Source organism: Acinetobacter sp. AOR12_HL, assembly GCF_027855275.1.
Taxonomy (GTDB): Bacteria; Pseudomonadota; Gammaproteobacteria; order Pseudomonadales; family Moraxellaceae; genus Acinetobacter; species Acinetobacter baumannii.
Window position 1 is genome coordinate 1 of the sequence record NZ_JAKTIJ010000005.1, and the last position, 57671, is coordinate 57671.

Annotated in this window: 52 protein-coding genes and 4 tRNA genes; 40 read left to right on the forward strand and 16 right to left on the reverse strand. The window is 39.8% G+C overall.

Annotation, left to right across the window (positions count from 1 at the left end; genetic code table 11):
* Positions 1-12 precede the first annotated feature (12 nt).
* The 12 genes from tuf to MKL36_RS01155 all read left to right on the forward strand — a co-directional run bounded on the left by tuf (position 13) and on the right by MKL36_RS01155 (position 14648).
* Positions 13-1203: an elongation factor Tu gene (gene tuf / locus MKL36_RS01100; RefSeq protein WP_001029610.1), complete on the forward strand. Its 1191-nt coding sequence runs from the start codon at positions 13-15 to the stop codon at positions 1201-1203.
* Between the two features lie 60 nt (positions 1204-1263).
* Positions 1264-1339: transfer RNA gene (locus MKL36_RS01105), tRNA-Trp, on the forward strand.
* Between the two features lie 75 nt (positions 1340-1414).
* A complete protein-coding gene (gene secE, locus MKL36_RS01110) occupies positions 1415-1855 on the forward strand; it encodes a preprotein translocase subunit SecE (RefSeq protein ID WP_000063880.1) in 441 nt (146 codons plus the stop codon).
* A gap of 7 nt (positions 1856-1862) precedes the next feature.
* Positions 1863-2396 (forward strand): transcription termination/antitermination protein NusG, encoded by a 534-nt coding sequence (gene nusG, locus MKL36_RS01115; protein ID WP_000832994.1) that lies wholly within the window; start codon positions 1863-1865, stop codon positions 2394-2396.
* A gap of 108 nt (positions 2397-2504) precedes the next feature.
* Complete coding sequence (gene rplK / locus MKL36_RS01120; protein ID WP_001074682.1) at positions 2505-2933, forward strand: 50S ribosomal protein L11; 429 nt, start codon at positions 2505-2507, stop codon at positions 2931-2933.
* 3 nt (positions 2934-2936) lie between these two features.
* Entirely contained in the window at positions 2937-3632 is a 696-nt protein-coding gene (rplA, locus tag MKL36_RS01125; protein WP_001096694.1) for a 50S ribosomal protein L1, read from the forward strand.
* A 319-nt stretch (positions 3633-3951) separates the two neighbouring features.
* A complete protein-coding gene (rplJ, locus tag MKL36_RS01130; protein WP_001196213.1) occupies positions 3952-4458 on the forward strand; it encodes a 50S ribosomal protein L10 in 507 nt (168 codons plus the stop codon).
* A gap of 42 nt (positions 4459-4500) precedes the next feature.
* Complete coding sequence (rplL, locus tag MKL36_RS01135; protein WP_001229360.1) at positions 4501-4872, forward strand: 50S ribosomal protein L7/L12; 372 nt, start codon at positions 4501-4503, stop codon at positions 4870-4872.
* Positions 4873-5177: 305 nt separating this feature from the next.
* Positions 5178-9266 (forward strand): DNA-directed RNA polymerase subunit beta, encoded by a 4089-nt coding sequence (gene rpoB, locus MKL36_RS01140; RefSeq protein ID WP_021511390.1) that lies wholly within the window; start codon positions 5178-5180, stop codon positions 9264-9266.
* An 86-nt stretch (positions 9267-9352) separates the two neighbouring features.
* Entirely contained in the window at positions 9353-13546 is a 4194-nt protein-coding gene (gene rpoC / locus MKL36_RS01145; RefSeq protein ID WP_000653927.1) for a DNA-directed RNA polymerase subunit beta', read from the forward strand.
* A gap of 166 nt (positions 13547-13712) precedes the next feature.
* Positions 13713-14078 carry a hypothetical protein gene (locus MKL36_RS01150; protein WP_000738603.1) on the forward strand — a complete coding sequence of 122 codons (366 nt, stop codon included), beginning with the start codon at positions 13713-13715 and terminating at the stop codon, positions 14076-14078.
* Between the two features lie 213 nt (positions 14079-14291).
* A complete protein-coding gene (locus MKL36_RS01155; protein ID WP_021511389.1) occupies positions 14292-14648 on the forward strand; it encodes a YMGG-like glycine zipper-containing protein in 357 nt (118 codons plus the stop codon).
* Between the two features lie 28 nt (positions 14649-14676).
* Here the strand turns inward: MKL36_RS01155 and MKL36_RS01160 are convergent, their stop codons facing one another.
* Positions 14677-15174 carry a DUF4442 domain-containing protein gene (locus MKL36_RS01160; protein ID WP_000996189.1) on the reverse strand — a complete coding sequence of 166 codons (498 nt, stop codon included), beginning with the start codon at positions 15172-15174 and terminating at the stop codon, positions 14677-14679.
* Between the two features lie 117 nt (positions 15175-15291).
* Between MKL36_RS01160 and MKL36_RS01165 the strand changes: the two genes are divergently transcribed.
* The 5 genes from MKL36_RS01165 to htpG all read left to right on the forward strand — a co-directional run bounded on the left by MKL36_RS01165 (position 15292) and on the right by htpG (position 21176).
* Positions 15292-16170 (forward strand): alpha/beta fold hydrolase, encoded by an 879-nt coding sequence (locus MKL36_RS01165; RefSeq protein ID WP_171251861.1) that lies wholly within the window; start codon positions 15292-15294, stop codon positions 16168-16170.
* Between the two features lie 104 nt (positions 16171-16274).
* Entirely contained in the window at positions 16275-17699 is a 1425-nt protein-coding gene (locus MKL36_RS01170) for a Na+/H+ antiporter family protein (RefSeq protein ID WP_000994938.1), read from the forward strand.
* 327 nt (positions 17700-18026) lie between these two features.
* Positions 18027-18617: an OmpW/AlkL family protein gene (locus MKL36_RS01175; protein WP_000472952.1), complete on the forward strand. Its 591-nt coding sequence runs from the start codon at positions 18027-18029 to the stop codon at positions 18615-18617.
* A 183-nt stretch (positions 18618-18800) separates the two neighbouring features.
* On the forward strand, positions 18801-19154 hold the full coding sequence (locus MKL36_RS01180; protein ID WP_031945670.1) for a lysozyme inhibitor LprI family protein: 354 nt from the start codon (positions 18801-18803) through the stop codon (positions 19152-19154).
* Between the two features lie 102 nt (positions 19155-19256).
* Entirely contained in the window at positions 19257-21176 is a 1920-nt protein-coding gene (gene htpG / locus MKL36_RS01185; protein WP_001294937.1) for a molecular chaperone HtpG, read from the forward strand.
* 83 nt (positions 21177-21259) lie between these two features.
* On the opposite strand, the gene MKL36_RS01190 is transcribed toward htpG, so the two are convergent.
* The 3 genes from MKL36_RS01190 to MKL36_RS01200 all read right to left on the reverse strand — a co-directional run bounded on the left by MKL36_RS01190 (position 21260) and on the right by MKL36_RS01200 (position 24486).
* Positions 21260-22162, reverse strand: coding sequence for a hypothetical protein (locus MKL36_RS01190; protein WP_021511386.1), 903 nt, complete (start codon positions 22160-22162; stop codon positions 21260-21262).
* 121 nt (positions 22163-22283) lie between these two features.
* Positions 22284-23423: a hypothetical protein gene (locus MKL36_RS01195; RefSeq protein ID WP_000846683.1), complete on the reverse strand. Its 1140-nt coding sequence runs from the start codon at positions 23421-23423 to the stop codon at positions 22284-22286.
* 358 nt (positions 23424-23781) lie between these two features.
* Complete coding sequence (locus MKL36_RS01200) at positions 23782-24486, reverse strand: DsbA family oxidoreductase (protein ID WP_001261850.1); 705 nt, start codon at positions 24484-24486, stop codon at positions 23782-23784.
* A 177-nt stretch (positions 24487-24663) separates the two neighbouring features.
* Between MKL36_RS01200 and MKL36_RS01205 the strand changes: the two genes are divergently transcribed.
* Positions 24664-25422: a hypothetical protein gene (locus MKL36_RS01205; protein ID WP_001255246.1), complete on the forward strand. Its 759-nt coding sequence runs from the start codon at positions 24664-24666 to the stop codon at positions 25420-25422.
* A 21-nt stretch (positions 25423-25443) separates the two neighbouring features.
* On the opposite strand, the gene MKL36_RS01210 is transcribed toward MKL36_RS01205, so the two are convergent.
* Positions 25444-25809, reverse strand: coding sequence for a MerR family transcriptional regulator (locus tag MKL36_RS01210; protein ID WP_001046657.1), 366 nt, complete (start codon positions 25807-25809; stop codon positions 25444-25446).
* Between the two features lie 72 nt (positions 25810-25881).
* On the opposite strand from MKL36_RS01210, the gene MKL36_RS01215 reads away from it, so the two are divergent.
* Positions 25882-26526, forward strand: a complete 645-nt coding sequence (locus MKL36_RS01215) for an RBBP9/YdeN family alpha/beta hydrolase (protein ID WP_001986386.1) — start codon at positions 25882-25884, stop codon at positions 26524-26526.
* A gap of 68 nt (positions 26527-26594) precedes the next feature.
* Here the strand turns inward: MKL36_RS01215 and MKL36_RS01220 are convergent, their stop codons facing one another.
* Positions 26595-27311: a hypothetical protein gene (locus MKL36_RS01220; RefSeq protein ID WP_001009587.1), complete on the reverse strand. Its 717-nt coding sequence runs from the start codon at positions 27309-27311 to the stop codon at positions 26595-26597.
* 275 nt (positions 27312-27586) lie between these two features.
* Between MKL36_RS01220 and MKL36_RS01225 the strand changes: the two genes are divergently transcribed.
* Complete coding sequence (locus tag MKL36_RS01225; protein ID WP_021511385.1) at positions 27587-28078, forward strand: hypothetical protein; 492 nt, start codon at positions 27587-27589, stop codon at positions 28076-28078.
* Between the two features lie 45 nt (positions 28079-28123).
* Here MKL36_RS01225 and fadA read toward each other — a convergent pair whose 3' ends face one another.
* Positions 28124-29296: an acetyl-CoA C-acyltransferase FadA gene (gene fadA / locus MKL36_RS01230; RefSeq protein ID WP_000212712.1), complete on the reverse strand. Its 1173-nt coding sequence runs from the start codon at positions 29294-29296 to the stop codon at positions 28124-28126.
* Between the two features lie 12 nt (positions 29297-29308).
* Positions 29309-31462 carry a fatty acid oxidation complex subunit alpha FadB gene (gene fadB / locus MKL36_RS01235; RefSeq protein WP_000580938.1) on the reverse strand — a complete coding sequence of 718 codons (2154 nt, stop codon included), beginning with the start codon at positions 31460-31462 and terminating at the stop codon, positions 29309-29311.
* A gap of 572 nt (positions 31463-32034) precedes the next feature.
* Between fadB and lpxO the strand changes: the two genes are divergently transcribed.
* The 8 genes from lpxO to MKL36_RS01280 all read left to right on the forward strand — a co-directional run bounded on the left by lpxO (position 32035) and on the right by MKL36_RS01280 (position 40103).
* Positions 32035-32949, forward strand: coding sequence for a lipid A hydroxylase LpxO (gene lpxO, locus MKL36_RS01240; RefSeq protein ID WP_000598896.1), 915 nt, complete (start codon positions 32035-32037; stop codon positions 32947-32949).
* A 210-nt stretch (positions 32950-33159) separates the two neighbouring features.
* Complete coding sequence (locus tag MKL36_RS01250; protein ID WP_031222981.1) at positions 33160-34203, forward strand: lysozyme inhibitor LprI family protein; 1044 nt, start codon at positions 33160-33162, stop codon at positions 34201-34203.
* A gap of 230 nt (positions 34204-34433) precedes the next feature.
* A complete protein-coding gene (locus MKL36_RS01255; RefSeq protein WP_000929594.1) occupies positions 34434-34964 on the forward strand; it encodes a CHAP domain-containing protein in 531 nt (176 codons plus the stop codon).
* Between the two features lie 133 nt (positions 34965-35097).
* Positions 35098-36897 (forward strand): excinuclease ABC subunit UvrC, encoded by a 1800-nt coding sequence (gene uvrC / locus MKL36_RS01260; protein WP_012300759.1) that lies wholly within the window; start codon positions 35098-35100, stop codon positions 36895-36897.
* A 120-nt stretch (positions 36898-37017) separates the two neighbouring features.
* The gene (locus tag MKL36_RS01265; RefSeq protein WP_000054633.1) at positions 37018-37812 is read left to right on the forward strand and encodes a thioesterase family protein; all 795 of its coding nucleotides are present in this window, start codon (positions 37018-37020) and stop codon (positions 37810-37812) included.
* Between the two features lie 118 nt (positions 37813-37930).
* On the forward strand, positions 37931-38518 hold the full coding sequence (gene pgsA, locus MKL36_RS01270; protein WP_000206941.1) for a CDP-diacylglycerol--glycerol-3-phosphate 3-phosphatidyltransferase: 588 nt from the start codon (positions 37931-37933) through the stop codon (positions 38516-38518).
* Positions 38519-38640: 122 nt separating this feature from the next.
* The gene (locus MKL36_RS01275) at positions 38641-39495 is read left to right on the forward strand and encodes a methylated-DNA--[protein]-cysteine S-methyltransferase (protein WP_001178152.1); all 855 of its coding nucleotides are present in this window, start codon (positions 38641-38643) and stop codon (positions 39493-39495) included.
* A complete protein-coding gene (locus tag MKL36_RS01280; RefSeq protein ID WP_000171257.1) occupies positions 39492-40103 on the forward strand; it encodes an alpha-ketoglutarate-dependent dioxygenase AlkB family protein in 612 nt (203 codons plus the stop codon). Before MKL36_RS01275 ends, MKL36_RS01280 begins: the two co-directional genes overlap by 4 nt.
* A 194-nt stretch (positions 40104-40297) precedes the next feature.
* Here MKL36_RS01280 and MKL36_RS01285 read toward each other — a convergent pair whose 3' ends face one another.
* The gene (locus MKL36_RS01285) at positions 40298-41071 is read right to left on the reverse strand and encodes an IclR family transcriptional regulator (RefSeq protein ID WP_001018361.1); all 774 of its coding nucleotides are present in this window, start codon (positions 41069-41071) and stop codon (positions 40298-40300) included.
* 495 nt (positions 41072-41566) lie between these two features.
* Here MKL36_RS01285 and MKL36_RS01290 point away from each other — a divergent pair, with 495 nt between their 5' ends.
* Genes MKL36_RS01290 through MKL36_RS01300 form a run of 3 tightly spaced genes read left to right on the forward strand, consistent with a single transcriptional unit; the run spans position 41567 to position 44906 of the window.
* Positions 41567-43666 (forward strand): FUSC family protein, encoded by a 2100-nt coding sequence (locus MKL36_RS01290; RefSeq protein ID WP_000925017.1) that lies wholly within the window; start codon positions 41567-41569, stop codon positions 43664-43666.
* Positions 43659-43865, forward strand: coding sequence for a DUF1656 domain-containing protein (locus MKL36_RS01295; protein WP_000503613.1), 207 nt, complete (start codon positions 43659-43661; stop codon positions 43863-43865). The genes MKL36_RS01290 and MKL36_RS01295 overlap by 8 nt, the downstream gene beginning before the upstream one ends.
* A 39-nt stretch (positions 43866-43904) precedes the next feature.
* Positions 43905-44906, forward strand: coding sequence for an HlyD family secretion protein (locus MKL36_RS01300; protein ID WP_001072475.1), 1002 nt, complete (start codon positions 43905-43907; stop codon positions 44904-44906).
* 56 nt (positions 44907-44962) lie between these two features.
* Here MKL36_RS01300 and ruvX read toward each other — a convergent pair whose 3' ends face one another.
* From ruvX to recN, 3 genes are all read right to left on the reverse strand, one after another.
* The gene (gene ruvX, locus MKL36_RS01305; protein ID WP_000127528.1) at positions 44963-45403 is read right to left on the reverse strand and encodes a Holliday junction resolvase RuvX; all 441 of its coding nucleotides are present in this window, start codon (positions 45401-45403) and stop codon (positions 44963-44965) included.
* Positions 45403-45957 carry a YqgE/AlgH family protein gene (locus MKL36_RS01310; protein WP_001979301.1) on the reverse strand — a complete coding sequence of 185 codons (555 nt, stop codon included), beginning with the start codon at positions 45955-45957 and terminating at the stop codon, positions 45403-45405. Before MKL36_RS01310 ends, ruvX begins: the two co-directional genes overlap by 1 nt.
* A 126-nt stretch (positions 45958-46083) precedes the next feature.
* Positions 46084-47751: a DNA repair protein RecN gene (gene recN, locus MKL36_RS01315; protein WP_000955427.1), complete on the reverse strand. Its 1668-nt coding sequence runs from the start codon at positions 47749-47751 to the stop codon at positions 46084-46086.
* Between the two features lie 114 nt (positions 47752-47865).
* On the opposite strand from recN, the gene MKL36_RS01320 reads away from it, so the two are divergent.
* The 4 genes from MKL36_RS01320 to MKL36_RS01335 all read left to right on the forward strand — a co-directional run bounded on the left by MKL36_RS01320 (position 47866) and on the right by MKL36_RS01335 (position 51380).
* The gene (locus MKL36_RS01320; protein WP_000753285.1) at positions 47866-49176 is read left to right on the forward strand and encodes a tetratricopeptide repeat protein; all 1311 of its coding nucleotides are present in this window, start codon (positions 47866-47868) and stop codon (positions 49174-49176) included.
* 76 nt (positions 49177-49252) lie between these two features.
* Positions 49253-49579 carry a pyrimidine/purine nucleoside phosphorylase gene (ppnP, locus tag MKL36_RS01325; RefSeq protein ID WP_000099685.1) on the forward strand — a complete coding sequence of 109 codons (327 nt, stop codon included), beginning with the start codon at positions 49253-49255 and terminating at the stop codon, positions 49577-49579.
* 101 nt (positions 49580-49680) lie between these two features.
* The gene (rlmB, locus tag MKL36_RS01330; RefSeq protein WP_001118149.1) at positions 49681-50430 is read left to right on the forward strand and encodes a 23S rRNA (guanosine(2251)-2'-O)-methyltransferase RlmB; all 750 of its coding nucleotides are present in this window, start codon (positions 49681-49683) and stop codon (positions 50428-50430) included.
* A gap of 35 nt (positions 50431-50465) precedes the next feature.
* Positions 50466-51380: a DMT family transporter gene (locus MKL36_RS01335; RefSeq protein ID WP_000075011.1), complete on the forward strand. Its 915-nt coding sequence runs from the start codon at positions 50466-50468 to the stop codon at positions 51378-51380.
* On the opposite strand, the gene coaE is transcribed toward MKL36_RS01335, so the two are convergent.
* Genes coaE through pilB form a run of 4 tightly spaced genes read right to left on the reverse strand, consistent with a single transcriptional unit; the run spans position 51377 to position 55803 of the window.
* A complete protein-coding gene (gene coaE, locus MKL36_RS01340; RefSeq protein ID WP_021511383.1) occupies positions 51377-51973 on the reverse strand; it encodes a dephospho-CoA kinase in 597 nt (198 codons plus the stop codon). The genes MKL36_RS01335 and coaE overlap by 4 nt on opposite strands.
* Before the next feature lies 1 nt (position 51974).
* Positions 51975-52835, reverse strand: a complete 861-nt coding sequence (locus tag MKL36_RS01345) for a prepilin peptidase (RefSeq protein WP_001152278.1) — start codon at positions 52833-52835, stop codon at positions 51975-51977.
* Positions 52835-54061: a type II secretion system F family protein gene (locus MKL36_RS01350; protein ID WP_000279218.1), complete on the reverse strand. Its 1227-nt coding sequence runs from the start codon at positions 54059-54061 to the stop codon at positions 52835-52837. Before MKL36_RS01350 ends, MKL36_RS01345 begins: the two co-directional genes overlap by 1 nt.
* 29 nt (positions 54062-54090) lie before the next feature.
* On the reverse strand, positions 54091-55803 hold the full coding sequence (gene pilB, locus MKL36_RS01355; RefSeq protein ID WP_001274987.1) for a type IV-A pilus assembly ATPase PilB: 1713 nt from the start codon (positions 55801-55803) through the stop codon (positions 54091-54093).
* 290 nt (positions 55804-56093) lie between these two features.
* Between pilB and tpiA the strand changes: the two genes are divergently transcribed.
* The 5 genes from tpiA to MKL36_RS01380 all read left to right on the forward strand — a co-directional run bounded on the left by tpiA (position 56094) and on the right by MKL36_RS01380 (position 57656).
* The gene (tpiA, locus tag MKL36_RS01360) at positions 56094-56888 is read left to right on the forward strand and encodes a triose-phosphate isomerase (protein ID WP_000016932.1); all 795 of its coding nucleotides are present in this window, start codon (positions 56094-56096) and stop codon (positions 56886-56888) included.
* Between the two features lie 12 nt (positions 56889-56900).
* Positions 56901-57230, forward strand: coding sequence for a preprotein translocase subunit SecG (gene secG / locus MKL36_RS01365; RefSeq protein WP_000555570.1), 330 nt, complete (start codon positions 56901-56903; stop codon positions 57228-57230).
* Between the two features lie 56 nt (positions 57231-57286).
* A tRNA-Leu gene (locus MKL36_RS01370) sits at positions 57287-57371 on the forward strand.
* 42 nt (positions 57372-57413) lie between these two features.
* A tRNA-Met gene (locus tag MKL36_RS01375) sits at positions 57414-57490 on the forward strand.
* A gap of 89 nt (positions 57491-57579) precedes the next feature.
* Positions 57580-57656 (forward strand) — tRNA-Met (locus MKL36_RS01380).
* Positions 57657-57671: the final 15 nt, after the last annotated feature.

Below are 57671 nucleotides of genomic sequence, written 5' to 3' on the forward strand. Positions count from 1 at the left end.
AGGAAGATCATCATGGCTAAAGCCAAGTTTGAACGTAATAAACCACACGTAAACGTGGGTACAATCGGTCACGTTGACCATGGTAAAACAACTTTAACTGCTGCGATTGCAACAATTTGTGCAAAAACTTACGGCGGTGAAGCGAAAGATTACTCACAAATCGACTCAGCACCTGAAGAAAAAGCACGTGGTATTACAATTAATACATCACACGTAGAATACGATTCTCCAACTCGTCACTACGCACACGTTGACTGCCCAGGCCACGCCGACTACGTTAAAAACATGATCACTGGTGCTGCTCAGATGGACGGCGCGATCCTTGTATGTGCTGCAACTGACGGTCCAATGCCACAAACTCGTGAGCACATCCTTCTTTCTCGTCAGGTAGGTGTACCTTACATCATCGTATTCTTAAACAAATGCGACCTTGTTGATGACGAAGAATTACTTGAATTAGTAGAAATGGAAGTACGTGAACTTCTTTCTACTTATGACTTCCCAGGTGATGATACTCCAGTAATCCGTGGTTCAGCTCTTGCAGCGCTTAACGGTGAAGCTGGTCCTTACGGTGAAGAATCAGTTCTTGCTCTTGTAGCAGCACTTGACTCTTACATCCCAGAGCCAGAGCGTGCAATCGACAAAGCATTCTTGATGCCAATCGAAGACGTATTCTCAATTTCTGGTCGTGGTACAGTAGTAACAGGCCGTGTTGAAGCTGGTATCATCAAAGTTGGTGAAGAAGTAGAGATCGTTGGTATTAAAGATACGGTTAAAACAACTGTAACTGGCGTAGAAATGTTCCGTAAACTTCTTGACGAAGGCCGTGCAGGTGAGAACTGTGGTATCTTACTTCGTGGTACTAAGCGTGAAGAAGTACAACGTGGTCAAGTACTTGCTAAACCAGGTACAATCAAGCCGCACACTAAATTCGACGCAGAAGTATACGTACTTTCTAAAGAAGAAGGTGGTCGTCACACTCCATTCTTAAATGGTTACCGTCCACAGTTCTACTTCCGTACAACTGACGTAACTGGTGCGATCCAGTTGAAAGAAGGCGTTGAAATGGTAATGCCAGGTGACAACGTTGAAATGTCAGTAGAATTAATCCACCCAATCGCAATGGACCCAGGTCTACGTTTTGCGATCCGTGAAGGTGGTCGTACTGTAGGTGCTGGTGTTGTTGCTAAAGTAACTGCATAAGCATAATATAGTGACGAATTATGTCTCAAGTTGAGAGCTTTGGCTCTCAACTTGCTTTATAGGTCAGTAGTTCAATTGGTAGAGCGTCGGTCTCCAAAACCGAATGTTGGGGGTTCGAGTCCCTCCTGACCTGCCATATTTTGAAATAAAAAGCTTGATGCTGGCTTAGTTGTTCATATAATAAGTCGCGAGTTCTACGACGAGTACAAAAATGTCGAATGATAAATCGCGTGACGCATTGAGCGACGCGCCAATTCCTCAAAGAAATAATTCTGCTGAAGTTGTTCGTTCTGGTTCGCCTTTAGATATCGTTCTATGGGTGATAGCAATTGCATTATTGCTCTCGGCTACCATGGTGAATCAGCATTTACCAGCGTATTGGGCCCCTGCAAATGATGTTTGGGTGCGCGTTGGGGTAATTTTTGCTTGTATCGTTGTGGCTTTAGGTTTATTATACGCCACCCATCAAGGTAAAGGCTTCGTTCGTTTGCTGAAAGATGCACGAGTCGAATTGCGTCGAGTAACTTGGCCAACAAAACAAGAAACAGTCACAACATCGTGGCAGGTTCTATTGGTTGTAGTTGTTGCATCATTAGTTTTATGGTGTTTTGACTATGGTTTGGGTTGGTTAATTAAGTTGATTATCGGGTAAAAGAGCTATGAAACGTTGGTACATTATTCATGCCTATTCTGGTTATGAAAAACAAGTGATGCGTTCACTTAAAGAACGAATCCAGCGTAGCGCTGTTGCCGATAGCTTTGGTGATGTCCTTGTTCCTACCGAAGAAGTGGTAGAAATGAAGGATGGTAAGAAGCGTAAATCTGAGCGTAAATTCTTTCCTGGCTATGTGTTAGTTGAAATGGAAATGAATGACGATACTTGGCACATTGTTAAAGAGTGTCCAAAAGTATTAGGTTTTATTGGTGGTACACCTGAAAAACCTGCGCCAATCACTCAACGTGAAGCAGATGCGATTCTTGCGCGTGTACGTAATACTGGTGAAGCCCCACGTCCTAAGACGATGTTTGAGCCAGGTGAAGAATTACTTGTTATTGACGGTCCATTCACAGACTTTAAAGGTGTGGTGGAAGAGGTTCAATACGATAAGTCACGTTTAACGTTGACGATTAACGTGTTTAATCGACCAACTCAGGTTGAACTCGAATTTCGCCAAGTCGAAAAAACGATTTAATCTTAATTGGTTGAAAAGCGCCCGATTTTATCGGGCATTGTTGTTGTAACAGTATTGTTACGTAGAAATTGGGGAGCCTAACGGCGTTTGTACCCAGAGGTATTTAAAATGGCTAAGAAGATTGACGGCTATATCAAGCTGCAAGTTCCAGCTGGTAAAGCAAATCCATCTCCACCGATTGGTCCTGCACTAGGTCAACGTGGTGTAAACATCATGGCATTCTGTAAAGAATTCAATGCTGCTACACAAAAAGTTGAACCAGGTCTTCCAATCCCTGTAGTGATTACTGTGTACAACGACAAGTCGTTCACATTCATCATGAAAACTCCTCCAGCTTCTATTCTTCTTAAGAAAGCTGCTGGTATCCAAAAGGGTTCATCTGTACCTAACAAAACTAAAGTTGGTAAGTTGACTCGTGCTCAATTAGAAGAAATCGCGACTACTAAAGAACCAGACTTAACTGGTGCTGACTTAGACGCGCGTGTTCGTACCATCGCTGGTTCTGCACGTTCTATGGGCTTGGAAGTGGAGCTATAAGACATGGCAAAGTTAACTAAACGTCAAAAAGCCATTGCTGCTGCTGTTGAAGCGAACAAAGTTTACACTTTGGAAGAAGCAGTACAGGTTCTTAACAGCTTGCCTGCTGCAAAGTTCAAAGAATCTTTAGACATCTCTGTAAACCTTGGCGTAGATCCACGTAAATCTGATCAGGTTGTTCGTGGTGCGACTACATTACCTGCAGGTACTGGTAAAACTGTACGTGTAGCTGTATTTGCTCAAGGCGCGCAAGCAGAAGCTGCGAAAGAAGCTGGTGCTGATGTTGTAGGTTTTGATGACCTTGCTGAAAGCATCCAAGGTGGAAACCTTGACTTTGATGTTGTAATCGCTGCTCCTGACGCTATGCGTGTTGTTGGTAAGCTCGGTACAATTCTTGGTCCACGTGGTTTAATGCCAAACCCTAAAGTTGGTACTGTAACTCCTGACGTTGCTGGCGCTGTTAAAAACGCTAAATCTGGTCAGGCACGTTACCGTGTAGACAAAGCGGGTATTATTCACGCTGCGATTGGTCAAGTTGGCTTTGATGCTGCTGCAATCCGTCAAAACGTTGAAACTTTAGTTGCTGACTTGAAAAAGTTAAAACCTGCAACTTCTAAAGGTGTATACATCAAGAAGATCACTTTGAGCTCAACTATGGGTCCTGGTCTTACTGTTGATGTAAACAACGTTTCTAACTAAGTTTTAACTTGGTTAAGTAAAGAATTTTAAAGTCCTGATGAGGATTAAGCATAAAACAGAAAAGTTATTTCTGCTTTTGCTTCGGTAGAGTAAAGCTTTATCTATTACTTATCAGGCGGACTTTGAATTGATAAATGAGAATTTATCAGCGTCAAAGACCTCAGGCGAAAAGACGTTATTTTCGAATAGCGATTTTCTTAATAAACCAGCCTGCGTAGACGCGGTGGTGTGATTTGTTCCTCCTCCGCGTGTAAGTCGAAAGACTTACGAACTGGGAGTGTGCCCATTGGGTACATAAATCACCTTAGGAGGTTTTACAATGGCTCTTCTTATTGAAGACAAAAAACAGATCGTTGCAGAAGTAAGTGAAGTTGCTTCTAAAGCGTTTGCAGCCGTTGTTGCTGACTATCAAGGTTTAAGCGTAGAGCAATTAACAACACTTCGTGTTGAAGCTCGTAAGTTAGGTGTAACTACACGTATTGTACGTAACACTTTGGCTAAACGCGCATTTCAAGGTACTCAGTTTGATATCTTGAACGACAACCTTGTTGGTCCAACAATTCTAGGTTTTTCAACTTCTGAAGATGACATGGGTGCAGCTGCACGCTTGTTCGAAGAATTTGCTAAAACTAACAAAGCATTTGAATTAAAAGCTGCTGCATTTGACGGCAAAGTTTATCAAGGTGCTGATGTTAGCGTTATTGCTAATCTTCCGAACCAAGAGAAAGCGCTTACTATGCTTGCCTCTGTCCTTCAAGCTCCTATTTCGAAATTGGGTCGCCTCATTACAGCACTCAAAGAGAAAAACGAGTCAGAAGCTGCTTAATCAATTTTACACACCATTCAATATCCATTTGGAGTTATTCTCATGGCTTTAACTAACGAAGAAATCTTAAATGCAGTTGCTGAAAAAACTGTTCTTGAACTTGTTGAATTAATTTCTGCTTTCGAAGAGAAATTCAACGTATCTGCAGCTGCTGTAGCTGTTGCTGCTCCAGCTGGTGGCGCTGCTGCTGCTGCTGAAGAACAATCTGAATTCAACGTTGAGTTGACTTCTTTCGGTGCTAACAAAGTAGCTGTAATTAAAGCTGTTCGTGAAGCAACTGGTCTTGGTCTTAAAGAAGCTAAAGACTTAGTTGAAGGCGCTCCTCAAGTTCTTAAAGAAGGCGTTTCTAAAGAAGAAGGCGAAGAACTTAAGAAGAAACTTGAAGAAGCTGGTGCTACAGTTACACTTAAGTAATTGTAAAAGGAGTCGGTTTTTAAATCGGCTCCATAAAATGGCTGATGGCTCTTGGGTCATCAGCCTTTTTGCGTTACAATAATCGGCTCGATTTTTGTTAGTTTTGTTTGGTTTTTAGAGAAAGCCTAAATAAAATAAATAAATTCAAATGCTTACCAATATTTTTCATTTTTAAAAATATTGTTAAGCGTTTTTATACCACTAAAAATTGCAGCATTTGTAAACAGTGGTGGCCATATCGGCCTGCGTAATTCCTTCTGAGCCCGTTCTGCAGGCGGGCTTGGTTTACTTTCCGAGGACTCCAGATGGCATACTCATATACCGAAAAGAAACGGATCCGTAAGAATTTTGGTAAATTGCCCCAAGTAATGGATGCACCGTACTTATTATCGATTCAGGTCGATTCGTACAGAACATTCTTGCAAGATGGCAAATCACCAAAAAACCGCGAAGATATCGGTCTCCAAGCCGCATTTCGTTCAGTTTTTCCTATCGAAAGTTATTCTGGCAATGCTGCTTTAGAATTTGTTGAGTATAGCCTTGGTAAACCTGAGTTCGATGTACGCGAATGTATTCTTCGTGGCTCGACTTATGCGGCACCAATGCGCGTTAAAATTCGTTTGATTATTAAAGATCGCGAAACTAAATCAATTAAAGACGTACGCGAACAAGAAGTCTATATGGGTGAAATTCCACTCATGACTGAAAATGGTACCTTTGTTATCAACGGTACTGAGCGTGTAATCGTATCTCAATTACACCGTTCGCCAGGCGTATTCTTTGACCATGATAAAGGTAAGACCCACTCAAGTGGTAAAGTGTTGTATTCAGCACGTATCATTCCTTACCGTGGTTCATGGTTAGACTTCGAATTTGATGCAAAAGACTTAGTTTACGTACGTATCGACCGTCGTCGTAAATTACTTGCTACAGTTGTGTTACGTGCACTAGGTTATAACAATGAACAGATCTTGAATTTGTTCTATGAAAAAGTACCTGTGTATCTTGACATGGGTAGCTATCAAATTGACCTTGTACCTGAGCGTTTACGTGGTGAAATGGCTCAATTTGATATTGCTGACAATGAAGGTAAAGTCATTGTTGAGCAAGGTAAACGTATTAATGCTCGTCACGTACGTCAAATGGAAGCTGCAGGTTTAACTAAGCTTTCAGTTCCTGATGAATACTTATATGAGCGTATCACTGCTGAAGATATTACTTTACGTGATGGTGAAGTAATTGCTGCAAATACTCTGTTAAGCCATGAAGTAATGGTGAAGTTGGCAGAAGGCGGTGTTAAGCAATTTAATATCTTGTTCACTAACGATATTGACCGTGGTTCATTCGTAGCTGATACATTACGTGCTGACTTGACGCGTGATCGTGAAGAAGCATTAGTAGAAATCTACAAAGTAATGCGTCCGGGCGAGCCACCAACAAAAGAAGCTGCTGAAAACTTATTCAATAACTTGTTCTTCTCTTCTGAACGCTATGACTTATCTCCAGTAGGTCGTATGAAGTTCAACCGTCGTTTAGGTCGTCCTTACGAAGTTGGTACTGATCAGAAGTCACGCGAAGTTGAAGGTATTTTATCGCACGAAGATATTATCGATGTATTACGTACATTGGTTGAAATCCGTAACGGTAAAGGTGAAGTCGACGATATCGACCACTTAGGTAACCGTCGTGTACGTTCTGTTGGTGAAATGACAGAGAACCAATTCCGTGTAGGTTTAGTTCGTGTTGAGCGTGCTGTTAAAGAGCGTTTAAGCCAAGCAGAAACAGATAACTTGTCTCCACAAGATTTGATTAATGCAAAACCAGTTGCTGCTGCAATCAAAGAATTCTTTGGTTCAAGCCAGTTATCTCAGTTTATGGACCAAAACAACCCATTATCTGAGATTACACATAAACGTCGTGTATCTGCGCTTGGTCCTGGTGGTTTAACACGTGAACGTGCAGGCTTCGAAGTACGTGACGTACACCAAACTCACTATGGTCGTGTTTGTCCAATTGAAACTCCTGAAGGTCCAAACATTGGTTTGATCAACTCGCTTTCTGTATACGCAAAAGCGAATGACTTCGGTTTCTTGGAAACACCATACCGCAAAGTTGTAGATGGTCGTGTAACTGATGATGTTGAATATTTATCTGCAATTGAAGAAGTAGGTACTGTTATTGCACAGGCCGACTCTGCAGTAGATAAAGATGGCAACTTAACAGAAGAATTCGTTTCTGTTCGTCATCAAGGTGAATTCGTACGTATGCCGCCTGAAAAAGTAACGCATATGGACGTTTCTGCACAGCAGGTAGTATCTGTTGCTGCATCACTTATTCCATTCCTTGAACACGATGACGCAAACCGTGCGCTCATGGGTTCAAACATGCAACGTCAGGCAGTTCCTACTTTACGTGCGGATAAACCGCTTGTAGGTACAGGGATGGAAGCGAACGTTGCACGTGACTCCGGTGTGTGTGTAATCGCAAACCGTGGCGGTGTAATTGAATATGTAGATGCTTCTCGTATCGTTATTCGTGTAAACGAAGATGAAATGGTTGCAGGTGAGGCAGGTGTAGATATCTATAACCTCATCAAATATACGCGTTCAAACCAAAATACTTGTATTAACCAAAATGTTATCGTGAACTTGGGCGACAAAGTTGCTCGTGGTGACATCTTGGCAGACGGTCCGTCAACAGACATGGGTGAACTTGCGCTTGGTCAAAACATGCGTGTAGCGTTCATGACATGGAATGGTTACAACTACGAAGACTCGATCTTGTTATCTGAGCGTGTACTTCAAGAAGACCGTTTAACCTCTATTCACATTCAAGAATTGTCATGTGTAGCACGTGATACTAAGTTAGGTGCAGAAGAAATTACTGCCGATATTCCTAACGTAGGTGAAGCTGCGCTTTCTAAACTTGATGAATCAGGTATCGTTTATATCGGTGCTGAAGTTACTGCTGGTGACATCTTAGTTGGTAAAGTAACGCCTAAAGGTGAAACTCAGTTAACTCCTGAAGAAAAACTGCTTCGTGCAATTTTTGGTGAGAAAGCAGCTGACGTTAAAGACTCATCTTTACGTGTTCCATCTGGTACTAAAGGTACAGTTATTGACGTTCAAGTCTTCACTCGTGATGGCTTAGAGAAAGATGACCGTGCTTTAGCAATTGAAAAAGCACAGCTTGATTCTTATCGTAAAGACTTGAAAGAAGAATACAAGATCTTCGAAGAAGCGGCTCGTGAGCGTGTAATTCGTTTGCTTAAAGGCCAAGAGTCTAATGGCGGTGGTTCAACTAAACGTGGTGATAAACTTTCTGAAGATTTATTATCTGGTTTAGAGCTTGTTGACTTACTTGAAATTCAACCAGCAGATGAAGCAATCGCTGAGCGTTTAACTCAAATTCAAGTGTTCTTGAAAGAGAAGAGCGCAGAAATCGATGAGAAATTCGCTGAGAAGAAACGTAAGCTTGCAACAGGTGATGAATTAACAACTGGTGTATTGAAAGTTGTTAAAGTTTACTTAGCTGTTAAACGTCGTATTCAGCCTGGTGATAAGATGGCTGGTCGTCACGGTAACAAAGGTGTTGTATCTAACATCTTACCTGTTGAAGACATGCCACATGATGCTAACGGTGTGCCGGTAGATATCGTATTGAACCCGCTGGGTGTACCATCTCGTATGAACGTGGGTCAGATTCTAGAGACTCACTTGGGTATGGCGGCTAAAGGGCTTGGTGACAAAATCGAAAAAATGTTGAAAGAACAACGTACAGTTTTAGAACTGCGCGAATTCTTAGACAAGATTTATAACAAAGTCGGCGGTGAGCAAGAAGATCTTGATAGCTTGACTGATGAAGAAATTCTAGCGCTTGCAGGTAACTTGCGTGCGGGTGTGCCTTTAGCTACTCCTGTATTTGATGGTGCTGAAGAAAGTCAAATTAAAGACTTACTTGAATTGGCTGACATTTCACGTACGGGTCAAACAGTATTGTTTGACGGACGTACAGGTGAACAGTTTGACCGTCCAGTAACTGTTGGTTACATGTACATGCTTAAATTGAACCACTTGGTTGATGACAAGATGCATGCGCGTTCAACTGGTTCTTACTCACTTGTTACACAACAACCGCTTGGTGGTAAAGCACAATTCGGTGGTCAGCGTTTCGGTGAGATGGAAGTATGGGCACTTGAAGCATACGGTGCAGCATATACACTCCAAGAAATGCTTACAGTGAAGTCGGATGACGTTGAAGGCCGTACTCGCATCTATAAGAATATTGTAGATGGTAACCATTATATGGATCCGGGTATGCCTGAATCGTTCAACGTATTGACCAAAGAGATCCGTTCTTTAGGTATCAACATTGAACTAAAAAATGGTGACTAAGTCGTAAGACTCACGATTTTTTAGGTAAAAACAATATTTGTGACCCAGTCGGGTAAGCGAGGCTTCCCGACACACGGAGAAAAAAATTGAAAGACTTGCTCGATATCATGCGTAAGAAAACGGACTCAGATGGTCATGCACCAGTTGAGTTCGACCGTATCCGTATTGGTCTTGCGTCACCAGAAATGATTAAGTCATGGTCTCATGGTGAAGTTAAAAAACCTGAGACAATCAACTATCGTACGTTCAAACCAGAACGTGATGGTTTGTTCTGTGCCAAAATCTTTGGTCCAGTAAAAGATTACGAATGCTTGTGTGGTAAATACAAGCGTATGAAATACAAAGGCGTCATTTGTGAAAAATGTGGCGTTGAAGTAACTACAGCAAAAGTTCGTCGTGAACGTATGGGTCACATTGAGCTTGCTTCTCCAGTTGCACATATCTGGTTCTTAAAATCGTTACCATCCCGTATCGGTTTATTACTTGATATGACACTTCGTGATATCGAACGTGTATTGTATTTCGAATCATACGTTGTTACTGATCCTGGTATGACACCATTTGAAAAGTATCAACTTCTTAATGATGAAGAATACTTTACTGCTCTAGAAGAGCACGGCGACGAATTTGTTGCAAAAATGGGTGCAGAAGCAGTTCAAGACTTGTTGAAAGACATCGACCTTGAAGCTGAAATTTCACGTTTACGTGAAGAAATTCCTCAAACAACTTCTGAAACGAAGTTGAAAAAAGCGTCTAAGCGCTTGAAATTGATGGAAGCATTCAAAGACTCAAACAACAAGCCAGAATGGATGGTAATGAACGTACTTCCGGTACTTCCACCAGATTTACGTCCATTAGTTCCACTTGAAGGTGGTCGTTTCGCGACTTCTGATTTGAACGACTTATATCGTCGTGTAATTAACCGTAACAACCGTTTGAAGCGTCTTCTTGACCTTGCAGCGCCGGACATCATCGTACGTAACGAAAAACGTATGTTACAAGAGTCTGTAGATGCATTGCTTGATAACGGTCGTCGTGGTCGTGCAATTACTGGTTCTAACAAACGCCCATTAAAATCTTTGGCAGACATGATCAAAGGTAAACAAGGTCGTTTCCGTCAGAACTTGTTAGGTAAGCGTGTTGACTACTCTGGTCGTTCGGTAATTACTGTAGGTCCTACTTTACGTCTTCACCAATGTGGTCTTCCGAAGAAAATGGCACTTGAATTATTCAAGCCATTCATTTTCGCGAAATTACAAGCTTCAGGTCAGGCAACAACCATTAAAGCTGCAAAGAAAATGGTTGAGCGTGAGACTCCGGAAGTTTGGGACGTTCTTGCATCTGTAATTCGTCAACATCCAGTAATGTTGAACCGTGCGCCAACACTTCACCGTTTAGGTCTTCAAGCATTTGAACCTATTCTTATTGAAGGTAAGGCAATCCGTCTTCACCCGCTCGTCTGTGCTGCGTTCAACGCCGACTTCGACGGTGACCAAATGGCGGTACACGTTCCATTGACACTTGAAGCACAGTTAGAAGCTCGTGCATTGATGATGTCAACAAACAACATCTTGTCACCAGCAAACGGTGAGCCAATCATCGTTCCTTCTCAGGACGTTGTCTTGGGTCTTTACTACATCACTCGTGATGCAGTAAACGCGAAAGGTGAAGGCATGGTGTTTGCGGATACTCACGAAGTAAACCGTGCACTTGCAACTGGTCAAGTTGCGATCCATGCTCGTGTTAAAGTACGTGTGCATCAAACGGTTATCAATGAAAATGGTGAGCGTGAACAGCAAACTATTATTGTTGATACAACACCAGGTCGTTGCTTACTTTGGGAAGTTGTTCCAGAAGGTTTAAGCTTCGACATGATCAACCTTGAGATGACTAAAAAGAACATCTCTAAGTTAATCAACTCTTGCTACCGTAAACTTGGTTTGAAAGATACAGTTATCTTCGCTGACCAATTAATGTACTTGGGCTTCCGTCAAGCGACTCGTTCAGGTGTATCTGTAGGTATGGAAGACATGTTAATTCCACCTACGAAACACACAATTATTGACAAAGCGGAAACAGAAGTTCGTGAAATCGAACAACAGTTCGAACAAGGTTTCGTAACTGCTGGTGAACGTTATAACAAAGTTGTCGATATTTGGGCGCGTACAAACGACCAAGTTGCTAAAGCAATGATGGATAACTTGTCTTATACACTTGTGAAAAACAAACAAGGTGAAGACGAGAAGCAAAAATCATTCAACAGTATCTATATGATGTCTGACTCTGGTGCCCGTGGTAGTGCGGCTCAGATTCGTCAGCTTGCAGGTATGCGTGGTTTGATGGCAAAACCGGATGGCTCGATTATTGAGACTCCAATTAAAGCGAACTTCCGTGAAGGTTTGACAGTACTCCAGTACTTCATTTCAACACACGGTGCGCGTAAAGGTTTGGCCGATACTGCATTGAAAACTGCGAACTCTGGTTACTTGACTCGTCGTCTTGTAGACGTAGCACAAGACTTAGTAATTACTGAGCCAGATTGTGGTACAAGTGGTGGTCTAGTGATGACTCCATTCATTCAGGGTGGTGATGTCATCGAGCCATTACGTGACCGCGTATTAGGTCGTGTAACTGCTGAAGATGTACGTCGTGCATCTGATGATGAAGTTGTATTACCTCGTGGTACGTTAATTGACGAGAAAATCGCAGCTCAGCTTGAAGAGGCTGGTGTCGATGAAGTTAAAGTACGTTCTGTAATCGCATGTGAATCAACATTCGGTGTATGTGCGAAATGTTATGGTCGTGACCTCGCTCGTGGTCACTTGGTAAACCCAGGTGAGTCAGTAGGTGTAATGGCTGCACAATCAATCGGTGAACCAGGTACACAGTTAACAATGCGTACGTTCCACGTGGGTGGTGCTGCAAGCCGAACTTCTGCTGCAAACAGTGTTCAAGTACGTAACAAAGGTACTGTACGTTTCCATAACGTAAAAACTGTACAACATGCGAAAGGCCACTTGGTTTCAGTTTCACGTTCAGGTGAAATTGGTATTGCCGATGAGTTAGGTCGTGAGCGTGAACGCTACAAACTTCCTTACGGTGCGAGCATCTTGTTGAAAGATGGTGAGCTTGTTGAGGCTGGTGGTATCGTGGCGACATGGGATCCGCATACGCATCCATTAGTAACAGAAGTTGCTGGTAAAGCACGTTTCAGCCAAATTGCTGATGGTGTAACTGCAACATCTAAAACTGATGATGCAACTGGTATGACAACTGTTGAAATCTTGCCTGTAACAGCACGTCCTGCTTCTGGTAAAGATTTACGTCCAGCAATCGTATTAGATACAACTGATGGCGGTGAACAGTTCTACTTCTTACCACAAAATACAATTGTGACCGTTCGCGACGGCGAAACAATTGGTGTGGGTGACGTTATCGGTCGTGTACCACAAGAATCTTCACGTACTCGTGATATTACCGGTGGTCTTCCGCGTGTTGCTGACTTGTTCGAAGCACGTAAGCCGAAAGAACATGCGATCTTGGCAGAAGTGTCTGGTATCGTAAGCTTCGGTAAAGAGACCAAAGGTAAGAACCGTTTAGTGATTACTCCAGATGACGGTTCTGAAATTTACGAAGAGTTGATTCCAAAATGGCGTCAAATCAACGTGTTTGAAGGCGAACATGTGAACCGTGGTGAAACCATTTCTGATGGTCCACAAAATCCACATGACATCTTACGCTTGAAAGGTGAAGTTGCTTTAACTAACTACATCGTGAACGAAGTTCAAGACGTTTACCGTCTCCAAGGTGTAAAAATCAACGACAAGCACATTGAAGTTATCGTACGTCAAATGTTGCGTAAAGTTGATATCATCGATGGTGGTGATACAAGCTTCATCAAAGGTGAGCAAGTGGATTACATCCGTGTTGTTCAAGAGAACCAAGCTGTCTTGGCTCAGAACAAGTTCCCTGCGAAGTTTGAACGTCAATTGATGGGTATTACGAAAGCATCGCTTTCTACTGACTCATTCATCTCTGCTGCATCGTTCCAGGAAACAACTCGTGTGTTAACTGAAGCGGCTGTAACAGGTAAAGAAGATGATTTACGTGGCTTGAAAGAAAACGTTGTAGTGGGTCGCTTGATTCCAGCGGGTACTGGTCTTGCATACCACTTAGAGCGTCGTCGTCAAGAAGCGGAAGCAGCAGAACATGCTCTTCACAATGACTTCAGCGAAGTAGACCAAGCATTTAGCCAAGCTTTAAACTCAGAACAATTCTAAGCTTAAACTTGCATTAAAAAGGCGCCTTAGGGCGCCTTTTTTGTGGAAAAAATAAGCCATTTTTACAAAAAGTCTATTAAAGCACTCTTAATTTATTACTTAATGGGGGAAAACCCTCCATGAAAGCATACTATTCTAGGCGCAACTGAGTAGAGGAGTAGCTTTAATGAAAAAAATGATGATGATTGCAGGTGTTGGTTTAATGTCAACTACTCTATTTGTAGGTTGCCAAAATGCCAGCCCAGAAAGCAAACGTATTGGTTCGGCAGCTATCGGTGGTGGTGCAGGTGGTGCTGTAGGTAAACATATAGGCGGTAATATTGGTGCAGGTTTAGGAGCAGCGCTTGGTGCTGGTGTTGCCGCTAATGCTAAAGGCTCTAGCAGTAAAACAGTACGTAATAGTGCCATTGGTGCAGGTGTTGGGGCAATCTTAGGTGGTGCAGTGATTGGTGGTGACGCTGGTGCTGCTGCAGGTGGAGCCCTCGGTGGTAGTGCTGGTGCAGCCTATGAAGAGAAAAAAGGTAAGTACTAAAACTACCTCTAACTATATTAAAAAAGAAGCTCTTATTTCATTAAGAGCTTCTTTTTTATCTGCTTTTAAAAGATGAAAATTTAACTCATCACTGTGCATAAATTGGCTTTACAAAATATCTATTAATTACGACAGTGCAATAACACAAACTGATCAAATTTCCCATAAAAGAAGACTATGCTTTGATTAAAGCCCAAAGGAGTGAGTACGGTCATGAATAAAAAAATTGGTTTAATATCTACTGTCATAATATCTACAGTTATGTTCACTGGCTGTCAAAATATGAGTCCGTCTGACCAGCGTATTGGTGCAGCAGCAGCGGGTGGTGCATTGGGTGGTGGTCTTGGTAACCATGTTGGTGGTGGTATCGGTGCAGGTTTAGGTGCTGCGGTAGGTGCAGGTGTGGGTTCTAATACTCAAGGCGGCAGTAAACAAACTACAACCAAGAGTGCGATTGGTGCAGGTATTGGTTCGGTCGTTGGTAAAGCTATCATAGGTGGTGATACAGGGGCTGCAATTGGTGGCGCAATCGGCGGCGGTGCTGGTGCTGCGATTGAAGAAAAGAAATAAAAATAAGTGAAATGAAAAATAAGCGCCTTCATGCGCTTATTTTATTAGTAGAAGGCTTTGCTTTTTTACGTCGGATATAAAGTGTCTTTTGGACTTCAGCAATTCTCACACCTGATTCATCGAAAATATTTAAATGATATGTTCTAAGAACAGGAGCATAGTTTTCGGCAAGTTCACGAATTTGTTCGATTTCTGCTAAATCAACTCGAATGTCAGCATAAACGGTACTTCGGCCAGGTGATAAAAAATTAATTTCAGCTGCTTTATCCCAAACAATATATTTTGATCCGAGATGATGCATAAGAATCAACATATAAAAGGGGTCAACCATTGAATAAAGGCTTCCGCCAAAGTGAGTGCCTACCAGATTTTGATTTTTCCAAGTAAGTGGCATTTTTACTCGAACATGACAGAGCTCTAAATTCATGACTTCAATATGAATTCCAGCTCCACGGTAAGGTGGGTAATGGTTAAATAAGAATTTGGAAATTGAAGGAATGTTCTGAAGTTTTTTTAAAATAGCCATAATAGTCAATTTTTTTTATTGCAACACTGGTCATACTAGATAAGTATCATCTTTTTTATATTGATGGCAATGCTTTATCCGATTAATGACATGATCGATTGAAAAACAAAATAGGAAATGATTATGCAGCCAAAGATTTATGCCGTAACGACAAGTGATCAACAAACCTTGTGTGCCAAAGCTTGGGGTGATGAGAAAAATACTCCATTAGTGTTAGTGCATGGTTATCCAGATAATCAGGAAGTATGGGAATCGGTCATTGAGCATTTAATCAATGATTTTTATATTGTGACTTATGATGTCCGTGGAGCAGGCTTATCATCTATTCCTAAACGGATACGGGATTACCGTTTAGAACGTTTATCTTTAGATTTGCAGGAAGTCGTAGATGAGGTAATCCCAAATCGACAGTTCCATATGGCTGCGCATGATTGGGGTTCAATTCAGTCTTGGGAATCTGCAACAGAACCTAAATTTAAAGGCCGGTTACTCTCTTATACAACAATTTCCGGTCCATGTTTGGATCATGCGGCACTTTTCTTAAGAGAGAAGTTTAAAACATCACCTGCACAGATCCTAAAAATACTCACAAAATCATGGTATATCGGAGCATTCCATTTACCGCTAATTGCTCCAACTGTATGGTCGCTGTTTAGTCCAGAGAAGTGGGGTAAGATCTTAAAAGATTTAGAGCGAAAAGATAATTTGCCTTTAAATAATAATATTTCCTCAGATGGGAAATACGGTATTAACTTATATCGTGCGAATTTTATTCCACGTTTAACTAGCCCTCGTCAGCGTTATGCGCAATGTCCAGTTAAAGCAATTATTTTAAAGTATGACACTTTTGTCAGCCCAGAATATATTACAGAAGCGATGCCAAAATGGGTTGAAAACTTCGAATATGTTGAGCTTGAAGCAAATCATTGGGCGATTTTGAGTCAGGCTGAAAAAGTGGCAGCTCATATTCGCCAGTTTATTAACTCGCAGAGCTAATAAGTGACTGTTTAATATACAAAACTGGTAATTCGGCGATATTTTCGGCTTCATAGAGGTGAATCTGGTAGAATATCGCCTTTTGTTTTGCTCTGAACTTATTCATGAATGCTGTCGTTATTGCGATTGCAGTGATGTTCTTATTATCACTGGCGCGCGTTTCTGTCGTACTGACTTTAGTGGTTTCTGCCATTGTGGGCGGCCTTGTAGCGGGTTTAAGCCTTTCTCAAACTGTTGAAGCCTTTAACGCTGGTCTTGGTGATGGTGCTGAGGTTGCACTTGCCTATGCAGTGTTAGGGGCATTTGCTCTGGCACTTTCAAAATCTGGATTACCCGATTTACTTGCCCATAAACTGATTGGTTTATTGGGAATGGAAGCAGGGAAAAGCCGAGAAACTAAAGTGAAATATTTACTCTTAGGTATTTTACTGATCGCAGCTATTTTCTCTCAGAACCTTATTCCAGTTCATATTGCTTTTATTCCAGTATTGGTTCCGCCTCTATTACGGGTAATGAACCATTTAAAATTAGACCGCCGCGCCGCAGCCTGTGTACTTACGCTAGGATTAGTTGGGACATATATTTTCTTACCTGTTGGCTTTGGTGCGATTTTCCTTGAACAGATTTTGATGGGAAATATCAACAAGATTGGTGCTGCTTATGGCTTACATGTAGAACGTGGCATGATGCCTATTGGTATGGCAATTCCAGTTTTGGGAATGGTTCTAGGCACCTTGGTTGCGGTATTTATCAGTTACCGTAAGCCACGAATTTATGCTGACCGTTCGATAAGCCCTGTAACTACAATTGATTTAGATAAACCTCTTCGTGCAACTGCACAAGATGAAACAGCAGACTTAAAAGCAGACGCAGAAGAACTTAAACATGAGGCAGAGCAAGGCCCTGTTATTGCTAAAAAAACAATTTTTATGGCTTTACTGGCTATTGGACTCACCTTAGTTGCGCAGCTTTATTCCGGCTCAATGATCTTGGGTGGTTTAGTGGGCTTTGCAGTGCTTTCTACGGCAGGCATTTTTAAATGGCAAGATGCAGATGATGTCTTTGTACAAGGCATGAGAATGATGGCTCTAGTCGGCTTTATTATGATCTCTGCTGCCGGTTTTGCTTCGGTTATGACTCATACCGGAGATATTAACCAGTTGGTTAAAGGTGTGGTAGAAATCATTGGTGATAACCGTGCGCTTGCTGCATTTTTAATGCTTTGTATTGGCCTATTTGTCACGATTGGTATAGGTTCATCTTTCTCAAGTGTTCCTGTATTAGCTGTTATTTATGTCCCTTTATGTGTCCAGTTCGGTTTCTCACCGTTAGCGACAATTGCGCTTATCGGGACAGCTGCTGCTTTAGGTGATGCTGGATCTCCGGCTTCTGATTCTACCTTAGGACCAACAGCAGGTTTAGGTGTAGATGGGCAACATGACCATATTTGGGATACTGTGATACCAACATTTATTCACTTTAATATTCCGCTATTAATTTTTGGTTGGATTGCAGCCATGGTTTTATAATTTTTATAAAATATTAAATAAAGACCTCCTTAGTTTTTATCTAGAGATAATAATTAGGGAGGTTTTTTTATGGTATAAACAAAACATATATTTGGAATAAACTATATTAAAATACTCGGGATTTAAAGTTTATTAAAAAGGTTGGTTATATAAAATAATTCTGATTAATTAGGTTGGAATAAAAAACCAATTAAAATAGTCGGTTAATATATAATTTTATTTAAAACAATTATTTAAAAATAAATATAAAAATAATTTTATAATGGGTGTTGCATCAATTTAAAATAAATGTTTATTATAAATATAAATAAGGTTGGAGATATTAAAGTGTTCAAAAAAGCATTAGTTATTGCATTAATGGGGGTGTCTTCATTTACTTTTGCTGGTAATTGGCAAGTAAAATTTGGGGGTAGTGTTATTGCTCCATCGGAAGATACAACAACACCTTTAGGTGTAGTAAAGGCTGATCATGAATATGCATTTACTCCATCAGTAGAATACTTTTTTGGTCAATCTCCATTTTCGGCAGAATTATTATTAGCAACACCTATTAATCACGATGTATTGCTCAATGGCGAAAAAAAAGCGCGTATTAAACAATTACCACCAACAATTACAGCAAAATATCATTTTAAAAACTCGACTCGTTTTACACCGTATATTGGTATCGGGGCAACAGCATTTATTCCTTGGGATGAACAAGGTGTTGCTGTAAAAGTTAAAGAAGATTTTGGTGTCGCTGGCCAAGTTGGTTTTAATTTCCAACCTGCTGATGCTAAAAATTGGGGAGTATTTGTAGATGTGCGTTATGCAGATATTAGTCCAGAGGTAACAATTGATCCTTCAGTAGCTAATTATAAGTTTGATTTAGATATCAACCCGTTTGTTTACACTTTAGGTTATAGCTATAAATTCTAAGCATAATAATAAATAGAAAGAATATAATAATAAACCTAGATTCAGGCACCTCACATAGCTTTTTATGTGAGGTTTTTTATTTCATGGTTCTCACTAAAAAACGCATAAAATAGACAGTTTTATACATATTTTACCGCTCTTTATTTCTAAACTATTTTTATACATTTTTAAAGGAATAACATGATGAATAGAAAATTTGCCATGGGGCTAGCACTTTTTAGTGGTTTAGCTTTTACGCATAGTTTGCAAGCCGCTAGTTTCTCTTGCAATGCTGCAAAAACAAAGACTGAACTCAGTATTTGTAAGAACCGATCTTTAAATGATGCCGATGTCAAAATGGTAACGACATATCAAATTGTTTTACATGCACTACCAATGGGTGGACGTGATAATCAAAAAGATACACAGCAGCAATGGCTGAAAAAAAGAAATGCTTGTGCAGCTAATGTGAGTTGTATTTCTAAGGCATATCAGCAAAGACAAAAACAACTAGACACTATTTTACAAGATAGGGTCTTAAGCCATGGACCATTTTAATTAGAGTAAAATTTTTTAATATTCAGGATTGAAAAATTTTAGAAGTACTCCATTCATAAAGCATTCGAGAACAAACAGACTTCAAAATTTAAGGAGTGATTTATGAGTGAACAAGCATCACAAAATTATAGTTTCCAAGCGGAAGTAGCACAGCTTTTACATTTAGTGACGCATTCTCTCTATTCAAACCCTGAAATTTTCTTACGTGAACTTATCTCTAATGCATCAGATGCATGTGATAAATTGCGTTTCGAAGGAATTAATCATCCTGAATATTATGAAAATGACCCTAATTTACATGTACGAATCAGTTTAAATAAAGAAGATAAAACTTTAACGATTTCTGATAACGGTATTGGTTTAAGCCAACAAGAAGCCATTGATAACTTGGGTACCATTGCAAAATCAGGTACTAAAGATTTCATGTCAAAATTGACGGGTGACCAGAAAGCGGATGCTCAGTTAATTGGTCAGTTTGGTGTTGGTTTCTACTCAGGTTTTATTGTTGCCGATAAAATTACGGTTGAATCACGCCGCGCAGGTCTAGATGCTTCTGAAGGGGTGCGTTGGATTAGTGGTGGTACAGGTGAGTTTGAAGTTCAACAAATTGATAAAGCTTCACGCGGTACTGACATCATTCTTCACTTACGTGATGATGCGCTTGATTATTTAGAGTCTTATAAAGTTAAGCAAATCGTTAATAAATATTCTGACCACATTAGCTTGCCAATTGAAATGCAAAAAGAAGTTTGGCAAGAAGAGGAAGCTGCTGAAGGTGAGGAGCCTAAAGGCGGCCAAATGGTCAAAACAGATGAGTGGGAAGCAATTAACTCGGCAAGTGCCCTATGGACACGTAACAAGAGTGAAGTGACTGAAGAGCAATATGTTGAGTTCTATAAAAACTTAACTCACGATTTTGAAGCTCCGCTTGCATGGGCACATAACCGTGTAGAAGGTAGTACGGAATATACCCAGTTACTTTATATTCCAAGTAAAGCACCTCATGACATTTTTACACGTGAAGCAAAAGCAGGAATTAAGCTGTATGTAAAACGCGTATTTATTATGGATGATGCGGACAATCTAATTCCAAACTATTTACGCTTTGTACAAGGTGTTGTGGACAGCGCTGATTTACCGCTTAATGTCAGCCGTGAGTTGTTGCAAGAAAGCCGTGATGTTAAGACAATCCGTGAAGGTAACGCACGCCGTGTACTCACTTTGCTTGATGGCTTAGCTAAATCTGAAGATGAAAAAGACCAAGAAAAATTCAAAACGTTCTACACTGAGTTTGGCTCAGTTCTTAAAGAAGGTTTGGGTGAAGACTTCGGTAACCGCGAACGTATTTTAAAATTATTACGTTATGCAACTTCAACAAATGATGAAGTAACAACTTCTTTTGCGGACTATAAGGCACGCATGAAAGAAGGCCAAAAAGCTATCTATTATGTGACTGCTGAAAGTTTAGCTGCTGCTAAGAACTCTCCACAGTTGGAGTTGTTTAAGAAAAAAGGCATTGAAGTATTATTAATGGCAGAGCGTGTTGACGAGTGGGCAATGAACTTTGTTCACGAGTTTGACGGTACACCATTGAAGAATGTATCTAAAGGTGCAGTTGATTTAGGTGACTTGCAAGATGCTGAAGAGAAAAAGGCACTTGAGCAAGCGGCTGAACAGTTTAAGCCTGTTGTTGAGAAATTAAGTGATTCATTGAAGGCTAAAACCAAAGAAGTCCGTGTAACGACACGTTTGGTAGATTCTCCGGCATGTTTAGTGACTAGTGAAGGCGAGTTGTCTCCTCAACTTATTCGTATGCTCAAACAAGCAGGGCAAGCCGTACCTGAAATCAAGCCAATTTTAGAAATTAACCCTGAGCATCCTTTAGTGAAAAAACTTGAAGGTTCAGAACAATTTGATGATTTGGCGAATGTGATTTTTGATCAGGCGGTGATTGCAGAAGGTGGCTTACCGGAAGATCCGGCAGCTTATGTGAAGCGTATTAATAGCTTATTGCTAAAATAATTTTGCAATAGAAAAAGCCTCTGAATTATCAGGGGCTTTTTTGTGGATAAAGAAAGAGTTATCCACAACTTGATGGTTTTTGTCTAAAAATTAGCTTCCAGATTCATTTGGACACTGAGCTGATGCTTGGGGTCATCATCAAGATGGTTAAAGAAATTAAGATCATTTTGCATAAAAATCCAATCTCTCCATATCGGTTGACGCCATGAAATATAAGGTCCCCAACTATTTAGGCGGATATCATTATTGGCATATACACCACCGCTATAAATACCGTAAGTCAGACGATTATCTTTTACAAATTCAAATTGTTGGAAAGTCCAATTCCCCCAGTTGTAATCTTCTTTTCCACTCTTATTTACATTAAATGTATTGGAAAATAATGTGTTATCTTGCATTTTCTGCGTTAAGTTCAGCGTCGTTTCAGTGTAATTCCGGCTAGTCGAACCATATCGGAAAATTTGTTCAGTATCTAGACTAATGTTATGTCGTAAATTCCATTTTTTCTTGGCAAGAAATTGTACATAAACATCACTTTCCGAGTTTGAGCCTAGATCAAGATCATTTTCAAACGGCATCCAGGTTGAAATGGTATTCCAACTTGCTGTGAGCGGATTATTTTCTGAAACATGAAGAGTTGAAGCTTTCTTCTTGACCTTGCCAAAGGTTTTATAAGGATGTTTGCGTTGGGCTGCGCGACTCCACAACGTATCATTTCCAAATACAGCCATCAGGTCCTGAATAAGTGCGGTATCTGAACTATGATCTGTTTCTACTTCGCATGGTGAACGTAAAAAAGATACAGACTGACTTTTTGTTTTAAGTGAAACCGCAGACGAATACAGGGGTCGTCTTGTAGAACGTGAGTGTTTCAAAGAAATAGGAAAAAGCTGTATATGAGGAATTAAAACCAGCATACCTAAGCTATAAATGCAAAGTAAGGCAGTAGATCTGTATTCAAATGAAAAAGAAGAGAATTGATTCATTTTTCTGAAGATCAGGAATCAAAAATTAGCTCGTTATTGTAAGAAGAAAAACTTAAACTTTTATTTAAAAGTATTTTATTATTCATCACCTTGGATGGGGAACCCAAGGTGATCTTTAAGCTTAGAAAAGGGCTTCTAATCGTAAGAATGTGCTCACATAATGGTTGCGATCTTCACGATGGTCATTAAAGTAATTGAGGTCGCCTTGTACAAAGAACCATTCACGTAAAACAGGTTGACGCCATGATACAAATGGTCCCCAACTGTTTAAACGTAAATCGTTGTCATTGTAGTAGCCACCTGTATAAATACCATAGTTAAAACGGTTATTTGCAAAGAAGCTATGTTCTCGGAAAAGACGGTTTTCCCATGTCAAATCATCGTCTTGATCATCGGCATAAGTTAAGCTGAACTGGTTTGATAAGATCGGCTGATTTGGACGAGCATGGGTAAGTTCAAGATTAGTTCGTAAGTAGTTTTCACTATCTATGCCATAACGATAAATTTGTTCTGCATAAAATTTAAAATCATTACGGAGTTGCCAGTCTCTCGATGCTTTTAAACGGACATAAATATCATCGCCAGAACGGACACCTAAGTCAGCGTCTGTTTCAAAAGGTAGCTTTTTCGAGAAATTTGACCAACGTAATGCGATTGAGCTGTTGTCATCTCGAGTTCGTTTACCATCTAACTTTTTATTTGGATCTTGATTTGGGTTTTGATTGATATTGGCTGGGCTATTATTAAATTCGTCATCTAAAGAGTCATCACCAAATACCACACTTAAACGCTTCTCTAGAGTAGGTAATTTGATCTTACCGCGAATTCTGGGCTTGATTTCATAATTATCATATTCATTCCAATAGTTATCGATCATGACCCGAATGGTGGCTGATGCAGGTTTTTGTGGGTCAACTTCACCAAACCAATTATCAATTTTTCCAGATGTACGATCGGCCCAATTACGGATTTTCTTTTGTTTACGGTCAAACCAAGTCTGATCTTCGGTTTGCACGGTTGGTGGAACAATTGGTTCGTTGGACTGCTCCGGGAAAATCGTTGGGGTTGCATCAATCCATCTTGGAATTTGGTCTAAAAGATTTTCATCTTTATTTTCTTCAGTTTGTGCTCCAGATGACAAACCGTTTACTTGTTGGGTTGAGGAAGAATTTACTTCTGCATGAGCCATACATACTGAACCAAATCCTAAGGTCAAAAGGGCAAAAAGCTGCCGATATGTAATGATGTGAAATGTTTTCATATCTATCTTTATGTTTTGTTGTTATTGTCACTTTTGTAGATTTTTCTAATAAAATCAAGAGGACGACACAAAACTTAAGTAAATTTAACTTTTCTTACATATTTGAAATTAATTAAAAAGTTTAAGCTATTAGCGATAATTTTTAAGCAAAAAAAATCCCCCAAACTAGGGGGAGTTTTTGATCAAGGAAACTTCAAATTCCGATCATTAAACACATAAAAAACAGAACATTACAGCGCGAATATTCTAAGCCGCAATCATAAACCGATTTTAAACAATTGAATAGTTCTTTTTTTAGAACGCTCTATTGCTAAAATGGTGATAAAACATACGACTCGTTCACACTTTATCGTTAAGCCTATTTATTTTGTGGAATATCGCATGTTTCATCATTACAAACAGCTGCGTCATCTTGCTCGATATTTTCAGCATTTGCCTTGAGTTGTGCTTGTTCTAGTACTTGTAAAAACACTTCACGAGGTTGTGCTCCTGCAAGTGCGATTCTTTGGTCAAATACAAAAAAAGGTACGCCAGTTACATTGAGTTGCTCATGTGCAATTTTTTCATCATGACGAACAAAGTCAGCCAACTCATTTGTATCGAGTACATATTCAACTTCGGCATTATCAAGGCCAATACGAGAAGCAATTTCTTCTACAACTTCGCGTTCGCCAATAGCTAGACCTTCAGTCATATAAGCATGGAAAAAAGCTTCTTTTGCTTCGTTTCCTAAACCTTTACTTTGTGCAAGGTGGATAATACGGTGTGCATTAAAGCTATTGCCTGAATTGGCTTTTTGCCATTGGAAGTCAATACCTTCAGAAGCAGCCATGGCCGCAATGTTGCGTTCCATTTCTTCCATCTCTTCATAGGTACGGCCATATTTTTTAGCCAAACGCTCAGTATTTGAAGTGTCATGTTTTGCGGGAGCATCAGGATCTAGTTCGAAACTATGCCAGTGAATATCAAGCTCGATACCTGCCTCGGCAGCGACATGTTCAAGGCGTTTTTTGCCGATATAGCAGAAAGGGCATACTACATCAGACCAGACATCAACACGCATGGGAGAATCTCATAAATATAATTTACCCATCATAATAGGGATGATGTACACGGATTTAAAGCATTGAATGGAGAATAGAGTGTTGCGTATTGTGAAATAAATGGCATATAAAGAACTATAAGCTCTATTTTATAACTATAAAGAGCAAAACTATAAGAATGGAAATAGGAGGTGTTTATGCGCCGAGTTTTGATTGCAATTGCAAGTCTGGTTGTTATTACGAGTATTGTTTTTTTTACCTATCAACATATAAAACAGCAGCAAGCCAAAGATAGCAGTCAAATGTTTGATGTGGTAATGACTGAAAAAATGAATCAGCTTTATGATCAGGCCCAAGACTGGACTAAACCTGTACAACTTGATATTCACGATAAACGGCTGGCAGGACACTACAAACAAGTCTCAGAGTTTCTTTTGAGTTATTGGGTCCAAAATGTAAATGCACGTAATGAATATTTAAGAGAATTAAAAGCTGCGAAATGGGATACGTTTTTAAATGTTGACCGTTTAGATCATGATAAAAAACAAAAATATGCTGAAACCGAAAAAATGCTAGCCGATGTTCGCAGAGCTTCAGATAAGTATCAATCCGAATATGAAAAAATTCATAAAACCTTCTTGGCAAAAATTCAGGAACTGTCTGTTGATAAAGAGATGAGACAAATCCTCGAAATAAAATTAGGAGCTCAGCAAAAAGCCGATCAGGACCATGCAATTTTTATGATTGAGCTACAAATTTTAGATAAAGCAGAAGAAATGTTTAAGCTTTTAAAAACTTATCCATGGCAAAAGAAAGATCAGATGATACTTTTCCATGAAAATGCTCAGGTCAAAAAGTTTAATGCACTGTATCAAGACGTTTTAAAACTTAATGCAAAAATTGAAAAAATTAAGAAAAAGAATGTAGCTGCCTTGGAAGGGGAGTTAAAAGAATAGCGACAGGAGGAGCATCACTTTTTAAATATTGGTGCTCTCAGCTTTTCCTTTCGCCAAGAAAGATTGTAATAAACTTTGAGAAGTTTGCAGTTTGTTTAACTGATCGGACACATGCTTAAGTTCTGTTTGTAGTTTTTCTTGAACCACTGGACACAGCGTAAATACCCGTTCATCTAAATCAAAACATGGCAATAAAACATGAATGTCTTTCAGGTTCATACCTGCGTCATTTAATATTTTAATTTTCTTAATATTTTCAATATCTTTTTGCGTATAACTTCGATAATTATTACTCGCTCGATGAGGCTGTATAAGCCCTAAATTTTCATAATACCGCAGCATACGTGGGCTTACTTTTGTGAGCTCGGAAACTTTAGCTAAGTTCATAAAATATGGGTTGACCTTAACAGTGGTGTCATAGTTTAGCATGTTTTTATATTTCAAAATGGTACTTGTTCAATGATTAGAAAACTCATTTTATTGGTGATATTCGGATTAATGTCATTTGTTACAAATGCCAAAACCCTTGAATTACAGGAGAAGAACATGCGTCAAATATTTGTGCTTCACGGTTACTCAGCTTCTATTAACGATCATTGGTTTTTGGACCTAAAACACCAAATAGAAGATGAAAATACAACTGTTACTTTAATACCATTTCCAGATTCTGAGCATCCGGACGTCGATGCTTGGCAGAAAGTATTAGATGAGCAGATTCCTGCAGTTAATGAAAATACTTATTTTGTTGCCCACAGTTTAGGGGTAATTACCTTGCTACACTTTTTACAAAGACATGATTATCAAAATATTGGAGGAATGATTTTAGTATCTGGATTCTCTGGTCCAATTTCAGACTCTTCACCTCTTAGTCCTTATATAACAAAGAGTAAAGTCGACACCAACTATTTCCGTGACATAAAGAAAAAGCTGGTTTATTTGTCTGATAATGATGATTTGGTTCCACCACAACTAACGATTCAATTGGCTAAGGATATTGATGCGCCTTATATTACCGTTCCTAATGGTGGGCACTTTTTAGGTCGGGAAGGTTATACGGAATTTCCGCAATTAGTCGATTCTTTAAAAGAAATGTTAGAAAATTGATAAAAATCCCCGCATTGAGCGGGGATTTTTTATCTTTACTGAAATTTGTAATTTTTATTCCTAATCTATTAAGGCTGGTAAATGATACCCATGACTTTCGCAGGTAAAGCAATAATATCGAAAGTTAAGGTAAACGGAAGCAGTGGTAAACTTGCTAGCTTCTCCTTAGTTGATAAGGGTACTTTTCCGCTTTTATCATGAAGATATTGGATTCTAACGTGATATGGCTTGGATAAAGGGGTTATTTTTTTAAGATTGTTTACAGGAGGATAAACAGTTCCTCTAAGATTTAACTCAAATTTATGTAGTTCTAATGTCTTTTCATAGTCACATGGAATTACACCATATTGTTTGAATAAAGCTGATTCTTTCTCGTTCAATTTCCCATTAGGTGGGGTGTAAGAAAATCTAATATGTCCGTAAAAATGGTTACTATTCGAAGCTGGAGCATTAAAATCTAGCTCATTACTTATTTGAATATATTGTGGATTTAATTGACTAATTAATTGAATGAAATCGTTACCGCCTTTACTAATGACATAACTATATTTTTTCCCTGCGATAACAATACTGTCCTCTGGTTCATTTGGGAGAGATACTGATGGTTTACCGAATGCAATTACATCATCTTCTGTTAAAGTGATCCATTCATAGCCTGAGTCGTATTTTGTAAATAGCTCTCGCGTGTTTTCACCAATAATTCGATTACTCACACAACCAGTGAGAAAGAAACTGGCTAGTAAGCAGCTCATAAGAATATTCTGATTTAATATTTTAAAGTTCATTATTTCTGTCGAATTCAATAGATTTATAAAAAGCTGACTATAAACAAAAAATCGTAATATTTAAATCTGGCAATATAATATGACTTAGCCATATTCAGATTAATTTCTAAAATCTTTTATGAATTTCTTTTTAATAAGTTTAAAAATCTAACGTTATTTACCGTTTATCTGAGCATTACTGAATCAAAAATGACTTTGTTGTAGCCTATTTATAGAACATTTTATTTAGTCATCATTTTGAGTTCGCGTAGGGTGACTGATTTTGGGAGCAAGTTATGAACTTTCTAAAACAATCAGCCTTCATTGCTGTATTTGCTTTTATGGGTTTACCAACTGTTCAAGCAGAAGAAGTGGCTACTTTACCTACAATTCGCGTTATGGCCGAATCTGAGCTACGTGAAGAAGTGGGCTTTGTCCCATTTCAAGAAGATAAAAAAGTGCGTCAGGCTCTACAACATCGTGAGTATAAAACTCATAACGATATACAGAATGCTTTAGTCCCTGAAGGTATGACGACAGTAGACTATCAACCTGTCATGGCACAGCCAGACTTGTCTCAGCTTTCTCCATTTTTACGAGAATATATTCTAGCTGTAGCGGGTGGAATCCAATCTTCTGACTCAACCAATGGTCTTTTTGAAATGTTAAAGCCTCTGCAAATTAATCGAAGTAATGTCGATGCTTATCGTGAAGGTACGATGAAAGTAAATTTAGATGATATTTTGAAATTACAGCAGCAAATTCAAGATGGTTTAAAAGGTCGATAAAAAAATCCCCGCATTGAGCGGGGATTTCTTTTATCTCAGTGTTAATTAAACACGTTCGATCACTGTTGCGATACCTTGACCAAGGCCGATACACATGGTCGCAAGACCGATTTGAGTATCTTGTTGCTCCATTACGTTTAACAACGTAGTGGTGATACGAGCACCTGAACAGCCTAGTGGGTGACCTAAAGCAATCGCACCACCATTTAAGTTCACGATGTCTTGTTTGTCATACAGACCTAAGCCTTTAAGAACAGACAAGCCTTGTGCAGCAAATGCTTCATTTAACTCAACAGTCTGGATATCAGCAATTGATAAGCCAGCACGTTTAAGCGCTTTTTGAGTTGCTGGAACTGGACCATAACCCATGATTGCTGCATCACAACCAGCAACCGCCATAGAGCGGATTACGGCACGTGGTTTTAAACCTAATGCTTGTGCACGTTCAGCAGACATAAGCAACATTGCAGAAGCACCATCAGAAAGAGCAGAAGATGTTGCTGCTGTTACTGAACCACCTTTAGGGTCAAATACAGGTTTTAATGCTTTGAACGCTTCAAGATTTGCATCTGGACGAATCACTTCGTCGATGTCGCAAAGGATTTTAAAGCCATTTGCATCGTGGCCTTCAACACCAATGATTTCATTTTTGAAACGGCCTTCTTGAGTTGCAGCCCAAGCACGACGGTGAGATTCAACACCGAATGCATCTTGTTCTTCACGGGTAATGCCGTTCATGCGACCTAACATTTCAGCAGTTAAGCCCATCATGTTAGATGCTTTAGCGTAGTGTTTAGATGCTTCAGGGTTAAGGTCGATGCCGTGCATCATACCTACGTGGCCCATGTGCTCTACACCACCAATAATGAAGATATCACCTTGGTTTGTTGCAATTTGTGCAGCCGCAGTGTGGATTGCCTGCATAGAAGAACCACAAAGACGGTTCACTGTTTGACCAGCCACAGTTTTAGGCAAGCCAGCCAATAAACCGATGTTACGGCCAATGTTCATACCTTGTTCTAGGGTCTGGTTTACACAGCCCCAAATCAGGTCTTCAACTTCATTTACATCAAACTGGTTACGGGCAACGAGCGCACGTACAAGTTCAGCAGATAAACTGTCGGCACGTACATTACGGAACATACCGTTTTTAGATTTGCCCATGGCAGAACGAACGCCATCAACAATCACAACGTCACGTGGATTTAAAGTAGCCATTCACGTCGCTCCTTAACCGTAGAATTTTTTGTTGTTAGCAGCCATGTCGCGCAACATTTGTGGCGCTTCATAAGCCTTACCTAAGTGCGCATATTTGTCGCAAAGTGCAACGTATTCAGCAACACCTGTTTGGTCGATGTAACGGCATGGACCACCACGGAATGGAGGGAAACCAATACCCATAATCATTGCCATGTCTGCCTCAGACGCAGTCGCTACAATGTTGTCTTCTAAGCAACGAACAGTTTCATTGCAAAGAGCAAGCATCATACGGTCAATAATTTCTTGGTTATCAAATTCGCGTTTTTCGCCAGTTACGAATGGAGCAATTACTTCATACGCTGTTGGGTCAACAGTTTTTGCTTTCTTGCCTTTCTTGTCGAGTTCGTATTTGTAGAAACCTACATCATTCTTTTGACCAAGACGCTTCGCTTCGTACATTGCTTCGATCGCGCCTTTGTAGTCTGGCTTCATACGGTCAGGGAAACCTTCAGCCATCACTTCAGCACCATGTACACCTGTATCGATACCTACAACATCGATCAGATAAGCAGGACCCATTGGCCAACCGAACTTAGACATTACATTGTCGATTTGCTGGAAATCTGCGCCGTCTTTTACAAGAAGGTCAAATGCACCGAAGTAAGGGAACAATACACGGTTAACCAAGAATCCTGGGCAGTCATTTACAACGATTGGTGTTTTACCCATTTTTTGAGCAAGCACGACCGTAGTTGCAATTGCTTCTTCAGAAGTTTTTTCACCACGAATAACTTCAACAAGTGGCATCATGTGAACTGGGTTGAAGAAGTGCATACCAACGAAGTTTTCAGGACGTTGTAATGCTTTTGCTAAACGTGTAATTGAAATGGTAGAAGTATTAGAAGCAATGATCGTGTTTTCACGAACATTTTTCTCAGTTTCAGCAAGTACGATTTCTTTTACTTTTGGATTTTCAGTTACCGCTTCGATCACGATGTCGACTTCTTTAAACTCTTCGTAGCTTAAAGTAGGACGGATGCGAGCAAGTGTTTCACCCATTTGCGCAGGTTTCATTTTCTTGCGTTCAACTTGCTTGGTTAACAAGTTGTTTGCTTCTTTCATACCTAATGCAAGTTGTGGGTTACCAATATCTTTCATGATGATTGGAGTGCCTTTGCTTGCCGCTTGGTAAGCAATACCACCACCCATGATACCCGCGCCAAGTACAGCAGCTTGGTTTACAGGGTGAGCACCCTTTTCATGTTGCTTAGATGCTTTTTTAACAACTTGGTCATTAATGAATAAACCAATTAATGCTTCAGCTTGAGGAGTTACGGCTGCTTTGGCAAAGCCTTCAGCCTCAGCTTTTAACGCTTCATCACGTGCAAGGCTTGCACCAGCTTGTAATGAATCAAGTAATAATTTTGGAGCAGGGTATTGAGCAGGATTTGCTTTAGCAAGTACCGCACCTTTTGCTGTGTTGAACGCCATCATTTGTTCAAGTGGGTTCAATTTTACAGCTTCAAGTTTTTCTTGGCGTTTTGCTTTCCAGTTTAAACGACCAGAAATCGCTTGTTTGACCAGGTCAGTAGCAGCGTCAAGTAATTTGTCCGCAGCAACCACAGCATCTACAGCGCCATCTTTAAGTGCAGCAGCCGGTTTCTTTGGAGTAGCCATTGCCATCCATTCAACTGCATTATCAATACCAATGAGACGGCTTAAACGAACACTACCACCGAAACCAGGGTAAATACCGAGTTTGATTTCTGGTAAACCGACTTGTGCAGCTTCTGACATCACGCGATAGTCACAAACTAAACACATTTCAAAACCACCACCCAAAGCCATGCCGTTAATAGCAGCAACTTTTGGAAGGTCTAAATCTTCAAAGCTATTGAAGATTTCGTGAACAGGCATAAGCCAGTCAACAATCGCTTTTTCGCCTTGTGCAAAGTTTTGACCAAATTCGGTAATATCTGCACCAACAATGAATGTAGATTTGCCCGAGGTAACAACTAAGCCTTTAATATCGTTATTAGCTTTTACAGCCGCGATAGCAGCTTTGAAATCTTCAATTGTTGCACGGTTGAATTTATTGACCGACTCACCTTGTAAGTCAAAGCGGAATTCTGCAATTCCGTCCGCAAGCATTTGGACGGTAATGGCATTGCCAGCGTGGATCATGCCTGATCTCCTTAGTTTTGGAGGATTTCTAAGTTGATGTTATGAAGCGTGTGTACAGCTCCGGTACACATTTATGCTTCGCTAATCTTACGATAACTATATCTAAAAAGAACCCGACAAGTTGTATCAAGCCGTGACGCAAGGGTCATCTTATTTTTAATTGAATTCATACCAATTAAATGCATAAAGAAAATCATAGAGATAGCTGCTGAGCAAAGGCTTTTGTTTTAATTTAAGTTTTTATTTATAAAAAGTATAAATCTTTAATTTATTATATAAAAAATGAGAATTTTATCCTATTCACTTCTTGTCAAAAAGGTCAATTGTTCTGGTGTAATGTCTAAAAAAATCGACTACAAAGTCACAATTTTCTAATGAATGATCACCATAACAAATTAAGCGCTTTTTTTATATTAAGGCCTCTTAATTTTCCGAAATACACTGTTTAATTTTTTACATTCGCTTTTTATAAGTCAATTTTGTTAAAATTTGCGCCAATTAAATAAACTTCCGGTTGCTATTACCTTAGAAAATTAAGGTAAGGTTGCCCTAAACTTTGAAAGAGTAGCAATATGATTAAGTGGATCATATTAGCGATTTTTGTGATATCTGCATTGTATATCCAACATCGCGGCAAAGTGCGTCACTCGTTTTATCGTCAATTTTTTGACCATTCAACCTTGCTCGCACCGATTAACTTTTTAATGTACATCTTTTCAAAGGTACCGAATCAACCCTATATCGACACTCAACACTTTAAAGATTTAAAAGTGTTAGATGAAAATTGGGAAATGATTCGAGATGAAGCGAAAGCTTTATATGACCAAGGTGGGATTAAAGCATCAAGTACCTACAATGATTTAGGTTTTAACTCGTTCTTTAAAACAGGATGGAAACGTTTTTACCTCAAGTGGTATGAATCAAGCCATCCTTCAGCTGCTGAACTTTGCCCAAAAACAACGGCTTTACTCAAAACATTACCAACGATTAAAGCGGCAATGTTTACAGAGCTTGCTCCTGACAGCCGTTTGGTAAAACACCGTGATCCCTATGCAGGGTCACTCCGTTATCATTTGGGTCTGATTACTCCAAATGATGACCGTTGTTTCATTGATGTAGATGGTGAAAGATACTCTTGGCGTGACGGTCAAAGTGTCGTGTTTGACGAAACTTATATTCACTATGCTGAAAATAAGACCGATCAAAACCGTATCATCTTCTTTGCCGATGTTGAACGTCCAATGAAAGTAAAATGGATGGAACGTTTCAATCATTGGTTTGGTCGTAACGTAATGACTGCGGCAAGCTCACCGAATGAAACAGGTGACCAAACAGGGGGCTTAAATAAAGCCTTTGGTTATGTTTATCAAATTCGTATTAAAGCTAAAGCTTTAAAAGCTAGTAATCGTAAGTTGTATTACTTCTTGAAATGGTTCCTCATGCTTGGAATTTTCTTCCTGATTTTTGTTCGACCATACGTATTTTAATGAAAGCGCCCGAAAGGGCGTTTTTTTATTGTGATTATTTAAATAATTTAGATTTATTTTTATGCATTTAAAACGATGATTATTAGCGTGGGGAGTATTTTATATAAAATTTCAGGTGAATTCTATTTTAATTATTGGGATGATAAGGCGACTGGTAAATATATGCCTTTCTTGTACTTAATAAATTTTAAAAATTTGCGTGGAATATAAATGAATACGGTGATGAAACAAGCTTTAGTAATAACTACATTCACTGCAGCAGTGATATTGACTGGATGTGGTAAATCTAAGCCAGAGCCAAAATCAAAAACAGAAAAAGTCGAGGCAATTTCGGATTGGAGCTGTACATACCCTGATAATTTAAATCAGATTCAAACCTCTTTGAAAAAAGAATATTTGAAACAAATCGAACGTAGTTTAAGGCAAAGTCAATATCAGGTTGATACGGATATTCTTAATAAAATTAATCAAGGTTTGAAGTTTGAAATTAAAAATGTTCGCACTTTACCGTTAGAAGATGAAAGCCAAAAAAATACACAACTCAGCTGTGAAAGCCAATTGGTTGTTTCATTCCCTAAAGGTTTACAAAAACGTGCGGAAAAAGCATATATTGAAGAGTTGCGTCATTCTGATAAAGAATTGGATACGCTCAATGACTATTTTTCGGATAATGAATCCTCTTTGACCCTTGAAAATGATCAATTGAAAGGTGACTTTTTCTATAATATTACAAAAACAGATAAAGAAGGTTTGGTGTTTGACTTGCCAACTCAAAATAGTGTGATTGAAGGATTGGTTTTTGTTGCCACTAAAGCTGTGCAATATGCAGCTTATGTTAAAGAAAATGAGTTGATTGAAGAAAATATTGAAGAAAATCTGCAAATATCTGAGCAAAATAATGAAGAGCAGACTGCTCTGGCTCAGGAAGCCATGGATGTTCGTAAAAAAGAATTGGATGCTGACAAAGCGAAGCAAGTGGAACGCTTAAATCTGACTTGGGATAAATTGAGTGCCGATAAAAAAACTCAATTTAAACAAGATCAATCGGATTGGTTTAAAAAACGTGATGTTGAATGTAAGGTGCTGGCACAAAAGACTGTAGATGAAATTCCTGAAAAAGACTTAGAAACTTACCAAAAGCAATCCGATTATTGGACTGCTGACATGCGTAAGCAAAATCAGGAAATGCAATATACACAATGCTTTATTCAAAAAACTGCAGAGCGAACAGTTTATTTAAATAATTTAAACTAATCTGAAACTCTATAAGTGCTTGGTCAATCGTTTTGAAATAGATGGGATTGACCAATCTTTAGTAAGTCCGAAAGGGCGTTTTTTTATAGGTATTAAAAACGACAAATTAATTTTGTGACTCATTTCACAGTGCTGGCAATTTGTTACAACTATTAAAAGCCAACAGATAATTTTGATTCTACAATGGCGCGGTTTTTTCGAAGACTTGGTTAGCGGAAGTAGGTTTTACAATGGCTCATGCTCATCACGCAGCTCATGCATATGTTCACCATATCAAAGTGAGAAAAGAAGAAAGTTCTCAAGGTGACTTAAAAACGAAAGCGATGTTAAGCAAAGCTTCTTCGGGAAATAAAAAACTTCATCGACCGGTTTCTAAACGACATAAATCGGAAGATCAAAATATTGATCTACATAAGTTTTCAAGTAAGCTTGAAAGCATGTCTGCAAAGCACAGTAAAGAAAAATGTGCCAAGAATATTCGTATTGCCTTACAAGCTGCGGGTGCAGATGTATCAAAGCATCCTGTAGCTGCATCTGACTGGGGGCAAACGCTAGAAAAGAATGGTTATAAGAAAATCAAGCCGGCATTTAATCGTCCTCAAGAAGGGGATATTTATATTATCGAACGTACAAGTGGACATACTTACGGGCATATTGCGGGCTATACGGGTAATGGCTGGTTCTCTGATTTCCGTCAAAAAACCTATGCGGTCTATAAAGAAAAAGATGTGAAATATAGTTACTATCGCCTCGATTCTTAAGGGAGTACGACACACTTTGTCGGGCTAGTTTCCTATCCCTTTTCAATTTTAGGTTCTGGCACAGTAAAGCACTTGAAAAGTAAAGGTGAAAACATCACATTAGGTATTCAATATTAAGCCATGTATGCCAATAGTGAATCAAAACGCTCGTCCCCATATTGAAAAAATTTTAGCTAATCTGACCCAACTTCCAGGCGTTTATAAGATGCTAGGGAAAGAGGGGGAGTTGTTATATGTTGGCAAAGCTAAAAATCTAAAAAATCGGGTGTCGAGTTATTTTGTTAAAACCATTGAGCACCCGAAAACTCAAGCTTTAGTTGCTCGAATTTATGATATTGAAACGCTAGTTACGCGTTCAGAAACCGAAGCGCTGCTTTTAGAACAAAATCTCATTAAACAGCATCGTCCGCCTTATAACATTATGCTGCGTGACGATAAGTCATATGTCTATATCTTTGTATCGGCAGATAAACCTTATCCGCGAATTGCCAGTGGACGTGGCAAAGGTAAGCACCAAATTGGTAAATTCTTTGGGCCTTACCCAAGTGCTTATAGTGCGCGAGATACCTTACTGGTTTTACAAAAACTTTTTAATGTTCGCCAATGTGAAAATAGTTATTTCTCACAGCGTAAGCGGCCGTGTTTGCAATATCAAATCAAGCGTTGTTCGGCCCCTTGTGTAGGTTTGGTCTCGCCAGAAGATTACAAAGAAGATGTGAATAACAGTATTCGTTTCTTACAAGGTGATACCAAAGAGTTAAACCAGGAACTGATTGCGAAAATGGAGCAGGCAGCGGCAGATCTTGAATTTGAAAAAGCGGTTTTTTATCGAGATCGGTTGTCTTTACTTCGCGAAGTACAAGCACAGCAAGCTGTTTTCAAAGTGAAAGGTGAAGCTGATATTTTGGCAATTGCCTATCAGGCTGGCGTGACATGTGTGCAGATTATGCATGTACGTAACGGACGTATGTTGGGAGGTAAAAGCTATTTCCCTGATATGTTAGGCGATGACCTTGGTCAAATGCTAAGTGACTTCATGGCAAACTTTTACTTTCAGGTTGCCGATGAAGTACCAAGCGAACTGATTGTGAATACTGCCTTACCTGACCGTAAAGAGCTGGAAGAAGCCTTAGCACAGCAGTTTGGAAAGAAAGTCCAGATTAAGAGCAGTGTACGAGAAACACGTGCTGAATGGTTAGAACTTGCCGAAATGAATGTTCAACATGCAATTAAAGGGCAGTTGAGTAACCACTTAGAACTCAATGAGCGTTTCCACCAGCTTGAGCAGGTAGTTGGCCGTCCAATTGATCGGATTGAATGTTTTGATATTAGTCATACCATGGGCGAAGCACCGATCGCATCATGCGTAGTGTTTGACCAAGGTGGAGCACGTAAACGGGACTATCGCCAATTTGCCATTCAAGATATTACTGCGGGTGACGATTATGCAGCAATGCGCCAAGCTTTAACGCGTCGCTATAAAAAGGCAATGTTACCAGATCTGCTTTTAATTGATGGTGGTAAAGGCCAGCTCCATATGGCCATGGAAGTAATGCAAGAGCTTGGGTTAGAAGCTTTTATGGTAGGTGTATCGAAAGGTGAAGGCCGTAAACCGGGGCTTGAAACGCTTCATTTTACCGATGGCACAAAAATCCAGTTACCTGAAGATAGTAAGGCGCTACATTTGATTCAACAGGTGCGTGATGAAGCTCACCGTTTTGCCATTACTAAACACCGCGCTAAACGTGATAAACGCCGCAGTACTTCAGTTTTAGAAGCAATTCCGGGCTTAGGACCTAAACGCCGCCGAGATTTATTAACACATTTTGGTGGTATCCAAGGTGTGTTAAAAGCATCTGAAAAAGAACTGACAGTCGTGCCGGGCTTAGGTGAAGTGATGGCAAGAACGATTTATAAAATTTTGCATGAGTAGTCATGTCTTGAGAAGATGAGTGACAAAAGCGCTCGTAAATTAATAGCTGAATGATCATTCACATATTGGTCAAAATAATGAAAGATATTTCTTAATCATGCGCATGATTTAGGGATATAAATGTCATTATTGCACTTATGGGAAGATGTAAAACAAAATGAATGGATTGATATACCCGCAGGATGGTTACAGGGCCGTACCGTTTTTGGTGGCCTTGTTGCTGGGTTATTAATGCAAAAAGCATGCTCCTATATTCAAGATTCAAATAAAAGATTATTAACTTGTAGTGTTGCTTTTATAGGCCCTGTACAACAAGGCGCTGCCCGATTGACTATTGAAGTTTTAAGAGAAGGAAAGTCAGTCACTACGCTTGAAGCACGTTTATGGCAAGATGATGCGGTACAAACGATTTTGGTTGCAAGTTTTGGGGCTTCTCGTGCATCGAGTATTGAGGTAAAGCAAGAGCCAGTCGTCCCTGCTTATGTATCACCTGAAAATTTATCTGTCATTCCTTTTGCGAAACATATGCCTGAATGCTTTCAGCATTTTGAAGTCTGTTGGGCTGAGGGGAATTATCCGGTAACGGGAAGTAAACACCCCGACTTTGGTGGCTGGTCAAGGTTCTCACCAGAGCAGCATGCGAATCGTCAAATGACATTATCTGATTTGATTGTTCTTATGGATATTTGGCCACCGGGTGTTTTGCCTATGTTTAAGCAAGTTGCACCTGCAAGTTCTTTATCATGGCATATTACGTATGTTCATCCAGTTCGGCACCAGTTGTGTGACTGGTTTAAATATAAAGTAACTACTGAATATGCAGCTGAGGGGTACTCCACAGAATATGCATATCTTTGGGATCAAAATGATCATTTAATTGCAATCTTGCGGCAAACTGTTACGGTATTTACCTAAGTAATCTACTTTCTCGATTCACATATTTCGTATAAAGTGGCTGTTACAGATAGATACAATATTGAAGTATGTGTCTTTGTCTGTTAAAAGATGCGTGAAGACTAAATTGGCGGTGTTTATGACCACAGGGCGAATCCTGAATATCCCAAATATCCTAACTTTGGCGCGTATTGCGCTTATTCCTGTATTTTTGGTGATTGCATATTGGCCGCCTGCAATAGGTATTGGTGAGCACGTAGGAAGTATGACACGTCATATTATCTTAACGGCTATTTTCGTGCTGGCTGCCGTAACCGACTGGTTTGATGGCTATTTAGCACGAACTTTAAACCAGACTTCAGCATTTGGCCGTTTCCTAGACCCGGTTGCAGATAAACTTATGGTCGCAGCTGCACTTATTGTTTTAGTGCAGTGGAAACCGACAATTGCGATGGCTTTCGCTGCAATTGTTATTATTTCACGGGAAATTACTGTGTCTGCTTTACGTGAGTGGATGGCAGAACTTGGCGCGCGGACCAGTGTAGCCGTATCAACAGTCGGTAAATATAAAACTGCATTTCAAATGATTGCGATTAGCGTGTTCCTGTTGAATTGGCAGCCTTTAGAAGTATTGGCCTATGCTTTGTTATATACCGCCGTTATTTTGACTTTATGGTCAATGTTTATTTATTTAAAAGCTGCATGGCCATACCTAAAGCAGCCATAAAATTAAAAAGATGTTCAAAAGCCTTTCCTTGCGAAAGGCTTTTTTATTGGAAAGTGCAAGAATCGGGTCGTCATGGGGTCTTGGCTACTTTAAAGTAAGATTGAGTACTAAGGAGGTGACAGATGCAAATGCTTTCTTCTCGGCAATTTGCTGCGATTGCCACAATTATTGAATATTTATATGAACATCTAGACCAGCAACCAAGCTTAGAAGATGTCGCTACATATATGAATTTAAGCCCGAGTTATATCCAGCGGCAGTTCCAAGAATGGGTAGGCATTAGCCCTAAGAAGTTTGTGCAATATATGAGCTTGCAGCAAGCAAAATATTATTTAATGCAGCAACGTAGTTTATTAGATACGGCTTTAAATACTGGACTGTCGGGTACGGGTCGTTTACATGATTTGTTTATTCAGCTTGAAGGGATGACCCCTGGTGAATATAAGCAGCAAGGTGATGGCGTTGAATTGAATTATTCAGTTGAAACGAGTCCATTTGGTGACTTATTGGTAGTAAGTAGTGATAAAGGGATTTGTTCTGTTCGCTTTGTTGATCACAGTGATAACATACAAGAAATCGTTAAACAGTATTCTCCGAAAGCTCAGTTAAAAAATCACTCTCCGATTTGGCATCAACAGATTGCACAGTGGTTTAGACAAGACTTCTCAGAACATTTACAGCAGAAATTACCGCTTAATCTTGCAGGAACACCATTTCAGCTACAAGTATGGGAGGCACTGCTTACTATTCCCGAAGGACAGTTACGAACCTATCAAGATATTGCTGAGCAAATTGGAAAACCTAAAGCAGTCAGAGCAGTGGCTACAGCTATTGGCCAAAATCCGATTGCGTATTTAATTCCATGTCATCGGGTCATTCGCGCAACAGGAATGGTCGGTGAGTACCATTGGCAAAAAGGGCGTAAACTGGCATTGTTAGCTTGGGAGATGGCTAAGCAGCAAGGGGAGATTGCATGACGCTAGATTTATTTTCTCCAGAACCTTGTTCAAACTTATTGCCTTATGATGGTGAGGTTCAGGATTATGGATGTATTTTAACTGCCGAAGAAGCTGAACAATATTTTCATTATTTGTACCACCATTTGGCGTGGCGACATGATGAAGCGAAGCTATATGGCAAGCACTTTATAACACCTCGTAAAGTTGCTTGGTATGGAGATGAGCATTATCGATATAAATATTCTGGTGTCTTTCGTGATTCTTTACCGTGGGACAAAGCACTTGCTCAGCTAAAACAGCAAGTAGAGCAGATCCTTTCAGAAAAATTTAATTCTTGCTTGGCAAATCTTTATGAAGACGGAACTCAAGGAATGGCTTGGCATAGTGATTCGGATGTGTCTTTAGCCAGAACCACTACAATTGCCTCTTTAAGTTTTGGAGCAACGCGGAAGTTCTCTTTTAGGCATATTCAAACTAAAGAAAAAGTTGAGATGTGGTTACAACCGGGTCAACTTATTGTGATGCGTGGTGAGACTCAACAATATTGGCAACACCGTTTAAATCGTTCAACCAAGATTTTACAACCACGGATTAACCTGACTTTTCGTCAGTTCAAATTTTCATAAGTTTTTTCTAAGAATTGGGCAAGAAAAAAGCCCATGATGGCAACATGAGCTTATTCCTCTGAGGGAGAGCCTACTATTGATGAGCTGCTGATGAAAAGAATCATCAATAGGTGCTAAAATCATAATATGAGAATATTTGGATATTTTCAATGCTTCAAAGTGTAAGAAAACTTTAAATTATCAAAAATATTATTTTAGATCTCGCCCTTTTCTGAAAGTTCCATAAAGCGTTGCTCAATCAATGCCGCGTTTTCTTGCAAAATTTCAATCAACTTTTCAATATTTAAAAAATCAAAGCGGTTCTTTGATGCGACTAACGTTAAAGCCAAAGGAACTTCTTTACTTGAAAAACGAACGGGTACAGCAAGCCCGGAAACATTGGGATCAATCTCACCTTGCGAGAAATAGAAGCCTTGTTTTTTTATTTTACGCATACGTTGAATAAAGCTAGGTTCGTCTACAGCAAAACCTGATTCAGACAGCTCATGTTGAAAACGTTCATAGTAGTCATGCATGCGCTGTTTACTTAAATGTGAAACCATCGTTTTTGGTGAAGCCCCAACATAAATTGGGCGTGGGCAGCCTCGACCATATGAAAGTAATTCAGTATCTTTAAAAATCTCATGATGAATATCAATGCAGTAGTCATCATTTAAATAGGTGAGTAAACAGCAAAGTTCAGTACGCTCTACAATATTTCGCATAAATGGCGTGCTGATTTGGACCAATGGATCGGTTGTTCTAGATACATAGTCAAGAACTGCTATTTTTGAGCCTAAAGTGTAATCGCCAGAAGTACCATTAATACGTTTTAATAAGTCGGCTGATACGAGTTCTTTCAGATAACGGTAGCTGGTCGGTTTAGACAAGCCAAGTTCTTCGCAAATAATATCGACATTAATCACTGGTCGTGAAACGGAAAATAAATCCAGTACGGTTAAAATTTTGCCAAAACTTGAAATTGCCATGATGTCTTATTCGTATCCTTAATAAACGGGTCACACTTGAGTTCTTATAACAGAAAAATTGAAGCTTTGTCTCAATTCCAAGATAACTACCTGATTTAAATATTTTACGCTCAGAATCAGAAAAGTTCTCTTGATTCACACATCATATATGATTAACTAAAAACATATCAAATTATCAAATAAAGATATTTTAGTTGACTAAATCACTTTAATTTGAAAAAATTGTGCAACAAAATATCTAATCGAGAAAGTGGTTTATTCTACCAGCTTTCTCGATGTCTCTTCTTTCCTAAGCTTGGTCGTATAAATAGCGGTCAAACTGAAATCATCTCGGTACATCATGCAGAGATGTAGGAAAAATCATTGTATTGAAGGATGCTCTCATTAACTCATTTGTCTTATAGGCAAATGACAAAGTCGTATTGTCTTTTTTTAAAAGCAAATGGACACTGATGAGCATGCTCATCAGTTCAAATCTATATTTGAGATGAGTTCATGTTATTAAAGCAAATACTGGCTTTCCGCCCGAGTAAGCTTGATCTAATTTTTGCAATAAAGACATTTATTGCCGGTATGTTGGCATTATTTGTTTCGTTCGAATTAGACCTGATTAATCCAATGTGGTCGATCGGTACCGTCCTGATTATCGCCAATCCTTATTCGGGTATGGTGTCGTCTAAGTGTGTTTATCGTTTATTGGGAACGGTAGGCGGGGCTATTATTGCCTTAACCATTACTCCGCATCTGATTAATACGCCGTGGATCTTTACGGTTGTGTTATCACTATGGGTGGGCTTTGCGCTTTATGTGTCTTTATTAGACCGGACTCCCCGCAGTTATGCATTTATGTTGGCAGGTTATTCAACCGCAATGATTGTGTATAACGCGATTACTTATATTGATCAGTACAATATTTTTGATATTGCTTTGGCACGTGTACTTGAGATTTCAATTGGTGTGATTTCGAGTGCGGTTGTGTCTGCGACTATTTTGCCCATGCATATTGGTTCGGCAATCAAACAGCGCGTAACGAAAACCCTCAAAGATACAGAAAACCTGTTTGCTAATTTGTTAAATGCAGATCAACAGCAAAACAATACACAGCTTTTAGCTGCGATTACTCGTGATACGACTGATATTCATGCTCTGGCAGTTCACTTGAGCTATGAAAAAGGTGAGTTGCATGGCATGACCAAACCATTGCAAGAAATGCTCCATCAAATGTCGATGGTGGTTGCGAACTTGGTTGCTTTATCTGAACGAATTAAACAACTGCAAGAACTCAATTTTATTGAAAGTCATTCAGATAAATTAAAGCAGCTTTCAGGGCATGTGATTCATTTTCTGGAACAAAAAGATCAGATGACTGATGAAAATATTCTGCAGTTACCTGACGAGTTTGAAAATGATTTCTTGAACTTAAATGATTCGGCTTCTGAACATCAGCAAGTGTTATTGGCTGCCATGAAAATGGATGTGCGTCATTTCATTAGTAATGTTTTAGCTGTAAAAGTTTTATGGCAACGCATCAAGCAAGGTAATAAAGAGATTCCAGATAACATTACCCCAATGACGACTAAATATCCAAGTTTACACCGAGATCATGGTGTGGCAGTCAGAGGTGGTATTAGTGCAGTGCTGATTACATTTATTGTGACTGGTGTGTGGATTCTTTCTGGCTGGAAAGCTGGGTTCATGATGGCACAGATCGGTGCAGTCACTGCCTGTATCTTAACGGCCCTAGATAACCCTGTTCCTGTCTTGCGTATTTTTATATGGGGCAGTGTGGCTTCGGCGGTTTTAGTTTTTATTTACGCGTTTGGTATTTTCCCTCATGTCACAACATTTTGGGAACTTGGACTCGTTTTATTACCAATGTTCTTATTTGCGGTTTCCATGATGGCGAATCAGGCACTCATGCCGGTCGGGATGGTGCTAGGTATTAATACCATGATGGGGCTGAACTTGCACAATGCTTATAGCATGGATGCAGTGTCTTATTTGGATAGCTCATTTGGTATGGTCATGGGCGTATTGGTGTCATTAGTCGTTATTGATGTTGTGCGTGCCATGTCACCCGATACCAGTGCAAACCGTATTTTGGCTTTACATTACCGTGCGATGCGCCAAGCCATATACATTCCTTATGGTATTGAATTTAAAGTTCACTTACGGGGGATGTTAGACCGTGTTGGTGTCTTAAATACTAAAATGGTTCAGTCAGAAGAGATTAAAAAATCTATTCAACAGGCTTTGGTTGAATCAAGTGCGATCATTGACTTAAGCCGACTACAAGAGTTAGCAAATCAAGTTCCGACATCTTCAGAATTGGCCCATCACATTGGTCGTTTGCAACAAGATTTAGATGAGCTATTTAGAGCTAAAGAAAATGAAAAAGGTGAAAGTGATGTATTGGTACAGCACATTCACCAAACCTTATTTGAACTTAAACAACTTGCTTCAAATATTGAAGATATGACTCTGCGTCAAAGATTATTTATTTCACTAAATAATATTGCTTATAGCATGTGTCATGTTTCATCAAACCAAATGAATGCAGATCGTACGCTTACAGGAGCCACAGCGCATGGGTGAGTTTAATGTCTACGGTATTTACGTGCCTGCTTTGCTCGTCCAAGCCATTTTTGCATATATATGTTTTCGCTGGTTAAGTCCCTTAACCAACAAATGGATTGCACAAGGCTGGATTGCATTACCCAGTATTTTCAATTTGTGTTTTTACCTTTTACTACTTTTGGTGATACACCAAATTTTTGTTGGGTTAGGTGCTTAAAGATGATTGCCAGATTAAAGATTGAGTTAGGTGAGTAAAATGAATCAATTGGAGTTGAAAAAAGTCATCCGTCCAGTGATTTTGATTGTCGCATTAATGATTGCTGTCTATACCATTGTGCATTTATGGAACTACTATAATGCAGCACCGTGGACACGTGATGGTCGAGTTCGTGGTGACGTTATTCAGGTCTCTTCAGATGTAGCAGGCCTTGTAACGGAAGTATTGGTTCAAGATAACCAGACTGTAAAAAAAGGTCAGGTGCTTTTTAAAATTGATGTCTCTCGCCGAGCTTTAGATGTAGAACAAGCAAAATCTGATTTGGCAAAAGCAAAAGCGGCCTATGCTCAAGCACAAGCAGGTCTAGCCCAAGCCAAAGCAAACTTGATTAAGTCGAGTACTAACATTAAGTTAGCCGAGAAAAACGCAAACCGTTATTCAAACTTAATGGATGGTGCGATTTCTAAGCAAGAACAAGATCAGGTCTTTGCAACTCGCGATCAATCACACGCGGAACATGAGCAACTCCAAGCTGCTATTCAACAAGCTGAAGCCACTATTAAACAGCAACAGGCATTGGTTGAAGCAGCAACAAGTAATTTACATTTAGCAGAACTCAATATGCACCGTGCGGCTGTTGTTGCACCGGCAGATGGAACATTATCTAACTTTGATTTGCGTCCGGGTAATTATGTTCAAGTTGGACAAGCGGTTGCAGCATTGCTAGATCGTAAGCAGCTTTATGTTGTGGGATATTTTGAAGAAACAAAATTAGACCGTATTCATATTGGCGATGAAGCAACTGTGCAATTAATGGGTGATAGACAGAAAATTAAAGGCCATGTGCAGGGTATTGCATCGGGTATTGAAGACCGTGAGCGTTCAAGTAGTTCGAAACTGCTTGCAAATGTAAACCCGACATTTAGCTGGGTTCGTTTAGCGCAGCGTGTACCTGTAAAAATTGTATTAGACGAAGCACCAAAAAATGAGTTGGCTTTTGTGTCTGGCCGTACTGCTACAGTACATATTATTGAAAAATAAAAAGCTTAAGTTTTTAAACTCAATAAAAAAGCATGTTTGAAACATGCTTTTTTATTTTATGGCGTTAAACCAACAGGATTGCGATACCAGCTCTGAATTAGCAAAGCTGCGGCAAAACTATCGGCTGACAACTTCTTGGCACGACCTTGTTCTTGATAAAAACCAAGTTCTTCTCTTGCCTCACGAGTGGTGAGTCGTTCATCGACCATCCACGTTTCAATATTGGTTTGATGGCGTAGGCGACGTGCAAACTTACGTGCCCGTGTTGAAAGTTCTGACTCGCTATCATCCATATTCAATGGAAGACCAACAATAAACAAATCAGGCTGCCACTCTTTCACAATTTTTAAAAGTTGGTCCCAGTTGGGAATACCATCTTTCATCACAAAAAGTGGTAATGGGTTAGCACTTTCAATTGCAGACTGACCAATCGCCATTCCCATCTTTTGAGTGCCAAAGTCAAAAGCCATAATTGATTTTGATTGCGTTGCGGTCATTAGGCGTGCCCGATTTCAGAAGCCAGCCATGTACGATCTACACCAATTTTTTTATAGGCTGCATCCCAACGATCATCGTACGGTAAGTTAAAAATCAGATCCATATCGGCATCACAGATAAGCCAGTCACCACGAGCGATTTCATCTTCTAGCTGGTTTTTACCCCAGCTCGCATAACCAAGGGCGATTTGGTAGCGGCCAACACCTTCGTTATGCGCAATCGCATCGAGAATATCTTTACTGGTGGTGATACAGACATTCTCACCCACAGCAATAGAAGAGTGCCATGTTGGTTGGCCTGTATGAAGAACAAAGCCTGCCTCAGGGCGTAAAGGACCACCTTGTAAAACCTCATGCGGATTTACATTGTCTGCATCAATGTCTAAATCATTGAGTAGCTCTTTAATTTGGATACCAGCAGGGCGATTGATAATAATACCTTGGGCACCTTCTTCGTCATGACGGGCAAGATAAATTACTGTATTTGCAAAAAAGTCATCTGCCATTTCTGGCGGGGCAATCAGACAACGGTGAGTCATATATTGTTTGGTCACCTAAGCGGTTCTCCCTCAAAAAATGTCGCTATAGGGTCTCTCGACCCTTTTTATCTATATAGGTTCTTTTTATCAACATACAAGAGTTAATCGGATTTCGCCAATCTTTTTCTCTCATTTTCTTTATTAAGTTGAAGAAGCCTGAAATTTAAGTTGACGTAATTGTTTAGCATGCTGCAAGGTTGTTTCATTAATTTCAACACCTCCGGACATGCGCGCTAACTCGGAAATAATTTGATTTTCATCAAGTTGTACAATAGTACTACTTGCCGGATCAGTTTGTTGTTTTTTGACTAACAAATGTTGATCGGATTGTGCAGCCACCTGTGCTTGGTGGGTAATACATAAAAGTTGGACATGCTGAGCCAAGTCGGCCAATAAACGTCCAACCACTTCAGCTGTACCACCACTAATTCCGACATCAATCTCGTCAAATACCAAAACTTCTGCTTCGGTCTTTTCAGCATTCATGACTTGCATAACGAGTGCAATACGAGAAAGCTCACCACCAGATGCTACACGTGCCAATGGTTGAGGAGGTATGCCTTTATTGGCAGTAAATAAAAGTTGAATAAAACTTAAACCTTCTGCATTTGGTTGTTCTAATGGTTCAAACTTAAACTCAAAATGTGCCTCAGGCAGCGCTAAAGGTTTAACCTGTTCAGTTAATTGCTTTGCAAGTGGGGCAGCAGCTTCACGACGAATATTGTCTAAATACTGGGCTTTTTCTAAAAATTCTTGATGTGACTTTTCTACTTGTTCAGCCAGAGTTTCAGGGTCTTCTAACTGATGTAATTGCTCAAGCTCACTTTGCCAAGTTTCGTACTCTTCTTTAAGTGTTTCTGGTTGAGTACGGTATTTACGAGCAAGTCGATGGAAAATCTCTAGCTTGGAGTTCAGTTCTTCCATCCGTTCAGGATCGAAACTCTGACGGTCAATAAATTGACGTAAATTTGATGTGGCATCATCAATTTCACTTTGCGCATTTAATAACGAATTATAAATTTCGGAAAGCTGCTCACTACGCCCCGCATGAGACTCTAGGCGGCGAATGATCGACGACATTTCTTGAGTAATGTTTTGTTCAGCTTCATCAAGCGCATTTAGACTATAGCTACAGTCTTGCATGATATGTTCATGATGACTAAGGCGATCGAACTCTTGCTCGATTTCTTTGTAATCGGTTTGAATGACTTCCTCAAGCTCTTCAATTTGTAACTCTAAGGTCGCAATACGTTGTAGACGGGTCGCTTGAGCGTCGAGCGCAGCCTGATGCTGGCGGATATTACGCTGCCATGTACTATATGCTTCACGAACATCATTTGCTTCGGCGTAAAAATTACTATAACGGTCTAGCCAATGCTTTGGATAAGGCGGTTCAAGTAGTTGTTGTTGGCTGTGCTGGCTATACAGCTGAACCAATAAGCGGCCTAATTCTTTAAGCTCAGAGAGACTACTTGGACGGCCATTTACCCATGCTTTGCTACGGCCAGTTGCAAAAATAACCCGACGTAAATGAATTTCCCCTGAATCATCATCTAGTTCATGTTCTTTTAACCATTTTGCTTCAGGGCTATTATCCTGATAAGTAAAAACTGCGGTTACATCCGCTTTGTCCGAACCATAGCGGACATAATTTGTATCTGTACGTTCCCCTAAGCAGGCAGATAGTGCATCCAGTAATAATGATTTTCCTGCACCTGTCTCACCTGTTAGAACATTAAATCCTTGTTCTATATCAATAGCTAAATGATCAGCTAATGCAAAATTAATTAAAGTTAAATGTGTGAGCATAAACGCATCCAACGCGCCAAATTATGGGTTAAAGATAGAGAAGTTTTGAATTTGCTACAAGTGATCTATTATTCTAACTGAAATTATAGAACAGCAAGATTGCGGATCTTTACAATGAAAAAAACATTAAGCTTACCGAAAGCACCAATAGGGATGATCAACCGCCATAAAAAAATTAATCCTGCTGAAATGAATAAAATTTTAAATCAGCATTTTAATGCATTTAAACAGGCTGCTGCACAAGGTGATTACGTCAAAGCATATCAACATGTAAAAAAAGCAGTAAGTCTGGTTCCCGGGCATCCTGGAGCATTGTCTGATTTAGCTTATACTGAGCTACGGTTACGCCGTTATGACGATGCATATCAACATTATATGCAAGCCATTAAAGCAAGTGGTTCTAACGTTAATACAAATCTATACGATGGATTGACCGAAGTTTGTCATCATTTAAATAAAAAAGAAGAGAAGATTAAATTTGGGCGTTTAGCCATTTCAACCAAAAAAGAACTCACAAAGAATGAGCCTACTTTAAATATACCCACTCATAAACCCGTGCCCTTTAGCCCAAATCCACAAGAAAATATTATTGCTTTTTCTCTATTTGGAGCAAATCCGCGGTACTGTGAAACTTCCATTTTAAATACTAAGTTAGCTCAAGAAATCTATCCTGAATGGACGTGTCGATTCTATGTGGATGAGAGCGTTCCCGAACTTGTACAACAGAGGTTACAAGCAAATGGCGCACAAGTTGTACATGTTAGTCCCACTCAAAAACAGTTATCAGGTTTATTTTGGCGCTTTTTAGTTATGGATGATCCGGTAGTTAAACGGTTTTTAGTACGTGATGCCGACTCTATTGTGTCTTATCGTGAGAAAGCCGCTGTTGATGCTTGGCTTAAGAGTGATCAATGGTTCCATTTAATGAGAGATAGCTATTCTCATACTGAATTAATTTTGGCAGGTATGTGGGGCGGTTGCACAGGTATTTTTCATAATATTGAAGCACATATCAGGGATTATGTTGCCACTGGAAGGTATCCGGACAATCGAGTCATAGATCAACATTACCTGCGTTATTGTATTTGGCCGACTTTAAAACAAAGTGTGCTTGTACATGATAGCCAGCAATTTGATGAAAATAGTGCCGATTTTCCGGTTTATGATCTAACTTCAATGCAAAATGACCAAGACAATTTTCATGTAGGGATGGATAATGGTTCACCAGTCGTTACAACTGCGGTTAATCATCCAACGGCAGAAAAAGTTTACTGGATTTTATTCGATGAAAATCACGATGAAGTTTGCAGATATGATGCAATTGTGTCGAAGAGTCGAAATATTGAAGTGAATTTACCCCACGCTTTTGCTAAAAAAATTCAGTTACAGCAGTGGAAATTACAAGTCTATCCGTATGAAAACTGATTGATTAGTTATTTAGGCACAATTAAACTACATTCATCATAATTTATATAAATGCGGCATTATCTGGAGAGTGTGCATGAGTTCAACCCAATTTGATCATGTAACGGTCATCAAAAAATCAAATGTTTATTTTGGTGGAGCATGTATCAGCCATACCGTGCAATTTGAAGATGGAACGAAAAAAACATTAGGTGTTATTTTGCCGACTGAACAGCCTTTAACATTTGAAACCCATGTTCCTGAGCGTATGGAAATTATTTCAGGTGAATGTCGCGTTAAAATTGCAGACAGCAATGAAAGTGAATTGTTCCGCGCTGGTCAATCTTTTTATGTACCAGGCAATAGTGTTTTCAAAATCGAGACTGATGAAGTGCTTGATTATGTTTGCCACTTAGAAGGCTAAGAAATTACTGTTTAAATCGGGTACACTATGCCCAAAGAAATCCTGTGAAGTTGGCTTTACAGGATTTTTATTTTTTGCTCAAACGTTGTTAGAGGTCATGCATGGCAAAACCGGAATATTATTATGGCGTTCACTCAGTGGAGTCATTGTTAGAACTTGAGCCGGAGCGCGTGCTGACCCTGTTTACATTGAAAGGGCGCGACGATCAGCGTTTGCAGAAGATTCTGCAATTGGCCGAGCCTTTTGGGATTAGTGTACAAAAAGCAAGCCGTGATAGCCTCGAAAAGCTTGCGGGCTTGCCATTTCACCAAGGCGTAGTTGCAGCAGTACGTCCGCACCCGACTTTAAATGAAAAAGATCTAGACCAGCTCTTGGCTGAAACTCCAGATGCCTTATTGCTGGCATTAGATCAGGTGACAGATCCACATAACTTAGGGGCATGTATCCGTACTGCCGCTGCAATGGGTGTTCAGGCAGTGATTGTGCCTCGCGATCGCTCAGCAAGCTTAACTCCAACTGCTCGTAAAGTCGCAGCGGGCGGGGCCGAAAAAGTTAAATTTATTCAAGTGACTAATTTGGCTCGTACTTTAGCGCATCTTAAAGAGACAACTCATGTCCGTGTGATTGGTACGATGCTTGATGAGAATGCATTACCTATTCAGAAGTGTGATTTCTCGGGTGCTGTTGTGATTGTAATGGGTGCAGAAGACACAGGTTTACGTCCAATTACTCAAGCACAGTGTGACCAAAAAGCCTATATTCCAATGTCAGGTAACTTACAAAGCTTAAATGTAAGTGTGGCAACGGGTATGGCACTTTATGAAGCTTGTCGTCAGCGTTCTGAGGTATAATTTAGCTGCCTTCCTAGTTTTTATGCAGTCTTGATATGTCTCCCCGTACGCAAGGTTATTTTTTTGTATTGGTGACCATGTGTATTTGGGGCGGGTTTACGCTTTTTGCCCGCTTAAATGCACAATGGCACATCAGTGCTTGGGATATTGCCGCACTACGCTTTGCTATAGCCTTCCTAATTTTGATGCCTATCTTAATTTATAAAAAAGATCTCGCTTTTTTATGGAGTAAGCATGCGGTTATTTTGGCATTGATTGGTGGAGTCATTTACTGCCTTACGGTTTATACAGCTTTTCTTTATGCACCAGCTGCACATGCTGCAATATTTTTAAATGGCTGTATTCCAATCTGTACCGCTATAGCTGCTTATATTTTATTTAGACAGCCATTTGATAAACATACATGGGTGAGTCTGGCAATTATGATTACTGCCTTGGCTCTCATGAGCGCATTGATGTTGAAAAGTAGTACCTCTGCTTTTGGAATTGGAGATTTACTTCTGTTTATCAGTGCGATTTGGTGGGGGATTTTTACTGTACTACTTAAACAGTGGAAGCTCTCTGCTTGGCATTCTATGGCAAGCGTCGCAATCTGGTCTGCAATTATTTATTTGCCGATTTATTTGTTGTTCTTACCTAAGCACTTTATGGATGTAGATCCTTTGCACTTAGCTGTACAAAGTATTTTTCATGGCGTGTTTGTCGTTATTATTGCGACATTAACCTATGTTGCTGCTATTCAGCGTCTTGGCGCATTTAAAACGGGAAGTATTGTAACTTTGGCACCGTTTATTGCTGCTATTTTAGCTGTACCCTTACTTGGTGAGTCATTAAGCCCATCAATTGTAGTGGGCTTAGTAGGTATGGGAATAGGCGCTTTACAGCCTTGGCGCTGGTTTAGACAAGATAGCCTGACACAAAAGATTAAGCAGCAAAATACACAAAATTAGTTTGCACGCTTCAAATAGCTTTGATGTAAAGGCTCTAATTGCTGATATAAATGTTCGAGTAATCCGTCGTTAAACACGATGTCATTTGCAAGCTCACGTTTTCGTTCGCGTGGCATTTGTGCAGCAATAATTTTCTGGATTTGTTCTTGGTTTTGTCCATCGCGCTGGCTCGCACGCTGAATTTGAGTTTGTTCACTCGCATCAATCAGTAGCGTGTGATTGACCAGTTCATGTTGATTTGTTTCAAACAATAATGGCGAAACTAAAATCACATACGGACTTTTAGGATTTTGTAGCTGTTGAATAATAGATTGACGGATTGCGGGATGGGTAATTTGCTCGAGTGTATGACGCGCTTGTGGATTTTGAAAAATATATTCACGTAAGGCACGGCGGTCCAAACTGCCATCGGGTTGAAGCACCCAATCTCCAAAGGTTTGTTGAATTTTTTGAAGGGCAGGTTGCCCTTTTTCAACTACTTGGCGAGCAACAATATCGGCATCGACGACTTGGATTCCTTGGGATTCAAACCATTGTGTTGCAGCTGATTTACCACTGCCTATACCGCCTGTGATTCCCAGAATAAAAGCCATCTTAACCTCCCAAATAAATTTTCATAATCTGATCACCCCATAAAAAGGCAACCCAACCAGCAATGGCAATATATGGCCCAAAAGCAAAAGGCTGATTGTCATTTCTTAATTTTAATAAAATGATGCCAATGATTGCGCCAAGTAACGATGACAATAACACAATTAACGGCAGCATCAATGGCCCCATCCATGCACCTAATGCTGCAAGCAATTTAAAGTCGCCGTAGCCCATACCTTCTTTGCCAGTGATCACTTTAAATAAGTAATAGACAATCCAAAGACATAGGAAACCAATGAGATAACCCCAAATGGCTGAGTTGGGTGAGGTATAAATATTAAAGGTATTAATACCTAAGCCGAGCGCAGCTAAAGGTAAGGTAAAGCGATCAGGCAATAATTGTGTATCGAAATCAATAAAAGTAAGGGCTATCAGTACCCATGTGAGGACGAGTCCAAAAAGCATTTGTATGGTTGGGCCAAATACCATGACGACTACTAATGAACATAGCATGGTGAGTAGTTCGATGGCTGGATAGCGAATACTAATCGGGTGCTGGCAATGACCACATTTTCCTCTTAACACAAGCCAGCTTATAACAGGAATATTTTGATACCAACGGATCGGTTGCTGACATGCAGGGCACGATGAAGCAGGCTTACTTAAAGTTAACTTCTCATGATCAATAATGGGTTGCTCAGGATTGAGCAGCATTTGGCATTCTTGCTGCCAATCTTGCTCCATCATTTTTGGCGTGCGGTAAATCACTACATTAAGAAAGCTACCGATACATAGGCTCACGAGTGCAACAGCAATATAAAGTGCAGTTAAGTTTTGAATAAAATACGCAATGATGTCTTGCATTATACAACTGAGCCCATTTGGAAAATTGGAAGATACATAGCAATTACCAGACCGCCTACGAGCACCCCTAAAATTGCCATAATTAAAGGTTCCATCATAGAAGTTAAACCATCAACGGCATTATCCACTTCATTTTCATAATAAGTGGCAACTTTATCGAGCATGCTGTCTAGTGCACCCGATTCTTCACCAATTGCTACCATTTGTATAGCCATAGATGGAAAACGATTAGAGACCCGCATAGCAAACTGAAGCTGTTGACCCGTTGCGACATCTTCACGAATTTTCATCACAGCTTTTTCATAAATCACGTTATTGGTTGCGCCAGCAGTCGATTCTAATGCATCAATAAGTGGAACACCTGCGGCAAATGTTGTAGCAAGCGTGCGGCTATAGCGGGCAATGATTGCCTTATAAACCAAGTCCCCAAAAATAGGTAACTTAAGCGCCAGTTTATCTAAGCCGTCACGAAACTTTTTACTGCGTTTTTTTGCTTCCAGAAAGGCAGCAATGACTGCGCCAATCGCAATAATCATAATGAACCAGTATTCCTGCATCCATTTCGACATATTCACAACCATTTGCGTAAATGCAGGTAAATCTGCTCCAAAAGACGCAAATAAATCTTGGAAAACGGGAACTACTTTAACCATCAAAATAATGGTCACCACAATGGCCACTACAATAACTGTTGCCGGGTATTTCATTGCTTTCTTGATTTTCTGCTTGAGCAATTCACTTTTTTCTTTGTAAATTGCAACGCGGTCCAGCATCGTTTCGAGTGCGCCTGATTGTTCACCAGACTCAACAAGTGAACAAAACAAGTTATCAAAATGTTGAGGATATTTTCTTAAAGCTGAGGCAAAAGTACTACCACCTTCGACTTCACCTTTAATACCGAGTACAACCTCACGCATGGCTGGGTTTTCTAAACCTTCAGCTACAATTTCAAAGCCTTGTACGAGGGGTACACCAGCTTTCATCATGGTCGCCAGTTGTCGAGTAAAAATCGTAATATCGAGTGTGGTGACTTTTTTCTTGAATAAACCTTCAAGAATATTTTTACGTTTTTCACGTATAGTTCGAACAGTCACCCCTTGTTTGCGTAAGGTTACTTTGGCTAAAGCCATGTTTTTAGCCGGAAGTTCTCCTTTGATTTTTACGCCCTTACGGTCAACCCCTTCATAAGCAAAAGTCGGCATCATTTGTGCCTTTTTGACAGCCATTAGATTATCCTTATTTTTTAAATAGTGTCTTATTCACTGGTGACACGGTTGACTTCTTGTAAAGAGGTCACCCCTTGCATCACCTTTTTTAAACCTGAACGACGTAGATTATTAAACCCCAATTTTTCAGAAGCAGCTGCGATTTCTAAAGCGTTGCCATCTTCCATAATAATCTTGGAAATTTCAGGTGTAACTTTCATTACCTCATAAATACCGACACGGCCTTTATAGCCTTCACGACATTCAGGGCAACCTACGGGCTGAAAAACCCGAAAATCTGGGTGCGCTAAATCTTGTTCGGTAAAGCCCATTTCTAATAAGCTTTGTTTAGGAATATCAGCAGGTATTTTGCATTGAGAACAAAGACGACGTGCTAAACGCTGTGCAATAACTAGGTTTACTGATGTTGCAATATTAAAAGAAGGAACCCCCATATTGCGTAGACGGGTCAATGTTTCCGGAGCACTATTGGTATGTAGTGTTGACATCACCATGTGGCCAGTTTGAGCCGCCTTAATCGCAATTTCTGCTGTTTCCAAGTCACGAATCTCACCCACCATAATAATATCAGGGTCTTGTCGTAAAAATGATTTAAGTGCGGCCGCAAAAGTAAGGCCTACCTTGGGGTTTACGTTAACTTGATTAATTCCTTCAAGGTTAATTTCTACTGGGTCTTCGGCAGTGGAAATATTAGAGCTTTCAGTATTTAAAATATTTAAACCTGTATATAACGATACGGTTTTACCAGAACCTGTTGGTCCGGTAATTAAAAGCATGCCTTGAGGTTTATCTAATGCCTCCATAAACAAAGCTTTTTGATCTTCTTCATATCCTAGTGCATCAATTCCTAGCATTGCGCTTGATGGGTCAAGAATACGTAGAACTAACTTTTCACCAAACAAAGTCGGGAGGGAGTTCACACGAAAATCAATCGCTTTGCTTTTTGACAGCTTGAGCTTGATACGACCATCTTGTGGGACACGTTTTTCAGAAATGTCCATTTGAGACATTACTTTTAAGCGTGATGCCAAGCGGTTTGCAAGCTGTAGAGGGGGATTAGCAATTTGACGTAACACGCCATCGACACGATAGCGCACCCGATAGGATTTTTCGTACGGTTCAAAATGTAAGTCTGAAGCACCCATACGAATGGCATCAATTAATAACTTATTAATATATTTAACAATTGGGGCTTCATCGCCTTGAGGAGCTTCTTCTTCATCTTCTTGAGCGGTAGGGCCATCAAGATTAACATCGAGATCAAACTCTTCATCATTGAAGTCAAAGCTGCTTTCTTCTGCAAAATGCTGGCCTAAAACTTTTTCGAGTTTATGGTGCTCCACAATTACGGGCTCAACCAGCAATTTACTATTAAAACGGATTGCATCAATCGCTTCGATATTGCTTGGATTACTGGTCGCGACATATAAAATTTGCCCTCTTTGAATGAGTGGCAAAATTCGATGTTTTAAAATCAGTTTCTGATCGACCAGATCTTTAGGAATCTGAGAAGTGTCATAAACATCAAGATCGAAATATGGTTCAGCAAACTCAGCAGAAATTGTTTCAGCCAATAACGAAGGGGAGAGATGAACCTCTTCAATTAAATATGCGACTGTGTCCTGCTTAGCTCTTTTCGCTGCATCTAATGCAGTTTGCATGGTCGCTGCCGACACATGCTTTTCTTCGACTAAACGTCGAAAAAACCCCGTAAATTTTGGAGATGTATGTAATGCTGACATCTGCCTGCCTATGTTAATGTGTTTATAATTGGTATATGAAAAATTATACTTTTGTTATGTAAAATTACTACCTTAGAAAGTGTTGCTCGCGTCCTACTCAGCCTATTAAAGCTTGAACCAGTCGAAGTTTTTCTTTATTAATTTTTAGAATGTCGGACTTTTAATAAAGTAAAGTTTTTTCTTAATTTCAAACACTAGAAAAGATATGAGTAATCGCGTTAAAGAAAAGTATCTGAAATTTGTATAAATGCGTGTAGAATGTGCTGCATTTTTGATGAAAGGTGAGCAGTATGTCGGGTTCGACGATTACGCCTTGGGTAGTTGGTAACTGGAAAATGAATCCAATGCGTGCCAACGCCAACCAACTTATAGAAGAATTTAAACAATTATTGCAACAAAACCAAATTGCAGATGAAAACTGCCATGTGGGCGTTGCCCCTGTTTCTATTGCCCTTACAACGGTACAAGCGCAATTACAGGATGCTGCAAGAACGGTACATACGGTTGCACAGGATGTATCACGTGTTGCTGGTACAGGTGCTTATACTGGTGAAGTCAGTGCAGAACTATTAAAAGATAGCCAAATTAATTTCGTACTGGTTGGACACTCTGAACGTCGTGATATTTTTGGTGACAACGTTGAAATTTTGAAGGCAAAACTCCAAAATGCATTAAATGCGGGTATGACTGTCATTTATTGTGTGGGCGAAAGCCTTGAACAACGTGAGCAAGGTCAGGCCGAGCAAGTTGTTCTACAGCAAATTTGTGATATTGCACCTGTAGTAACTGCTGAACAATGGCAAAACCAAGTGGTTATTGCCTATGAACCTATTTGGGCAATTGGTACAGGTAAAACAGCTTCTCCGCAAGATGCGCAAGCGATGCACGCTAAAATTCGTGAAGGCTTATGCCAACTTACACCGGCAGGCTCAAATATTGCTATTTTATATGGCGGTAGTGTAAAAGCTGAAAATGCTGTTGAGTTAGCTGCATGTCCAGATATCAATGGTGCGTTGGTGGGTGGTGCTTCATTAAATGCAGCATCTTTTTATCAAATTGTACAAGCCTTCGCGCAAAGCAAATAACGAGGATAGGGTATGCACTCTTTTGTACTTGTTGTACATATTATTTTAGCAGTACTAATGATTGCATTAATTTTAGTGCAACATGGTAAAGGCGCAGATGCAGGTGCCTCTTTTGGTGGAGGTGGCGCAGCAACAGTATTTGGTGCGTCTGGTTCAGGTAACTTCTTGACTCGCGTGACTGCAATTTTGACAGCTTTATTCTTTGTGACCAGTTTGACTCTGGCTGTTTTTGCCAAAAAGCAAACGACTGAAGCATATAGTTTGAAAACTGTACAAACGACTGCGCCAGCGCAGACTACATCGCCTGAAACTTCACCAAATGCACCAAAAACTGGCCAATAATTGGAAATAAGACTTTCCTTTTGGAATTGAAAGGACTAGAATGCGTCCCACAAGCTGCGGTGGTGGTGGAATTGGTAGACACGCTACCTTGAGGTGGTAGTGCTTTCGGGCGTGGGGGTTCAAGTCCCCCCTTCCGCACCAACTTTGAACCAGAAAGTTGAGTGCAAGCAGTTTTGTTTTTGATGCGGGATGGAGCAGTCTGGTAGCTCGTCGGGCTCATAACCCGAAGGTCGTTGGTTCAAATCCAGCTCCCGCTACCAATTTGATTAAGGTGCAACTTAGTCAAGCTAATATTGGATAAGTTTACATTGACTTTTTTCGATATTTGTATATAATTTTTGCACGTTGATGCGGGATGGAGCAGTCTGGTAGCTCGTCGGGCTCATAACCCGAAGGTCGTTGGTTCAAATCCAGCTCCCGCTACCAAGTTTCTTAAAGAGG

Excerpts from the sequence above, each read along its gene's own strand:
- tuf (WP_001029610.1), top strand. The coding sequence starts at position 13 with ATGGCTAAAGCCAAGTTTGAACGTAATAAACCACACGTAAACGTGGGT.
- secE (WP_000063880.1), top strand. The coding sequence starts at position 1,415 with ATGTCGAATGATAAATCGCGTGACGCATTGAGCGACGCGCCAATTCCT.
- nusG (WP_000832994.1), top strand. The coding sequence starts at position 1,863 with ATGAAACGTTGGTACATTATTCATGCCTATTCTGGTTATGAAAAACAA.
- rplK (WP_001074682.1), top strand. The coding sequence starts at position 2,505 with ATGGCTAAGAAGATTGACGGCTATATCAAGCTGCAAGTTCCAGCTGGT.
- rplA (WP_001096694.1), top strand. The coding sequence starts at position 2,937 with ATGGCAAAGTTAACTAAACGTCAAAAAGCCATTGCTGCTGCTGTTGAA.
- rplJ (WP_001196213.1), top strand. The coding sequence starts at position 3,952 with ATGGCTCTTCTTATTGAAGACAAAAAACAGATCGTTGCAGAAGTAAGT.
- rplL (WP_001229360.1), top strand. The coding sequence starts at position 4,501 with ATGGCTTTAACTAACGAAGAAATCTTAAATGCAGTTGCTGAAAAAACT.
- rpoB (WP_021511390.1), top strand. The coding sequence starts at position 5,178 with ATGGCATACTCATATACCGAAAAGAAACGGATCCGTAAGAATTTTGGT.
- MKL36_RS01150 (WP_000738603.1), top strand. The coding sequence starts at position 13,713 with ATGAAAAAAATGATGATGATTGCAGGTGTTGGTTTAATGTCAACTACT.
- MKL36_RS01155 (WP_021511389.1), top strand. The coding sequence starts at position 14,292 with ATGAATAAAAAAATTGGTTTAATATCTACTGTCATAATATCTACAGTT.
- MKL36_RS01160 (WP_000996189.1), bottom strand. The coding sequence starts at position 15,174 with ATGGCTATTTTAAAAAAACTTCAGAACATTCCTTCAATTTCCAAATTC.
- MKL36_RS01165 (WP_171251861.1), top strand. The coding sequence starts at position 15,292 with ATGATTATGCAGCCAAAGATTTATGCCGTAACGACAAGTGATCAACAA.
- MKL36_RS01170 (WP_000994938.1), top strand. The coding sequence starts at position 16,275 with ATGAATGCTGTCGTTATTGCGATTGCAGTGATGTTCTTATTATCACTG.
- MKL36_RS01180 (WP_031945670.1), top strand. The coding sequence starts at position 18,801 with ATGAATAGAAAATTTGCCATGGGGCTAGCACTTTTTAGTGGTTTAGCT.
- htpG (WP_001294937.1), top strand. The coding sequence starts at position 19,257 with ATGAGTGAACAAGCATCACAAAATTATAGTTTCCAAGCGGAAGTAGCA.
- MKL36_RS01190 (WP_021511386.1), bottom strand. The coding sequence starts at position 22,162 with ATGAATCAATTCTCTTCTTTTTCATTTGAATACAGATCTACTGCCTTA.
- MKL36_RS01195 (WP_000846683.1), bottom strand. The coding sequence starts at position 23,423 with ATGAAAACATTTCACATCATTACATATCGGCAGCTTTTTGCCCTTTTG.
- MKL36_RS01200 (WP_001261850.1), bottom strand. The coding sequence starts at position 24,486 with ATGCGTGTTGATGTCTGGTCTGATGTAGTATGCCCTTTCTGCTATATC.
- MKL36_RS01205 (WP_001255246.1), top strand. The coding sequence starts at position 24,664 with ATGCGCCGAGTTTTGATTGCAATTGCAAGTCTGGTTGTTATTACGAGT.
- MKL36_RS01210 (WP_001046657.1), bottom strand. The coding sequence starts at position 25,809 with ATGAACTTAGCTAAAGTTTCCGAGCTCACAAAAGTAAGCCCACGTATG.
- MKL36_RS01215 (WP_001986386.1), top strand. The coding sequence starts at position 25,882 with ATGATTAGAAAACTCATTTTATTGGTGATATTCGGATTAATGTCATTT.
- MKL36_RS01220 (WP_001009587.1), bottom strand. The coding sequence starts at position 27,311 with ATGAACTTTAAAATATTAAATCAGAATATTCTTATGAGCTGCTTACTA.
- MKL36_RS01225 (WP_021511385.1), top strand. The coding sequence starts at position 27,587 with ATGAACTTTCTAAAACAATCAGCCTTCATTGCTGTATTTGCTTTTATG.
- fadA (WP_000212712.1), bottom strand. The coding sequence starts at position 29,296 with ATGGCTACTTTAAATCCACGTGACGTTGTGATTGTTGATGGCGTTCGT.
- fadB (WP_000580938.1), bottom strand. The coding sequence starts at position 31,462 with ATGATCCACGCTGGCAATGCCATTACCGTCCAAATGCTTGCGGACGGA.
- lpxO (WP_000598896.1), top strand. The coding sequence starts at position 32,035 with ATGATTAAGTGGATCATATTAGCGATTTTTGTGATATCTGCATTGTAT.
- MKL36_RS01250 (WP_031222981.1), top strand. The coding sequence starts at position 33,160 with ATGAATACGGTGATGAAACAAGCTTTAGTAATAACTACATTCACTGCA.
- MKL36_RS01255 (WP_000929594.1), top strand. The coding sequence starts at position 34,434 with ATGGCTCATGCTCATCACGCAGCTCATGCATATGTTCACCATATCAAA.
- MKL36_RS01265 (WP_000054633.1), top strand. The coding sequence starts at position 37,018 with ATGTCATTATTGCACTTATGGGAAGATGTAAAACAAAATGAATGGATT.
- pgsA (WP_000206941.1), top strand. The coding sequence starts at position 37,931 with ATGACCACAGGGCGAATCCTGAATATCCCAAATATCCTAACTTTGGCG.
- MKL36_RS01275 (WP_001178152.1), top strand. The coding sequence starts at position 38,641 with ATGCAAATGCTTTCTTCTCGGCAATTTGCTGCGATTGCCACAATTATT.
- MKL36_RS01280 (WP_000171257.1), top strand. The coding sequence starts at position 39,492 with ATGACGCTAGATTTATTTTCTCCAGAACCTTGTTCAAACTTATTGCCT.
- MKL36_RS01285 (WP_001018361.1), bottom strand. The coding sequence starts at position 41,071 with ATGGCAATTTCAAGTTTTGGCAAAATTTTAACCGTACTGGATTTATTT.
- MKL36_RS01290 (WP_000925017.1), top strand. The coding sequence starts at position 41,567 with ATGTTATTAAAGCAAATACTGGCTTTCCGCCCGAGTAAGCTTGATCTA.
- MKL36_RS01295 (WP_000503613.1), top strand. The coding sequence starts at position 43,659 with ATGGGTGAGTTTAATGTCTACGGTATTTACGTGCCTGCTTTGCTCGTC.
- MKL36_RS01300 (WP_001072475.1), top strand. The coding sequence starts at position 43,905 with ATGAATCAATTGGAGTTGAAAAAAGTCATCCGTCCAGTGATTTTGATT.
- ruvX (WP_000127528.1), bottom strand. The coding sequence starts at position 45,403 with ATGACCGCAACGCAATCAAAATCAATTATGGCTTTTGACTTTGGCACT.
- recN (WP_000955427.1), bottom strand. The coding sequence starts at position 47,751 with ATGCTCACACATTTAACTTTAATTAATTTTGCATTAGCTGATCATTTA.
- MKL36_RS01320 (WP_000753285.1), top strand. The coding sequence starts at position 47,866 with ATGAAAAAAACATTAAGCTTACCGAAAGCACCAATAGGGATGATCAAC.
- ppnP (WP_000099685.1), top strand. The coding sequence starts at position 49,253 with ATGAGTTCAACCCAATTTGATCATGTAACGGTCATCAAAAAATCAAAT.
- rlmB (WP_001118149.1), top strand. The coding sequence starts at position 49,681 with ATGGCAAAACCGGAATATTATTATGGCGTTCACTCAGTGGAGTCATTG.
- MKL36_RS01335 (WP_000075011.1), top strand. The coding sequence starts at position 50,466 with ATGTCTCCCCGTACGCAAGGTTATTTTTTTGTATTGGTGACCATGTGT.
- coaE (WP_021511383.1), bottom strand. The coding sequence starts at position 51,973 with ATGGCTTTTATTCTGGGAATCACAGGCGGTATAGGCAGTGGTAAATCA.
- MKL36_RS01345 (WP_001152278.1), bottom strand. The coding sequence starts at position 52,835 with ATGCAAGACATCATTGCGTATTTTATTCAAAACTTAACTGCACTTTAT.
- MKL36_RS01350 (WP_000279218.1), bottom strand. The coding sequence starts at position 54,061 with ATGGCTGTCAAAAAGGCACAAATGATGCCGACTTTTGCTTATGAAGGG.
- pilB (WP_001274987.1), bottom strand. The coding sequence starts at position 55,803 with ATGTCAGCATTACATACATCTCCAAAATTTACGGGGTTTTTTCGACGT.
- tpiA (WP_000016932.1), top strand. The coding sequence starts at position 56,094 with ATGTCGGGTTCGACGATTACGCCTTGGGTAGTTGGTAACTGGAAAATG.
- secG (WP_000555570.1), top strand. The coding sequence starts at position 56,901 with ATGCACTCTTTTGTACTTGTTGTACATATTATTTTAGCAGTACTAATG.